Genomic DNA, 56,294 nt, shown 5'->3' with positions numbered 1-56,294 from the left:
TCGACAGTTCGTCCCCGGCGACGAAGGCCCGATCCTGCAGGTGGGCGTCCAGCAGGGCCATTGCCTCGTGCAGCCGGGCAGCGGCGGCCTGGAGGAGTGCTTGGTCGCGCTGCGCTTCGGGCGTGCGGATCAGGCCCAGGAACAGGGGGCTCAGGCCCGGCTGGACGATGGTCTGCTGCCAGTCCATCCACTGGTCGGCCAGCGCCCGGCGCGCGGGATCGGGGTCCCAGAGCAGCCCCTGCCCCCAGCGTGCCGCGAGATAGCGGACGATCGCGTTGCTTTCCCAGATCACCGTGCCGCGGTCCTCGATCACCGGGATCAGGCCGTTCGGGTTCTTCGTCCGGTAGGCCGCGTCCAGGCCGCCGAACGGGCCGCCCACGTCCAGCCGCTCGTGGGCCAGGCCCAGTTCCGCTACCGCCCACATCACCTTTTGGACGTTGAGCGAGTTCTTCCGCCCCCAGATCCTGATCATGGCCATCCTTCCTGCCGTACCGCCGTTGCGCCACCCTAGGCTAGGCGGCCCGGCCCGCCCAGGGTACCCCGCAGCCGGACGACACCGCGCCCTGGTGCCGCCGGAAGGCCGCGAGGAAAATATCCTCTTGCGCGATACGGGCCGCGCGGGTTCGTGCTCGGGTGGGTTGCAAGGACGGATGGCATGCGCATGGGCAAGCGGATGGCCGGGGCTGCGATCGAGGATGGACGCGCCGGCGGGATGCTGCACCGCGCCGGCGCGTTTCTGCAGGGCGTGCTGGGCCTGGCCGAACCGGCCGACATGCAGGGGCGGATCCGGCTGCACACCCTGTCGCTCACCCGCTGGGTGGCGGTGGTGGGTCAGCTGTTCACCGTCCTGTTCATCCACTACTCGCTGGGCATCCCGCTGCCGCTCGAGTGGCTGGCGCCCGCGATCGTTCTCTCGGCGCTGATCAACCTGGCGCTGATGGTGACGCTGCGCGCGGCGACCCGGCTGCCCGAGCGCTCGGCGCTCTGGCTGTTCGCCTACGACATCGTGCAGCTGGGCTACCTGCTGGCGCTGACCGGCGGACTGCGCAACCCGTTCGCGGCCCTGCTCACCGTGCCGCTGATGCTGGGAGCGGCCACGCTGGGCCTGGGCTCCACCGTGCTGCTCAGCCTGCTCGCGGTGGCGACCATCACCTTCCTGGCGCTGGTGCCGAGCCCGCTGCCCTGGTTCGACGGCGGCCTGCCGCTGCCCGGCCTCTACGTGGCGGCGGTGTGGGCAGCGCTCAGCATGGCCGCGATCCTGATTGCCGCCTATGCCTGGCGGGTAGCGGAAGAGACCCGGCGGATGACGGACGCGCTGGGTGCGGCGCAGATGGCGCTGGCCCGCGAGCAGGAGATGTCGGCGCTGGGCGCGCTGGCGACCGCGGCGGCGCACGAACTGGGCTCGCCGCTGGCCACCATCCTGATCACCGCCAAGGAGATGCTGAACGAGCTGGAGGAGGACGATCCCCTGTGCGCGGAAGCGCAGGTGCTGCTCGACCAGGCGCTGCGCTGCCGGACGATCCTGGCGGGGATCGGGCGCCGGCGTGACCATGACGAGCACGCCCCGTTCGTACGCGCCCCCCTTTCCAGCGTCCTGCGCGAGATCGCCGAGCTCTATACGCGACCATTGGTCACCCTGGAGGTGACCAGCCGGATCGCGGACGGGCAAGAAGAGCCTACCTTGATGCCCACCCCGGAGTTCCGCCACGCACTCGGCAACATCCTGAACAACGGGCTCGAATTCGCGCGCAGCAAGGTGCAAGTCGTCGTCGAGAAGGACAGCCGCGAGGTTCGGGTGGTGATCAGAGACGATGGGCCGGGCTTTGCCCCGGAAGTCCTGGCGTGGCTGGGCGAGCCCTATCTTTCTACCCGGAGGGACAATGGCGGGCTGGGGCTGGGCGTGTTCATCGCCACCACGCTTCTTGCACGCACTGGCGCCGCCTTGCATGTTGAGAACGCAAACGATGGGGCAGTGGTCACGCTACGCTGGTCGAGCGAGGCCTGGCGACGCTCCTTCGGGGAGAACTTGGGATGATGGATCGGCCGAGCGGCGGCCTACGGGTGGCGTCATCCGGGATGGTGGAGATGGAATCGGGCGAGGAACCGGCCCTGCTCCTGGTCGACGACGACGCGCCCCTGCGGCGGTCGCTGCAGCGCGCCCTGGAGCGGCGCGGGTTCCGGGTGTTTCCGGGCGAGAGCTACAAGGAAGGCCTGAACCTCATCCACTCGCTCAAGCTCCAGTATGCGGTGATCGATCTCCGCCTGGAGGACGGCAGCGGCATCGATCTCGTTCGCCGTCTGCGCGAGATTCATCCCAAGGCCCGGGTGGTGATCCTGACCGGCTACGGCAACATCGCGACCGCGGTGGCAGCGGTGAAGGCCGGGGCGATCGACTATCTGGCCAAGCCGGTCGACGCGGACGAAGTGATCGCCGCCCTGCTGGCGACCGGCGCCGCCCTGCCGCCGCCGCCGCAGAACCCGATGTCGGCGGACCGGGTCCGCTGGGAACATATTCAGAGGGTGTTCGAGCAGTGCAACCGCAATGTCTCGGAAACCGCGCGCCGGCTGAACATGCATCGCCGCACCCTGCAGCGCATCCTGAACAAGAGGGCGCCCAAGGAGTGACCTTGATCCGACCGCAACCATGTCCCGCCTGCGCGCCAGCGGCGGGGCGCGCCTCGAGAGGCCGCTGACCATGCTGGGCGACACGAGCGAGCGGATCCGCAGCGAGCACGACCCCAAGCCCTTGCTCCTGGTCGAGGACGACGCGCCCTTGCGCCGCAACCTGGTCCGCGCCCTGGAGAAGGCCGGCTTCCTGGTCTCGGCGGTCGGCACGCTGCGCGAGGCGCACGAGCAGGCGGCCGACCACCCGCCCGAGTTCGCCGTGCTCGACCTGAACCTGAGCGACGGCCACGGCATGGAGCTGGTGCACACGCTGCTGGAGCTGCGCCCGGGCGCGCGGGTGGTGATCCTGACCGGCTATGACAGCATCGCCAGCTCGCTGGTGGCGCTCAAGGCCGGTGCGGTCGACTATCTGGCCAAGCCCGCCAGCGCCGACCAGATCATCGCGGCCCTGCTCGGCAACGATGTCGGCCGGCTCGGCGACAGCACGGAGATCCCGATGTCGGCCGACCGGGTGCGCTGGGAGCACATCCAGCGGGTGTTCGAGCAGTGCGGCCGCAACGTCTCGGAGACCGCCCGCCGGCTGGAGATGCACCGCCGCACGCTCCAGCGGATCCTGAGCAAGCGCGCGCCCAAGAGTTGAACCGCCGGTCGCGGCCCGCGCGCCAGCCGACGCCCATGCCGTCCGGCCAAGGCAATGGATCGCCGGATGCTGATTTCTGCCTGATTGCAGGTCGGCCGCAGATCGCCGTCCGCTGATCGTCGCTCCCCGACCAGCCGTACGGTTCTGCGGCCCCCGGAAGACGGTTCTGCGGCCCCTCGTGCCCGTCTTTGGCGGGGCATCGCGGTTCGGCAACCCAGACCAGCCGATCGGGCCCGCCGCCCCGGATCGGCCAGGGCCGCCTCGAGCGGTTCCGCCCACGCCTTCAGCCGCACCGCGCTATGTACCCGGATCGGCAGGTACCGGCTGGCAGCGGCCAACGCTCGGCCAGTACCGGACATCCCGTCCGCTGGACGTCCGGCGCCAATTCCGGTGATCCGCCCGGATTCGCAGCGCCCGCCGACCGGCCCACACCACCTCTTGGCCATGCCTGACGGTCATTCCGGCCAGGCCCGGCAGAGTCAGTTGCGGCCGGACAGGGTCTCGAACAGCACGATCGAGCCGCGCGGCTGGCCCTCGCCCAGAGGCGAGAGGGCGACCGCCAGGGCCTGTGCGGTACGGACCCGGCCCGGGCTGACATAGGTGGCGCTGAAGCTGCCGCGCTGGCTCACCCCCGTGGACAGCTGGGCCCACATCTCCTTCAGGTTCGGCGCACGCAGGATCATGACGTTGTCGAGGCGCTGACCGATCGTGGCCTTGGGGTCCAGGTTCAGCCAGGTGACCAGGGCACGGTTGACCTGACGGATCTGCCGCTCGGCGTTGAGGATCACGGTCGGCAGCGGGCAGGTCTCCATGACCTTGAGCAGGTCCTGGTTGTTGCCGGCCACCATCAGCCGGTCCAGGTCCCGGTGCAGCGCCTGGGTGCGCAGCTGGGCATGGACCAGCGAGAAGGTGCGCAGCGTCGAAGCCAGGTTGGTGCGCTCGGGGGCGGCATTGGCCACCTCGTTGACCAGCGCCGAGAGACGGATGCGCCGCTGGGCGGACACGTCCTTGAGATACGCCCAGAAATCGGGCTCCAGCTTGATCGAGGTACGCACTTGGCCGATGCGCATGGTCTTGCGGATCATCGCAGTCTGTGCAGGGGTAGCGGACGGAACAGACATACTATGGTACTCGCGCGGCTATTTGAATGCGGTTGAGGGCGATATAGCGGCCAGATAGGTTAGCCTTCGGTTAAGCGGTTTCAGGAAAAATCGTGCCGGTCCCGCCCACGGGGCGGTAGGGCTTGGCCTGTGGCCCGGCCGGCACGGCCGAACAGGGTGGGGATAGCGGGTGACAGATCTGCAGCGTGACGCGGACGGCGTCGCCGGCGTCGATGATGTCGGCCGGGCCGGGCCGGACTCCGCCGACGACGGCATCGATACCGGCACGCTGTTCGCCCAAGCCGATCCCGGCACGACGGATGATCCCGGCCCGGTCGGCGATGCCGGTGCTGTCGCCGGGGCGGGCGGCGAGGTGCCGGCCGACGCCGCGCGCACCGGTGCCGCGGCCGAGGCGGCCGCCGCCGAGGATGCCCCGGCCATGACCGAGGCGGTGGATCAGGAGAGCGCGAGCGCTCCTCCCTCCGACCCGGCCGCGCCGGGCGCCGATCCGGCCGCGCCCGGTTCGCAGCCCCCGTCCTCCGGCGCCGATGCCGCCGCGGTCGCGGCCGCCGCGGTCGGCGGCGAGGTGATCACCGTGCCGGTGCCGCAGCCCGGCGAGCGCAGCACCTTCCTGGTCCAGGCCGGCCAGCGCTACGCGCTTCCCGACGAAGGCTTCGACCCGCAGACCGCCACCTATGCCCCGGACGGGCAGGACCTGGTGATCACGCTGGCCGATGGCGGCGTGCTCGTGCTGGTCGACTTCTTCGCGCCGCGGGGCGAAGGCGAGGCGGCGCCGGCCATCTCGGTGCTCCACGGCCCGTTCGTCGCCGCCGACACCCTGCTGGCGAGTTCCCAGCAGCTCGCCAACATCGAGCCGGCAGCCGGCGAGGACGGCGGCCCGCAGGCCACCGGGCCGGCCGATGCCGGCGGCGGGATCTATACCTTCTACGGCCCGGAGGGCATCGGGCCCGGTGCCGAGGCCACGGGTCCGCTCGGTCCGACCGCGCTGACGTTCGGCTTTCGCGAGATCGAGCCGCGGGGTGCGCTGACCGGTGTGGCGGCCTCGGATCCGGTCTCGCCACCGCCGCCACCGCCGGCACCGCCGCCACCCTCGCCGCCTCCGCCGTCCCCGCCGGTCTCACCGCCGCCACCGCCCTCGCCACCGCCCCCTGCGTCACCGCCGCCACCGCCACCGCCGGTAGAGGAGAATCAGGCGCCGACCCTGTCGGTGCGGCCTCTGCTGATCGGCCGGATCGGCGAACTCTCCGACGGTATCAAGCTGTCGACGGGCGACGCGCTGGGCGAGTTCCGGGAAGGGCAGGCGTTCGACTTCGCCGACTATCTCGGCATCGACCCGGCGAACCTCACGCTGGACGTGGACCGCACGGTCACCATCGTCTTCAAGGACGAGGTGTCCCAGTTCCAAAACAGCCTGGGCGTCTACTTCATCGGCACCGACGGCAGCTTCCAGGACGTCCGCGTCGCCTTCCCGCAGGTCAACAGCGACGTCTTCGACCCGGACCAGCCCAAGCTGCAGGACGGCAAGGGCCCGCTGACCCCTGGCCAGTCGAGCTTCGCGCTGGGCACCGTGCCGGCCGGCACCCAGATCGGCTTCTTCCTGGTGCAGAAGGGCTTCACCCTCAATCCCGACCTGTTCGAGAGCGGCCGGCTGGAGTTCCGTAATCCGGTCACCGGGCAGGCCGCCAAGATCGGCGACGGCCAGCCGCCCGTGCTGGTGCACATCGCCGAGAACGGCACCGAGACGGTCGTCCAGGGCCTCGTGTTCCACACCGCCGACGCGGACCCGACCACCCCTGAGAACCTGCTGAACCCGTTCGGACGGACCCAGGTCGTGTCCGGCCTGACCGGCGACGAGGGTGATCTGACCATCAGCTTCGAGGACCAGACCCCGGCCAACCGCGGCGCGGACTTCGACTTCAACGACAACACCTTCCAGGTGCATTTCGGCCCGACCTACCGGGAGAGCGCATCGGGTACCGATGTCGGCAACGAGGCGAGTATCGTCGACGACAGTGCCATGGCCAGCGGTGCCCGGGTGCGCATCGAGACCGGCCAGCGGGGCGGCGACCGGCTCGGCATCGCCGAGGGTGCGGATGCCAACCAGGACGGGGTGATCGACGGGACCTCGATCAGCTACGTGCAGGATGGCAGCAACCAGATCCGCTTCATCGGCATGGACAGCTTCGAGAACTACCATCTGGCGCTGAACGCGGTGCGCTACGTCAACACCAGCGGCACGGTGGGCGCGGGGACCCGGGAGTTCTCGTTCACCGTGACCGACGAGGAGGGCCTGACCAGCCAACCGGCGGTCATGCAGGTCGTGCTGGAGAACACCCTGACCCGTGGCACCGACGGCGCCGACGTGCTGAACGGGACGAACCAGGACGACCTGATCAGCGGGCGCGGCGGCGACGACCGGCTCTTCGGCGGGGCCGGCAACGACGTGCTGGACGGTGGCCAGGGCAACGACCTCATCGCCGGTGGTGCCGGCGACGACCTCCTGAACGGCGGGCCAGGCCAGGATGCGCTGTATGGCGGGGCCGGCGCCGACCTGTTCCGGATCGGCAGCCTGACCGAGCGGCTCGACACGATCCACGACTTCAACGCCGGGGAAGGTGACCGGCTGCTGCTGAGCGACCTCCTGCAGGGCAGCGGCTACAATCCCGCCCAGGCCGGCAAGTGGCTGCAGTTCCAGACGGCCGACCTGGACGGCATCGGTGGCAAGAACGACGTGCAGGTCCGGGTCGACCTGGACGGCGACGGTGGTGCCCGCAGCTCCACCGCGATCTTCCGCCTGCTCAACCCGGTCGGCATCGTGGAGCAGATCGAGACCGGCACGCTCGACATCGACCAGATCGTGGTGACGCGCCGGCCGGACACGGCAGTCGGCTAGCGGCCGCGCCGGCCCGGCGCGGTGCCTGATCGCCGCCGGGCCGGGCTTTTCGGGAACGACTTGTCACGCTGCACGGCGAGGTGCGGATTGCCGCGTCCGTCACGCCGGCCTAGAAGGGCGCCGGCTTCCGGCCGACGGACAGAGTGCAACGAGGGAAGAGTTCCGGAATGGCGCGCAAGAAGATCGCACTCATCGGTGCGGGGCAGATCGGCGGCACGCTCGCCCTGCTCGCCGCGCAGAAGGAGTTGGGCGACGTCGTCCTGTTCGACATCGCCGAGGGCGTGCCGGCCGGCAAGGCGCTGGACCTGGCGCAGAGCGGCCCCGTCGAGGGCTATAATGCGGCTCTGTCCGGCAGCAACGACTATGCGGCGATCGCCGGCTCCGACGTGGTGATCGTCACCGCCGGGATCCCGCGCAAGCCCGGCATGAGCCGCGACGACCTGATCGCCATCAATGCCGGCGTGATCAAGCAGGTCGGCGAAGCGATCAAGACCCACTGCCCGAACGCCTTCGTGATCGTCATCACCAATCCGCTCGATGCGATGGTCTGGGTGATGCAGAAGGTTACCGGCCTGGCTCCCCAGAAGGTGGTGGGCATGGCCGGCGTCCTGGACAGCGCGCGCTTTCGCCACTTCCTGGCCGAGGAGTTCAAGGTCTCGCCCGAGGACGTCACCGCCTTCGTGCTGGGCGGCCACGGCGACACCATGGTCCCGCTGGTCCGCTATTCCACCGTGGGCGGCATCCCGCTGCCCGACTTGGTCAAGCTCGGCTGGACCACCCAGGAGAAGCTCGACGCGATCGTCCAGCGGACCCGCGACGGCGGTGCCGAGATCGTGGGCCTGCTCAAGACCGGCTCCGCCTTCTATGCCCCGGCCGCCTCGGCCATCCAGATGGCGGAGAGCTATCTGAAGGACCAGCGCCGCCTCCTGCCCTGTGCCGCGCACCTGACGGGCGAGTACGGCGTGAACGATCTCTATGTCGGCGTGCCGGTCATCATCGGCGCCAATGGCGTCGAGAAGGTCGTCGAGATCGAGCTGGACGCCGGGGAGAAGGCGCAGTTCGACAAGAGCGTGGACGCGGTGAAGAAGCTCTGCGCGGCCGTCAAGCTCTGAAGGACGAGCGATGAACATCCACGAATACCAGGCCAAGCAGCTCCTGGCCGAGTACGGCGTGACCGTGCTGAAGGGCAAGGTCGCCTACACCGCCACCGAGGCGGAGAGTGCTGCGCGCGAACTGGGCGGCCCGGTCTGGGTCGTCAAGGCGCAGATCCATGCCGGTGGCCGCGGCAAGGGCGGCGGCGTCAAGCTCGCCAAGTCGGTCGAGGAGGTGAAGCAGCTCGCCAAGGACATGCTCGGCATGACCCTGGTGACCCACCAGACCGGCCCGGCCGGCCGGGTGGTCAAGCGCGTCTATATCGAGGACGGCTGCCGGATCGCCCGCGAGCTCTACCTGAGCGCGGTGGTGGACCGCGCCACCTCGCGCGTGGTGATCATGGCCTCCACCGAAGGCGGCGTGGAGATCGAGGAGGTCGCCGAGCATTCGCCGGAGAAGATCCTGAAGGTCGCGATCGACCCGGCCACCGGCTTCCAGCCCTTCCACGGCCGGCAGATCGCCTTCGGCCTGGGCCTGAAGGGCAAGGAAGTGTCCAAGGCGGTGGCCTTCATGCGCGGCATCTACGACTGCATGGTCCAGAAGGACGCGAGCCAGGTCGAGATCAACCCGCTGGTGGTGACCGAGGGCGGCGATCTCGTGGCGCTCGACGCCAAGATGAACTTCGACAGCAACGCGCTCTACCGCCAGGCCAAGGTGGTCGAGCTGCGCGACCTGGACGAGGAGGACCCGCAGGAGATCGAGGCCTCCAAGCACGAGCTGAACTACATCAAGCTCGACGGCAACATCGCCTGCATGGTCAACGGCGCCGGCCTGGCCATGGCGACCATGGACATCATCAAGCTGTTCGGCGGCGAGCCGGCCAACTTCCTGGACGTGGGCGGCGGGGCCACCAAGGAGCGGGTGACCGCGGCCTTCAAGCTGCTGCTCTCCGATCCCAACGTGGAAGGCGTGCTGGTCAACATCTTCGGCGGGATCATGCGCTGCGACGTGATCGCCGAGGGCGTGGTCGCCGCGGCGCGGGAGGTGAATCTCACCGTGCCGCTGGTGGTGCGCCTCGAGGGCACCAATGTCGAGCTCGGCAAGAAGATCCTCGCCGAATCGGGCCTGCCCATCACCCCTGCCGACGATCTGGCCGACGCCGCGCAGAAGATCGTCAACGCCGTGCGGAGCACCCACTGATGCCGGTCCTGGTCGATTCCAACACCAAGGTGATCTGTCAGGGCTTCACCGGCGCGCAGGGCACCTTCCATTCCGAGCAGGCGATCGCCTACGGCACGCAGATGGTCGGCGGCGTCACCCCCGGTAAGGGCGGCGAGACCCATCTGGGCCTGCCGGTGTTCGACACGGTGCGCGAAGCCCGGGAGAAGACCGGCTGCGACGCCTCGGTGATCTACGTCCCCGCCCCGTTCGCGGCGGACGCGATCCTGGAGGCGATCGACGCCGAGGTGCCGCTGGTGGTGTGCATCACCGAGGGCATCCCGGTGATGGACATGGTCAAGGTCAAGCGGGCGCTGGCCGGCTCCGCCTCGCGCCTGATCGGCCCGAACTGCCCGGGCGTGATCACGCCTGGCCAGTGCAAGATCGGCATCATGCCCGGCCACATCCACATGCCGGGCAAGATCGGTATTGTTTCCCGCTCCGGCACCCTCACCTATGAGGCGGTGGCCCAGACGACCGCTGCCGGGCTCGGCCAGACCAGCTGCGTCGGCATTGGCGGCGATCCGGTCAAGGGCACCGAGTTCATCGACGTCCTGGAGATGTTCATCCAGGACGATGCGACCGAGGGCGTCATCATGATCGGCGAGATCGGCGGCAGTGCCGAGGAGGATGCGGCCGAGTACTGGAAGCAGTCCGGCTGCACCAAGCCGATCGTCGGCTTCATCGCCGGGCGGACCGCACCGCCCGGCCGGCGGATGGGCCATGCCGGCGCCATCATCTCCGGTGGCAAGGGCGATGCCGAGAGCAAGCTCGCGGCGATGCGTGCCGCCGGGATCACGATCGCCGACCATCCGGCAGCACTCGGCCAGGCCATGCTCGCTGCGATGGGCGGCAAGGCCTAAACGGCTTGTCAACCTCTGGACGGTAGGAACAGGAACGGGCAGGAGGCGGAAGCGGCCGCTTCCTGCGGTTTCCCGGGGAACGGAAGATGGCGAAGCGTCAGGAACTCGAGCAGACCTCGTTCCTGTATGGCGGGAACGGGTCGTTCATCGAGGAGCTGTACGGGCGGTATCTGACCGATCCGACCTCGATCGATCCGTCCTGGCGCAGCTATTTCGACGATCTGGGTGCCGAGACCTCGGCTCTCTACCGGCAGGCCAAGGCCGCGCTGGCGCCGCGGGCCGTGGCGCCCCGGACCTATGGCGTGCCGGCCAACCTCGACCATCCGTCCCTGGACGATCCCGCCACCCGGGCGCTGATCCACGATCATCTGCGCGTGATCATGCTGATCCGCGCCTACCGGGTGCGCGGCCATCTCCAGGCCGATCTCGACCCGCTGGGGCTCAGCCGCCGGGCCCAGCATGCCGAGCTCGACCCCAAGACCTACGGCTTCACCGAGGCCGATCTCGACCGCACCTTCTTCCTGGGCATGGTGCTGGGCCGCGAGCAGGCGACCCTGCGCGAGATCCTGGAGATCCTGCGCCGCACCTACGCCGGCAAGATCGGCATCGAGTTCCTCCATATCCAGGACCCCGAGCAGAAGGCCTGGATCCAGGAGCGGATCGAGGCACCCGGCGGCATCCTGGACGGCTCGCCGGTCGACCGGCGCGAGCTCCTGGAGCAGCTCACCGTCGCCGAGGGCTTCGAGCAGTTCCTCCACGTCAAGTTCCCGGGCACCAAGCGCTTCGGCCTGGACGGCGGCGAGGCGACCATCCCGGCGCTCGAGGCGATCATCCGCACCTCCGCCCAGCTCGGCGTGGAGGAGATCGTGCTGGGCATGCCGCATCGCGGCCGGCTCAACGTGCTCGCCAACGTGATGGGCAAGCCCTACACGGCGATCTTCTCCGAGTTCCAGGGCCAGCCGGCGATCGACGAGGTGCTGGGCTCGGGCGACGTCAAGTACCATCTGGGCACCTCCACCGACCGTTTGTTCGAGGAAGGCAGGTCGGTGCACCTGTCGCTCACCCCGAACCCGTCGCACCTGGAGGCGGTCGATCCGGTGGTGATCGGCAAGGTGCGCGCCAAGCAGCGGCTGATCGGCGATACCGAGCGCTCGCGGGTCATGGGCATCCTGATGCATGGCGACGCCGCGTTCGCCGGCCAGGGCGTGGTCCATGAATGCCTGGAGATGTCCGAGCTCAAGGGCTTCCGCACCGGCGGCACCATCCACCTGATCATCAACAACCAGATCGGCTTCACCACCAGCCCGGCCTATGCCCGGACCTCGCCCTATCCCTCGGACGTGGCGCGCGGCATCCAGGCGCCGATCTTCCACGTCAACGGCGACGACCCGGTGGCGGTCTGCCAGGTGGCGCATCTGGCCGCGGAATTCCGGCAGAAGTTCAAGAAGGACGTGGTGATCGACCTGTGGTGCTACCGGCGCCACGGCCACAACGAGGGCGACGAGCCGGCCTTCACCCAGCCGCTGATGTACCGCAGCATCGCCACCCACCCGACCACCAGGCAGATCTTCGCCCGACAGCTCGAGGAGGAGCAGGTCGTCGCCGCCGACGAGGCGCAGGCGATCCTGGAGACCTTCCAAAAGCAGCTGGAAGGGGCGCACGAGGCGGCCAGGACCTACAAGTCCAACAAGGCCGACTGGCTGGAAGGGGCCTGGAAAGGGCTGCGCAAGGCACCGGAAGCCTATGAGCGCGGCAAGACCGGCGTACCGGTGGACCGCCTGCGCGATCTCGGCCTGCGCTTCACCGGCCTGCCCGAGACGCTCAACGTGCATCCCCGCCTGAACCGGGTGATCGGTGCCAGGCGCAAGGCGATCGAGAGCGGCCACGGCATCGACTGGGCGACGGCGGAGCATCTGGCCTTCGCCTCGCTGCTGGTCGAGGGCTTCCCGGTGCGGCTGTCCGGCCAGGACGTCGGCCGCGGCACGTTCAGCCAGCGCCACGCCGCGATCTACGACCAGACCAGCGAGGAACGCTATGTGCCGCTGGACAATCTCCAGCCGGACCAGGCGCGGTTCGAGGTGGTCGACAGCTTCCTGTCCGAGGAAGGCGTGCTCGGCTTCGAGTATGGCTACTCGCTGTCCGACCCGAACTGCCTGACCTTGTGGGAGGCGCAGTTCGGCGACTTCGCCAACGGTGCTCAGGTCTATTTCGACCAGTTCATCGCGTCCGCGGAAAGCAAGTGGCTGCGCATGTCCGGCCTGGTCGTGATGCTACCGCACGGCATGGAGGGCCAGGGGCCCGAGCACAGCTCGGCGCGCCTGGAGCGCTTCCTGCAGCTGTTCGCCGAGGACAACATGCAGGTGGTCAACGTGACCACGCCGGCCAACCATTTCCACGTGCTGCGCCGCCAGCTCTGCCGCGACTTCCGCAAGCCGCTCGTGCTGATGGGGCCGAAGTCGCTGCTGCGCCACAAGCGCTGCGTCAGCACGCTGGAGGACATGGGCCAGAACACGACCTTCCACCGGGTCATGTACGACCGTCCGCCCTCCGAGGTCGACCAGGCGGTCGAGCGCGTGGTCCTGTGCTCGGGCAAGGTGTACTACGACCTGGAAGCGCAGCGTGAGGAGCTGGGCCTGACCGACAAGGTGGCCCTGGTCCGCCTGGAGCAGCTGGCGCCCTTCCCGGAAGATGCGGTGCTGCGCGAGCTCAGCCGCTATCCGACCAGCGCCAAGTTCGTCTGGTGCCAGGAGGAATCGCGCAACATGGGTGCCTGGTTCTTCGTGATGCCCAGGATCGAGAACCTGATGGAAAGCCTGGGCGTGCCGCAGCGGCGCCTGGCCTATGCCGGCCGCAAGCCGTCCGCCTCGCCGGCGACCGGCTCCTTGTCGCAGCACGAGCGCGAGCAGAAGGCTCTGGTGTCCGAAGCGCTGCTCGGCTGAGGTGTCGCGGACGGCGCGGATGATGCCCGCGGGTTTTGGGCGCGCAGGCCCGGCCCGCGATGTGGGTTGGTGGGGACGAGAGGGAATGCGATGAGCGTCGAGATCCGGGTGCCGAAGCTCGGCGAATCCGTGAGTGAGGCCACGGTCGCGAAGTGGCTGAAGAAGGTCGGCGACAGCGTGGCGGTGGACGAGCCGCTGGTCGAGCTGGAGACCGACAAGGTCAACCTCGAGGTCCCCTCCCCGGTAGCCGGCGTCATTGCCGAGATCAGCGCTGCCGAGGGAACCGACGTCGCGGTCGATGCGGTGCTGGGCTCGATCCACGAGGGAGCGTCCGCCGGCAATGGCCAGGCGGCAGCGCCGGTGATCGAGGCCAAGCAGCCGGCACCGCAGGAGGGTGCGGCCGGCGGGATCGCCAAGCCGGCGACGCCGGTGGAAAGCCCGGCGGCCCATGAAGCGGGCGGAGGTGCGGACCAGGCTGGCCCGGCCGCCCGCAAGCTCGCCGGCGAGGCGGGCATCGACCTCGCCAGCGTGCCCGGCACCGGCCCCAAGGGCAACGTCACCAAGGCCGACGTGCAGAAGGCGGCGGCTGCACCGGCCCCTGCCGCTCAGGCGCCCGCTCCCCAGGCGCCCGCCGCACCGGTGCAGCGTTCCGCGCGCGAGGAGCGGGTCCGCATGACCCGGCTGCGCAAGCGGATCGCCGAGCGCCTGAAGGAGGCGCAGAACACCGCCGCCATGCTCACGACCTTCAACGAGGTCGACATGAGCGCGGTCATGGCGCTGCGCTCGAAATACCAGGAGGCCTTCCAGAAGAAGCACGGCATCAAGCTCGGCTTCATGTCGTTCTTCGTGAAGGCGGTGATCGACGCGCTGAAGGTCTACCCCTCGGTCAACGCCGAGATCGACGGCGATGAGGTCGTCTACAAGCACTATTACGATATCGGCGTGGCGGTCTCGACCGAGCAGGGCCTGGTGGTGCCGGTGCTGCGTGATGCCGACGCCGCCTCGCTGGCCGACATCGAGAAGAAGATCGCCGACCTCGGCAAGCGCGCCCGCGACGGCAAGCTCAGCATGGAAGAGCTGAACGGCGGCACCTTCACGATCACCAATGGCGGCATCTTCGGCTCGCTGATGAGCACGCCGATCCTGAACCCGCCGCAGGTGGGCATCCTGGGCATGCACAAGATCCAGGAGCGGCCCATGGTCCTGCCGGGCGGCCGGATCGAGGCCCGGCCGATGATGTACACGGCACTCAGCTATGATCACCGGATCATCGACGGCCGCGAGGCGGTGAGCTTCCTGGTCCGGGTCAAGGAGACCATCGAGGATCCGCAGCGTCTGCTGATCGAGGCGTGAGCCGGCAGGGGCCGCGGCCGGCCCTGCCGCCACCGGCGGCGGGGCAGCGTGCCGCGGCCCGGCAACGGGTGCCAGAACCCATCCAACGTGCAGTGTAATCGGGCCGGCCCCTTCGCTTTCTCTGGGGCTGCGGGAGGGACAGGATGAGCGAGCCGTACGACGTCGTGGTGGTGGGCGGCGGGCCCGGCGGCTATGTCGGCGCGATCAAGGCGGCCCAGCTCGGCATGAAGGTCGCCTGCGTGGAAAAGCGCGGCCGGCTGGGCGGCACCTGCCTGAACATCGGCTGCATCCCCTCCAAGGCGCTCCTGCATACCTCGCATCTCTACGAGGAGGCGCGCTCCCATTTCGAGAAGATCGGCATCCGCGCCAAGGGCGTCGACCTCGACCTCGGCGCCATGCTCGACAACAAGGACGACGTGGTCGACGGCCTGACCAAGGGCATCGAGGGCCTCTTCAAGAAGAACAAGGTCGACTACATCCAGGGCAATGCCCGCCTCACCGGCGCCAACGCCATGGAGGTGGCGCTGAACGCCGGCGGCAGCCAGCAGGTCGCGGCCAAGAACATCATCCTGGCCACCGGCTCCGACGTCATGCCGTTGCCGGGTGTCACCATCGACGAGGAGCGGATCGTCTCCTCCACGGGTGCCCTCGACCTGGACAAGGTGCCCGAGCACCTGGTGGTGATCGGCGGCGGCTATATCGGCCTGGAGCTGGGCACGGTCTGGCGGCGCCTGGGCGCCAAGGTGACCGTGGTCGAGTTCCTGGACCGGATCACCCCCGGCATGGACGGCGAGGTGAGCAAGACCTTCCAGCGCCTGCTCACCCGGCAGGGCATGACCTTCAAGCTCGGCACCAAGGTGACGGGCGTCGACAGCTCGGGCGACCTGCTCAAGGTCCAGGTCGAGCCGGCCAAGGGCGGGGAGCCCGAGGTGATCGAGTGCGACGTGGTGCTCGTCTCGATCGGCCGGCGCCCCTACACGGAGGGGCTGGGCCTGGACGCTGCCGGCGTGGCGCTGGACGAGCGCCAGCGCATCGCCACCCGCGACGATTTCGGCACCAACGTGCCCGGCATCTATGCGATCGGCGACGTGATCCGCGGGCCGATGCTGGCGCACAAGGCCGAGGAGGAAGGGGTCGCGGTCGCCGAGATCCTGGCCGGGCAGAAGCCGCACATCGACTACAACCTGATCCCCGGCGTCGTGTACACCGACCCCGAGGTGGCAGCGCTCGGCCAGACCGAGGAGCAGCTCAAGGCCACCGGCGTCGAGTACAAGGTCGGCAAGTTCTCGATGATGGCCAACTCGCGCGGCCGCGCCGTCGGCAAGACCGACGGCTTCGTCAAGCTCCTGACCGAGGCCGGCACCGACAAGATCCTGGGCTGCCACATGATCGCGGCCGATGCCGGCACCATGATCAACGAGGTGACGGTCGCCATGGAGTTCGGCGCCAGTGCGGAGGACCTGGCCCGCACCAGCCACCCGCACCCGACCCTGGAAGAGGCGATCAAGGAGGCGGCCCTCGCCGCGTTTGCCAAGCCGATCCACATGTGACAATCCCGTTCACCGACTGTTGCCGGGAGAATCGGGTTGCGTATCCTGATCCTGATCGTCTGCCTGCTCCTGGTCCCGCCGGCCCTGGCGGCACCGAGCCCGGTAGGCATCTGGCGCCTGGACGAGGCGTCGCTCGACCAGACCCTCGACCGGCTGATCGAGGCCATGCTGCAGGCGGTGCCTGCGGACCAGCGGGACGCGGCCCGTGCCAGCATGGTCGGGCAGCGCGACGCCATGCGCGACGAGATGTCCTCCAGCCTCGCCGCCACCTTCGAGTTCCGCCCGGATGGCAAGGTGGTCATCACCGATCCCGAGGAGGACGGACCCGATCAGGGCACGTGGCGGATGGAGGGCGACCGGCTGATCGTGGTGGACGATGATCCGGACACGCCCGACCTGACCGGCGAGGTGCAGGAGGACCGCATCGCCCTGGACTTCCAGGTCGACCGCAACGATCCGGCCCAGGCCCCGTTCGCCGACATGACCTTCGTGCTGGTGCCGGCCCGGTGATGTCCGGCCGGCGCCGCCGCCTGCCCGTCCACGCCCTGCTCCTGGCGCTATGTATCGGGCTCGCGGCCCCGGCCCGCGCCGAGGCTTCGCTGCTGGGCACCTGGGTACTGGACGAGGTGGCGCTGCGCTCGGATGTGGATGCGGTGATGGCCGAGCGATTCCAGAACCTGCCGGCCGACGCCAGGGCCCAGGCCGAGCAGGCGATGCGCGCGGAGGTCGACCGGATCGTCCAGACCGCCGCCGGGACGATCCAGTTCCGGGCCGATGGCACCGCGACCTCGGTCAGCGCCGCCGGCCTCAGCGAATGGGTCTGGACCTCTAACGACGGGGTGGTCCGCCTGGAGAAGAAGGAGGCGCTGGTCAGCGACGTGCCGCTGCTCGGCACGATCGTGGACAATGCGCTCTACCTGGAACCGGACGTGGCCGGCGAGCCGGGCCTGCCGCTGCCGCTCAAGCGCGCACCCAGCGCCCCGGGCGACGGCCGCGGCTGAACGCGCTGCCGTCTCACGCCAGCCCGTTCCCCTCGTCCTTCTTCCTCGGTTACCCCCAGGGCCCGGCCCGGCGTCCCCAAGGCCCGCCCGGCCTGGGGCCGGCCGCCGGGCGGGCGGCAAAGCCGGCCGTCCCGGCACGGCCGGCACCACCCAGCGCCAGCAGCCGCCGGATCCGTTCCGCGGTCGGCGGGTGGGTCCGGAACATGCCGGCCAGGGCGCCGCCATGCAGCGGGTTGATGATGAACAGGTGCGCCGTGGCCGGATTGCGCTCTGCCGCACCGACATAGGTTCCGGTGGCGATCTGCTCGATCCGCTGGAGCGCGCTGGCCAGTGCCCGGGGATTGCCGCAGATGGCCGCACCCTCGCGGTCCGCCTCGAACTCGCGGCCCCGGCTGATCGCCATCTGCACCAGCATCGCCGCCAGCGGCGCCACGATCATCGCCAGCAGGAGGCCGATGCCGCCCAGGGGATTGTCCCGGTCCCGGCTGCCGCCGAAGAACAGGCCGAACTGGGCGAGAAAGCCGATGGCACCGGCAAGTGTGGCCGCCACCGCCATGGTCAGCGTGTCGCGATGCTTGATGTGCGCCAGCTCGTGCGCGATCACGCCGGCCAGCTCCTCGCGCGACATGGCCTGCATCAGCCCCCGGGTCACCGCGACCGCCGCATGGTCCGGGTCGCGCCCGGTGGCGAACGCGTTGGGCTGGTCGCTCTCGATCAGGTAGACCTTGGGCACCGGCAGGCCGGCCCGGCCGGCGAGTTCCGCCACGAGCCGGTACAGTTCCGGTGCGGCCATCGGCGTCACCGGCTGGGCCCGGTACATGCGCAGCACCATGTCGGCCGAGCCCCACCAGGCGAACAGGTTGGTTCCGGCCGCCATCACCAGCGCGATCACCGCCCCCGTGCCGCCGCCGATCGCATAGCCCACGACCAGGAACAGGGCGGTCATCGCCGCCAGCAGCAGAAAGGTGCGCAAGGTCGCCATGCTCAGCTCCAGGCCCATCCGGTAACCACAGGCTCGTCTCGATGATCAGTTAGGCACGGGCCCGGCCGCCGCAAGATCGCTCTGGATGGCCGGCCCGGCAGCGCGCGCCCTTGTCCTGCCGTGCCGGCCCGTGGCAACTCGGACGGGAGGGCCGGTCGACACCAGGCAACCGCTGTCGGCCAGCCCCCGGATCAGCGGCGCTAGGGGATGGCAATGGAAGAGCGCAAGGGCGAGCGTGGCACGACGACCGCTGGCGAAGGCGGCATGAGCGTCACGGCGGAAGAGGCCCTGGATCTCCATGCGCGCGGCCGGCCCGGCAAGATCGAGATCACGCCGACCAAGCCGCTCACCACCGCGCGCGACCTGAGCCTGGCCTACTCGCCGGGCGTGGCGGTGCCCTGCCTGGAAATCCAGAAGGATCCCGCGGCCGCCTATCTCTACACCGCCAAGGCGAACCTGGTCGCGGTCGTGTCCAACGGCACCGCCGTGCTGGGCCTGGGCGACCTTGGGGCGCTGGCCGGCAAGCCGGTGATGGAAGGCAAGGCGGTCCTGTTCAAGCGCTTCGCCGACATCGACAGCATCGACCTGGAGCTCGACACGCGCGACGTCGACGAGTTCGTCAAATGTGTCCAGATCGCGGCCCCCACCTTCGGCGGGGTGAACCTGGAGGACATCCGGGCACCCGAGTGCTTCATCATCGAGGAACGGCTGCGCGAGGTCTGCGACATCCCGATCTTCCACGACGACCAGCACGGCACCGCGATCATCGCGGCGGCTGCCCTGATCAACGCGCTCGACCTCACCGGCCGCTCGATCACCGACATCCGGCTGGTGGTCAACGGCGCCGGCTCCGCCGGGATCGCCTGTGCCGAGCTCGTGAAGTCGATGGGGCTGCCGAGCGAGAACGTCATCCTGTGCGACACCAAGGGGGTGATCTACCGGGGCCGCACCGAGGGCATGAACCAGTGGAAGTCGGCCCATGCGGTCGAGACCGACGCCCGGACGCTCGCGGATGCCATGCGCGGCGCCGACGTGGTGTTCGGCCTCTCGGCCAAGGGCGCGTTCACGGCCGACATGATCCGCTCGATGGCCAAGGATCCGATCATCTTCGCCATGGCCAACCCTGACCCCGAGATCACGCCGGAGGATGCGCGCGCCGTGCGCGGCGACGTGATCGTGGCGACCGGCCGCTCCGACTACCCGAACCAGGTCAACAACGTCTTAGGGTTTCCCTACATCTTCCGCGGTGCGCTCGACGTGCGCGCCCGGACCATCAACGAGGCGATGAAGATCGCCGCGGCCGAGGCGATCGCGGCGCTGGCGCGGGAGGACGTGCCGGACGAGGTCCATGCCGCCTATCGCGGCCGCAAGCTCCAGTACGGCCGCGAATATCTGATCCCGACCCCGTTCGATCCGCGCCTGATCAGCACCGTGCCGCTGGCCGTGGCCAAGGCGGCGATCGACAGCGGCGTGGCCAGGAAGCCGGTCGAGATGGCCCGCTATCGCCAGGAGCTGCGCTCGCGGCTGAACCCGACCGCGTCCCGCCTCCAGCTCGTGTTCGAGCGGGTCCAGGCGCAGCCCAAGCGCATGGTGTTCGCCGAGGGCGAGGAGGAGAAGACCATCCGCGCCGCGCTCGCCTGGCGCGACACCGGCCTCGGCACGCCGATCCTGATCGGCCGCGAGGACCGGGTGCGCAACACCATGGCCCAGATCGGCCTGTCCAACCTGGACGGCATCGAGATCCACAATGCGCGGCTGTCGGACAAGAACCGCGCCTACACGGACTTCCTCTACCAGCGCACCCAGCGCAACGGCCTGCTCTATCGCGACTGCACGCGGCTGGTGAACCAGGACCGCAACGTGTTCGGCGCCTGCATGGTGGCCATGGGCGACGCCGATGCGATGGTGACCGGGCTCACCCGCAACTACAACGACGTGCTGGACGACATCCTCCGGGTGATCGATCCGAAGCCCGGCCACCGCATCTTCGGCATGACCATGATGCTGGCGCGCGGCAAGACCGTGTTCATCGCGGACACGACCGTGCACGAGCTGCCGGACACGCGCGTGCTGACCGACATCACCATCCAGACCGCCAAGGTCGTCCGCCAGCTGGGCTTCACGCCGCGGGTAGCACTCCTCTCCTTCTCCAGCTTCGGCAACCCGCCTGTGTCCAAGGCGCAACGGGTGCGGGATACGGTGATCGAGCTGGACCGCCGCCAGGTCGATTTCGAGTATGATGGCGAAATGGCCGCGGACGTGGCGCTCGACCCCGAGTTGATGGCCCTTTATCCTTTCTGCCGACTGAAGGGGCCCGCCAACGTGCTGATCATGCCGGCGCTGCATTCGGCGAACATCGCGTCGAAGCTCCTGCAGCAGCTGGGCGGCGGCACGGTGATCGGGCCGCTGCTCCAGGGTCTGAAGCGGCCGATCCAGATCGTGCCGATGAACGCCACGGTCTCGGACATCCTCAACATGGCGGCGCTCGCGGCGCACGACGCGATCACCGCCACCGAAGCGGATGCCGCGGTGGTTGCGGCCTGATGGGCACGGGCCATGCCGGGAACCGTGCGGAGGTAGCAGATCGTTAGGGATTTTCGGGCAAGCTCGGCTCCCACGGGGCAGTGGGAGTGGTCGATGAGCAGTGGTGACGGCAACCGGTGCCGTGAACGGAAGCGGTGCGGCTGGACGGCATGGCTGGCCCTGGCGCTGGCGGCCTGCGCGACACAGGAGGCACCGGTCGTGCCGGAGGCGGTGCCGGCGCTGGCAGCACCGGACCCGGCACCGTTCGCGCAGATCTTCGCGCGCCATCCGGCCACCGAGAGCGGCGGCGGCGCCTTGCCGACCGCCGAGACCGCGGTGGCCCGGGCGATCCGGCTGGCCCGTGATGCCGGGCCGGGCGGCCTGACGCCGCAGGAGGCGCAGTTCCTGCGGCCGCTGCTGGTGGCACGCGGCCAGCAGGAACTGGCGGGCGTGCAAGACCTGTCCCAGGCCCTCAACCTCGTGGAAGCCAGCCTTGAGGCCGGCCCCGGCCAGACCGAGCGGCAGAGCGGCTGGTACCGTGGCGTGAGCCAGATCATGACCGGCCTGCGCTTCGACATCGCGGTCACCGACCGGTTGCTGGACCAGCTGGCCGATCCACGCCTGCCCGATGCCGAGCGGCGCAGGGCCAGCGCCGAGTTGCAGGCGCGCCTGGCGGCGCTGATGGTCGGTCAGGACCTGAACGGCGACGGCCGGGTCGATCCGCGTGCCGACGTGGCGGGACTGCTGCAACTGCGCGATGCGTTGGGGTATGCTGCGGTGGTCGACGGGGAGGACTGGAACTGCCGCAGCCAGCCCGAGCCGATCCAGACGGTACTGGCCGCCTACCGGCAGGAGGTCTTGTGGTGCGAGATGCCGACGGCTGCCGCGGACGTGCCCCAGTCGTGACCGGGCAGCCGCATCCTGCCCTCGATGGCCGGACGGTCGGGGCGATGCAGCCGGCCGGCGCCGCATGACCACCCGCCTCGTGATCGGCAGCCGCAACGCCTGTGGCGGGTCGCTGGCCGCATGGCTGGCGATGCGGACGGTCGGGCTGCGCTTCGAGGAGGTGCTGGTACCGCTCGGCCGCCCGGAAACCGAGGAGCTGCTCGAGCGGTTCACGCCGCACGGGCGGCTGCCTGTGCTGATCGAGCCGGCGGCCACCGTCGCAGGCGTGCTGCCGATCCTGGAATGGCTGGCCGAGCGCCATCCCGAGCTCTGGCCCGACGACCCGGTGGAGCGGGCACTGGCACGCTCGGTTGCGTCCGAGCTGCTGGACGGGCTGGACGCGCTGTACCGCTTCCTGCCGATGGATCTGATCGCGCGGTTCGGCCCGCCGGGGCGGCTGATGCGTGGCGTCGCCGCTGAGCTGAAGCGGGTCCGGCAGATCTGGGCCGAGCTGCGCACCGGCCCCGCCGCGGCGAGCGGCCCGTTCCTGTTCGGCCGCTTCACCGCCGTGGATGCCGTCGCCGCACCGATCGTCACCCGCTTCGTCACCTATGCCCTTCCGCCGCAGGATCCGGCCTGTGCCGCCTACGTCGCCGCAATGGCCCAATTGGCGCCGCTGCGGGAATGGGCCGCCGAAGCGGCATCCGAGGTGGCGGCCTTCGAGCGGATCCGGACCCAGCCTTTCCATCGCCGGCCGGCGGAGCCGATCCCGGCGCTGGCAGCCCTTCTGACGCCGGGTGTCCCCGCCCCCTCGCCCCAGGTACCTGCCAGCCCCTCCGCCCCTGCGCCTGCCACCGCCACGCCGCATGCACCGGCAGTACCTGGCCCCACCCCGCATGTTCGAGCCGAGACGGCAGGCCGGGAACCGGCGGGCCGCGCTCCGGCCGGCACTGCCCCGCCGGCCGGCCGGAGCGCGGTGCAGGGGCCGCGGCTGGACGAGGTCGATCGGCCGCCGATCACCTATCTGGACGACGCTGGCCCCGTCCGGTCGCCGCTCGACACCACGGCCCTGTCCACGTCGCGCCAGCCCTCGTCCGATCCGGCATTGTCACGCCCGCTGCCGCCCACGCCCGGTACGGCGCCCGCCGGCGCTGGCCGCGCGCCGCGGGAACGGGCCACGCCTGCGTCCCCAGCCGGACGGGGGGTGCCCGACCTGCCGCCAGGGCCGAGCATGCCGGTTCCGGGCATGACTGAGCCAGGTGCGCAGATGCCGGATGCGCGGCTGCCGGGGCATGGCGAGGCTGCGGCGGAGGGCGGTCCCTTGGACGACGTGCCCGGCCAGCGGCTGCGCCGGCCGGGTGCTCTCGGTGCGGATGCGGCCCCGCGTCCGGACAACCGGTTCGCCCGGGCGCTGAGCGGCGGTCGCGAGCGACCGGGCGAGCCCGAGCCGGGGCGGCCCGACATCCGGCATCCCGGCAGCGATGCGCCGGCGACGCGGCCACGGCCGGAGCCGGCAGGCCAGGAGCGCGCACCCGCGGAGGCGGGCCCGGTCCCGCGCCGCACGATCCGGCCGTCTGCGATCAAGCCGATCGGCTACTCCGGCCAGCGCCGGCGCTGAATCCCTGGCGGCGGCACCACGTTCCTGCCTGCCTGGTGCCGGAACGGGTCCTGACGGTCAGGATGTCATGAAACCACCGGTGGGCAGCAAGCCATGCCCTGGCTCCCGCAGATCCGGCCATGGCCAGAGCGGGGACGGCATCGGACGGGTGCCGGGGGCTCTGGGCACTACCGGCTGCCCTGGCTCTTCCCCGTAGGGCGCGGTTTCTCTAGGTTGCGGCCGACAGCGACCAGACCCTCGTCCCTTCCTGGAATCCCGATGTCTGCCACCGAGCCCCAAGCGGCCCCCGCCACCGACGCGCCGATCCGTACCGACATGGTAATCGTGGGTGCCGGACCCACCGGACTGTTCGCGGTGTTCGAGGCCGGGCTGCTCGGCCTGCGCTGCCATCTGGTCGACAATCTCGACAAGCCGGGCGGCCAGTGCATCGAGCTCTACCCGGACAAGCCGATCTACGACATCCCGGCGATCCCGCGCTGCACCGGCGAGGAACTCACCAACAACCTGCTGGAGCAGGCCAGGCCCTTCCACCCCGAGTTCCACCTGGGCCAGCAGGCCGAGAGCCTGACCCGGCTGGAGGACGGCCACTGGCGGCTGGTCACCTCGGCCGGCACCGTGCTGGAGGCACCGGTGATCGTGATCGCGGCGGGTGCCGGCAGCTTCGTGCCGCGCCGCCTGCCGCTGCCGGGTGCCGCTCCCTTCGAGGGCAGGAGCCTGCACTATGCCGTGCGCAAGATGGAGCATTTCCGCGGCAAGCGCCTGCTGGTCGCGGGTGGTGGCGATTCCGCGCTGGACTGGCTCCTGAGCCTCCAGCCGATCGCGGCGTCCACCGCCCTGGTGCACCGGCGCGACGAGTTCCGCGCTGCCCCGGATTCGGTCGAGAAGATGCGGGCATTGGTCGCCGAGGGTGCCACCACCCTTCATTTCGGCCAGATCGCCGAGCTGCACGGCACGGACGGCCAGCTGGAAGGGGTCACGCTCAAGCAGACCAGCGGCGGCGAGGAGCGGATCGCCTGCGACACGGTGCTGGCCTTCTTCGGCCTGAAGATGGAGCTGGGCCCGCTGGCGTCCTGGGGCCTGAACCTGGAGCGCAACCTGATCACGGTCGACACCGAGGCGTTCGAGACCTCGCAGCAGGGGATCTTCGCGATCGGCGACATCGCCACCTATCCCGGCAAGCTGAAGCTGATCCTGTCGGGCTTCCACGAGGCGGCACTGATGTGCCAGAAGGCGCACAAATACTGCCGGCCCGACCAGAAGCTGGTGTTCCGTTACACGACCTCGTCCTCGGAGCTGCACAAGCGCCTGGGCGTCGCGGACTGAACCTGGCCGGCCCATCAACGTTGATCTGAACGGAACGCCCTCATGGCCGAAATATTCGTCATCGACCGCGACGGGGTCGAGCATAGCGTGACCGCCACCGACGGCTGGTCGGTCATGGAGATCGTGCGCGAGGCCGACCTGCCGATCGAGGCGGCCTGCGGCGGCTGCTGCGCCTGCGCCACCTGCCATGTCTATGTCGCCGCCGACTGGCTGCCCAAGCTGCCCGAGATGAGCCGCGACGAGAGCAACATGCTGGACGAGGCCTTCCAGGTGCAGGACAACTCGCGCCTGTCCTGCCAGATCCCGTTCAAGCCCGAGCTCGACGGCCTGACCGTCACGCTGGCGCCGGAGTTCTAGGGCACCGAAGGCGGGCGGGCGCAGTCACTCGCCGGATTCCGGGCCGCACAGCCAGTCCGCCACCTGCTCGATCTGCTCGGGCTCGGCCAGCGACGGCGCGTGCCCGCAATCCATGAAGGTCACGAGTTCCGCTCTCGGCCCCGTCCGGGTCATCTCCTGGGCGATCGCTGCCGGCAGGAGCGGGCTCTCGGCCCCGCGCACCAGCAGGGTCGGGCAGGAGATCGCCGCCCAGAGCTCGCGCAGATCGATGTCGGCGGCCTCCTGGCGCTGGAAGGGCAGCCGGATCGCCGGGTCGTAATGCATCCGCCAGCCGGGGCCGTTCCCGGCCGGCCGCACGGAGCGGCGGGCCAGCTCGCGCCAGAAGCCGTCGTCCAGATGCCGGCCGAACCCGGCGTGGATGGTGCGCAGATGGCGCTCCACCGCCTCCAGGTCGGCGAATTTCAGGTCCAGGCCCAGATAGGCACCGATCGGCGAGAGCGCCTCCTTCGGCACGAACGCGCCCACGTCGTTCAGCACCAGCCGGCCGATCGGGCTGTCCGGCCCGGCAGCCACCACCATGCCGATCAGCCCGCCCATCGAGGTGCCGAGCCAGGCGACCTCGTTCAGGCCCAGCTCCTGCAGCCAGGTCCGCAGGATCGCGGCATAGACCGGGACGGCATAGTGCTCGGGATCGCGCAACCAGGCACTGCCGCCCCGGCCCGGCACGTCCACCGCCAGCACCCTGGCACCGCGGCGCGCCATCGCTGCCGCGATCCGGTCGAAGTCGTGGGCGTTGCGGGTCAGGCCATGGACACAGACCACCACCTGCGGTGCCGAGGGATCGCCATGCTCCAGCCAGTGGAGCTCGATCGGCCCCTCCACCTCGGTGGCGACGGTCCGGCGTTCGCTGCGCATCGGCATTCCCCTCCTTCCTGACCCGCTGCCCAGCCTCCCCGTCCGCCGCCGGCCGGTCAATCCTCGGCGCTGGCAACCATGATGGATGTCCAGGTAGGCCGCGGTGATTGCGCATAATCGGCTTGATGATTCCTTGCCGGTTCTCCATCTCATTTGGGAAGCCGCTGGAGAACCGCTTGTCCGTCGACCTGCAGCCCCGCCAGCGCAACGTGCTGCGCCAATTCTACACGACCGGTGCCGCCCCCTGCCCCTATCTGGACGGCCGCACCGAGCGGCGGGTCTACACCCTGCTGCGCCGCCATCCCCAGGAGCGCGAGACCTTCGACCGGTTGAGCGAGGCGGGCTTTAGGCGCAGCCAGAACCTGATGTACCGCCCGGCCTGCCCGGGCTGTGATGCCTGCATCCCGGTACGTATTCCGGTCGATCGCTTCGTGCCCTCGCGCAATGAGCGCAAGGTGCTCCACCGCAATGCCGACCTCACCGTCCAGGAAGTGCCGGCGGTGCCGAGCACCGAGCACTGGCAATTGTTCCGCCGCTATCTGAGCGCCCGCCATGGCGATGGCGGCATGGCCAACATGACCCGGGTCGACTTCGAGACCATGGTCGGCGACTGGGCGGTGGCGACCGTGCTCCTGGAGGGCCGCGACCCTTCCGGCCGCCTGCTCGCGGTCAGCCTCACCGACCGGCTGAGTTCCGGCCTGTCCGGGGTCTACAAGTTCTACGAGCCGGACGAGCCGCGCCGCTCGCTCGGCACCTGGACCATCCTGCAGCTGATCGAGCGCGCCCGGGCTCAGGGGCTGAGCCATGTCTATCTGGGCTACTGGATCGCCGGCAGCGACAAGATGGACTACAAGGCCCGGTTCCGGCCGATGGAGCAGCTGACCCCCGAGGGCTGGGTCGACCTGCCGGAACCCGCGGCGGAGCCGCCGGCGGACGTGCCGGCCGGTTGAATCCTGCCGCGCCGGGCTGCTATCGCGGGGCCGGCGCAGGCGGCGGGGCGGCGCTCCCCGGAACAGCGGAGCAGACGATGACGGACCGGTTCAGGGCGATTCTGCTGGAACAGGCGGACGGCACCACCCAGGCGAGCCTGGTGGAGTTCGACGAGAGCCGGCTGATGCCGGGCGAAGTCACCGTGGCCGTCGAATGGTCCACCCTGAACTACAAGGACGCGCTGGCGGTCACCGGCAGCGCACCGATCGTGCGCAGCTTCCCGTTCGTGCCGGGCATCGACTTCGCCGGCCGGGTGCTGAACTCCACGGACGGGCGCTACCGGCCGGGCGACCCGGTGCTGCTCACCGGCTGGGGCGTGGGCGAGCGCCATTTCGGCGGCCTGGCCCAGCGCGCCAGGGTCAAGGCCGACTGGCTGGTACCGATGCCGGATGGGCTCGACGCGAAGCGGGCCATGGCGATCGGCACGGCGGGCTTCACCGCTGCCCTTTGCGTCCAGGAACTGGAGCGCCAGGGTGTCACCCCTGGCAGCGGCGAGGTCGTGGTGACCGGGGCCGGCGGCGGGGTCGGCAGCATCGCCGTGGCGCTGCTGGCCAAGGCCGGCTTCAAGGTGGTGGCCTCCACCGGCAAGACCGCGGAAGCCGGCTGGCTGCAGGAACTGGGCGCCGCCGAGGTGATCGACCGCAGCCCGTTCGTGCCGGGTGCGAAGGGCCCGCTGGACAAGGCCCGCTTTGCCGGCGCGGTGGACTGCGTGGGCGGCCAGGTGCTGGCCGGCCTGCTCAAGACGATCGTACCCGGCGGCAGCGTCGCCGCGGTCGGCAATGCCGGCGGGGTCGAGCTCCATACCACCGTGTTCCCCTTCATCCTGCGCGGCGTGCGCCTGTGCGGCGTGGAATCGGTGCAGGTGCCGTTCGGTCCGCGCCAGGCGGCCTGGCAGCGTCTGGCGCGCGACCTCGATGCGAGCGTGTTCGACCGGGTGGCCCGGGTGATCGGCCTGGACGAGGTCGTGGACGCCGCGGCCGAGCTGGTGGCGGGCCGGGTGCGCGGCCGGCTGGTGGTCGACACGAGCCGTTGACCGCCTCAGGGCCGCCCCTCGCGGCCCTGGCCCCGCGGCCAGCTCATGAACCGATCGACATCTGCTCGCCTGCACGGGCCTCTTTCCCCGCCCGGGCACGCGTGCTACCTCCCCTCGCCGCGGGTCAGCGTCTTCGTGACGGTGGCCCCTGCCGCTCGTGGCAGAGCGCCGTCGCGTGCGGTGGCCGACAACGATCAATAACCGCGATCGATCCCGACCTTGCCCACCATCCTGGTCCTCAACGGACCGAACCTCAACATGCTCGGCCTGCGCCAGCCCGAGATCTACGGCCATACCCGGCTGGCGGAAATCCAGGCGATGGTCGAGCGCGAAGCCGCCGATCTCGGGATCACCGTCGATTTCCGCCAGAGCAACCACGAGGGCGTGCTGATCGACTGGATCCACGAGGCCCGCACGAATGCGGACGCGATCGTGATCAATCCGGGCGGGCTCACCCACACCTCCGTGGCGCTGATGGACGCGCTCGCCGCCGCCGAGAAGCCGGTGATCGAGCTGCATCTCTCCAACGTGCACCGCCGCGAGCCCTTCCGGCACCATTCCTACGTGTCCCTCGTCGCCACCGGCGTGATCTGCGGGCTCGGACCGCACGGCTATCTCCTGGCCCTGCGTGCCGCCACCGAACTCGTCGCCCCGTCCCCTGCTGCCGCTCGAGACCACTGATGGCCAAGCTCGACGTCGAAACCTCCTTCATCGAGAAGCTGGCGGAACTGCTCCAGCGCACCGGCCTGACCGAGATCGAGATCAACCAGGGCACGACCCGCGTCCGGGTCGCGCGCCAGATCCAGATGGCGCCGATGGACGTGACCGCCCCGGTCTACATGCAGGCGCCGGCCCACCAGGCGGCGGCACCGGCCGAACCCGCCCCGGCCGCCGGGCCGGACGCTTCCCACCCGGGCGTGGTGAAGTCGCCCATGGTCGGCACGGTCTACCTGGCGCCCGAGCCCGGCGCCCCGCCCTATGCCGGGGTCGGCTCGGAAGTGAAGGAAGGCCAGACCCTGCTCATCATCGAGGCGATGAAGGTGATGAACGCGATCCGGGCGCCCAGGGCCGGGCGGGTGGTCCGGGTGTTCGTGGAAAACGCGGCGCCCGTGGAATTCGGTGAACCACTCCTCGTCCTGGAGTGAGCCGCTTGTTCAAGAAGATCCTGATCGCCAATCGCGGTGAAATCGCCCTTCGGGTCCTGCGGGCCTGCCGCGAGATGAGCATCCAGACCGTGGCGGTGCATTCCACCGCCGACGCCTCGGCCATGCATGTGCGCTTCGCCGACGAGAGCGTGTGCATCGGCCCGCCCCAGGTCGGCGAGAGCTATCTGAACAAGCTGTCGATCCTGGCGGCCGCCGAGATCACCGGGGCGGAGGCGATCCATCCGGGCTACGGCTTCCTGTCCGAGAACGCCGACTTCTGCCAGATGGTCGAGGAGCACGGCTTCACCTTCATCGGCCCGACCCCGGAGCATATCCGGCTGATGGGCGACAAGATCGTCGCCAAGGACACCGCGAAGAAGCTGGGCATCCCCTGCGTGCCCGGCACGGACGGGCCGGTCGCCAGCGACGAGGAAGCGCTGACCGCAGCCGAGGAGATCGGCTGGCCGGTGCTGATCAAGGCGGTTTCGGGCGGCGGCGGGCGCGGCATGACCGTGGTCCATGACCGCTCGCAGCTCCTGGATGCGCTGCGCATGGCGCGCGGGGAGGCCAAGGCCGGCTTCGGCGACGACCGGGTCTATATCGAGAAATATCTGGCCGCACCCCGCCATATCGAGGTCCAGGTGCTGTGCGACACGCACGGCCAGGTCCTGCACCTGGGCGAGCGCGACTGCTCGATCCAGCGCCGCCACCAGAAGGTGATCGAGGAGGCGCCCTCCCCGGTCCTCGATGCCGCCGATCGGGCCAAGCTCGGCGAGCTGGTGGCCAAGGCCATGGCGAAGTTCGGCTATCGCGGCGTGGGCACGCTGGAATTCCTCTACGAGAATGGTCAGTTCTACTTCATCGAGATGAACACCCGCCTGCAGGTGGAGCATCCGGTGACCGAGCTGATCACCGACATCGATCTGGTCCGCGAGCAGATCCGGGTGGCCGCCGGCGAGCGGCTGGCGTTCGGCCAGGACGACGTGCGCTTTTTGGGCCACGCGATCGAGTGCCGGATCACCGCCGAGAACCCGAAGACGCTCGCCCCCTCCCCTGGCCGGGTGACCGGCTACCATGCCCCGGGCGGGCCCGGCGTGCGCATGGATTCGGCCCTCTACACCGGCTACACCGTCCCGCCCTATTACGACAGCCTGATCGCCAAGCTGGTGGTCCACGACGTCGACCGGGCGACCTGCCTGCGCCGGCTGGAGCGGGCGCTGGCGGAATGCGTGATCGAGGGCGTGGACACCAACCTGCCGCTCTTGCGCACCGTGGTCGCGAACCCGGCCTTCCGTAGCGGCGAGTACGACACGGGCTGGCTCGGCCGGTTCATCGCCGACTGGGAACCGCCGGTGGTGTGATGCGGGACCCGGCGGCGCCCGACCAGGACGAGGACGAACGGACGATCACGCCGGAGATCCTGCTCACGGCCTATCGCCTGGGCGTCTTCCCGATGGCCGAGGCGCGCGACGACCCGACCATCCACTGGATCAACCCCAAGCGGCGCGGGATCATCCCGATCGACCGCTTCCACCTGCCCCGCCGGCTGGCCCGCACCATCCGCTCCGGCCGCTTCCAGATGACCGCCGACCGGGCGTTCGACCAGGTGATCCAGGCCTGCGCAGCACCCACCGAGGCCCGGCCCAGCACTTGGCTGAACGATCAACTGATAGCGCTCTACAACGAGCTGTTCCGGCGCGGCCTGGCGCACAGCGTGGAGACCTGGCAGGACGGCTCGCTGGTGGGCGGCCTCTACGGCGTGTCGATCGGCGCCGCCTTCTTCGGCGAGAGCATGTTCAGCCGGGCCACCGACGCGTCGAAGGTGGCGCTGGCCGAACTGGTCCAGCGGCTGAGGGCCGGCGGCTACGTGCTGCTCGACACCCAGTTCGTGACGGGCCATCTGGCGCGCTTCGGCGCCATCGAGATCCCGCAGGGCGAATACCAGCGCCGCCTGCACCACGCGACCATGCTGAGCGCGCAGTTCCCGCAGGATCCGGTTCAGCCGGCACCCGGGACCGGGTTGGACAGTTCGGGTGCCCCCGGCGGCACATCCAGCGGTGCCGAGCAGCCGATCACCCAGACATCGTAGACCGGGTGCTCCAGCGCATGGAGCGACGGGCTGGAGGCATACATCCAGCCCGAGAAGATCCGCTCCTCCCGGTCCTGGTCGAGATCGTCGATCTGGAGGAAGGCCGCGGCTTCCGGCTGCTCGGTGGGCGGCGAGGTGAAGCAGGCGTCGAGCTGGATGCGCAGCGTGCCGAACTGGACCGGCTGGCCCCGCGCCACCTCGAAGCGCACGACCCGGGCGGTCACCTTGTCCAGGCCCTGCATCTCCACCTTGTCGTTCGGGATGCTGGGCCCGGCGGCCAGCGCCGGCAGGCTGCCGGCGCCCAGCAGCAGCAGGGCCGCCGCCCGGGCAGCGCGCGGGACGCTCATGGGGCCGAGAAGATGTCGTCGGCCGGCTTGCCGGCACCGCCCGCGCCCTTCGCCTCCGGGCCGCTCCCGGAACCACCCTCGGAGCCGCCGCCCTGGCTGAAGATGTAGCGGCCGATCAGGTCCTCGATGCTCACCGAGGACTGGGTGAGCGTGATCACCCCACCCGGCTCCAGGTCGCGATCGTCACCGCCCGGGATGATCGACAGGTACTTGCCGCCGATCAGGCTGGAGCTGGAGATCGAGGCCGAGCTGTCGGTCGGCAGCTTCACGTCGTTGCCGACGGTGAAGCGCACCTCGGCGCGGAAGCTCTGCGGGTCCAGCGTCTTGGCGACCACCCGGCCGACATTGACGCCGCTGATCCGCACGTCGCCGCCGACATCGATGCCATCGGCCCGGTCGAAGCGGGCGATCAGCTCGTAGCCGTTCGTGCTGCCGATGTCGCTGCGGGCATAGGCCCAGAACAGGAAGCCGCACGCGACCAGCAGCACGAGCGCGCCCAGCACGGTCTCAACGATACTGCGGGCCATGCCGCTCCTCTCCGGATAGTCGACGATCCGTAAGGCGCTGAGGTAGCGCCTGACGGGACATGTCTCAACCTTGCCCGCGACAGGCAGGCCATCATGATCGATCCCGGCGCCTCAGGCGGCCTGTTCCGGCTGATCCAGCCCGAGCAGCGCATCGGCGAATGCCTGTGCCTCGAAGGGCTTGAGATCCTCGATCGCCTCGCCCACGCCCAGCGCATGGATCGGCAGGTGGAAGCGCTCGGCCAGCGACACCACCACGCCGCCCTTGGCGGTGCCGTCGAGCTTGGTGACCACCAGCCCGCTCACGTCCACGATGTCGCGGAACACCTCGACCTGGCGGTGCGCGTTCTGCCCGGTCGTGCCGTCCAGCACCAGCACCGTGTCGTGCGGTGCTGACGGATCGACCTTCTTGATCACCCGGACGATCTTCTTCAGCTCGTCCATGAGCGCCGCCTTGTTGTGCAGCCGCCCCGCCGTGTCGATCATCAGGATGTCGGCGCCCTGCGCCTTCGCCTTCTCCAGGGCGGAGAAGGCCAGGGCCGCGGGGTCGGAGCCCTGGGTCGCCGCATAGACCGGCACGCCGTTGCGCTCGCCCCACACCTGGAGCTGCTCCACCGCCGCGGCGCGGAACGTGTCGCAGGCCGCCAGCACCACCTTCAGCCCGGCATCGGTCGCCATCTTGGCGAGCTTGCCGATCGTGGTGGTCTTGCCGGTCCCGTTCACCCCGCAGATCAGGATCACCTGCGGCGCCACCTCCCTGGACGGGATCGGCTTCGCATAGGGCTTCAGGATCCGTGCCACCTCGGCCGCCAGGACCTGGCGCACCTCGCGGTCGCTGACGTCCCGGCCGTAGCGCTCGCGCTTGAGATGGCCGACCAGCCGTCCGGCCGTCTCCACCCCCATGTCGGCGACGATGAGCGCCTCCTCCAGCTCGTCCAGGGTCTCCTGGTCGAGCTTCTTCTTCACGAAGATCGTGGAGATCGAACCGGTGAGCTGGCCCGAGGTCTTGGACAGACCGGATTTCAGGCGCTGCCACCAACTGGGATTGGGCTGGGTCATGGCGGGCGGAAACTCGCGCAACCGGCCGGTTTCGGCAAGAGTGCGCCGCTCAGCCGCCGTCCTCCATCACCCGGCCATCCGCCATCCGGACTGTCCGGTCCATCGCCCCGATCAGGACCGGATCATGGGTCACTGCGATGAGCGTGGCGCCTTGGCGCCGCGCCGCCTCGGCCAGGAGCCCCGCCACCAGCCGGGCGTTCGCCGCGTCCAGGCTGGCGGTGGGTTCGTCCGCGATCAGGATCGGCGGGTCCAGCAGGAGGGCGCGGGCGATCGCGACGCGCTGCTGCTCGCCACGCGACAGGCTGACCACGTCCTGCCGCCCGGCCGGCACGCCGCACAGCTTCAGCAGCTCCGCCGCACGCGCCTCCACCTGCGCCGATGGCCGCCATGCCCCGAAATAGCTGGCAGCCAGCACGTTGCGCAGCACCGACATGCCGGGCACCAGGTGGAAGTCCTGAAAGATCATGCCGACATGGCGGCGCCGCCACCGGTCGCGCGCTCCCTCGGTGAGGCCGGCGATGTCCCGGCCGTTCCAGCGTACCTGCCCTTCGCGCACCGGCTGAATGCCGCTCAGGGCCAGGGCGAGCGTGGTCTTGCCGCAGCCGGACGGGCCGGTGACCGCCACCTGCTCGCCGCTGCCGACATCCAGCCGGGCAATGTCCAGGACGGGCATCCCCCGATCGAACGCGACCTTCAGTCCGCGCACCGCCAGTCCGCCGCCCAGGCTCCCGCCGGGCGCGACGTTTCTCCGTCGCCGGAGATCCGATGGTTCTTCCAGGGCGTCAGGACCGCGCGACGTCAGCACACGATTTTCTTCCCGACTCGATCCAGTCATGGTTGAAAAGCCAGCCAGGAAGTTTCCCATCGGCACGATTTTACCTGGCACATGTCCACGACTGCTGCACTTTGTCCCTGAGGCCGGCTGCGTTCATCTTGTGACTTGCCGTTGCCATTGTCACGGAACTATCACGAATTGATCACAACAATAGAATTGGGAGGCTCTCGTGGGCAAATCGGTCAGAATGGCATTCCTGATGGGCACCGCGGCGTTGACCGTGGCCGCCTGCAGCGAGCGGACGGTGGACTTGAGCCCGCCCAGGGCCGCTAACAGCAGCATCACGCTGGCGCAGGCGGACGATCCCTACTTCCGGACCGGCCAGGACATCCTGGCGCGGATCCAGGCGCAGCAGCCGAACACCAATCACGCCAAGAACGTGATCCTGTTCGTGGCCGACGGGATGGGCTTCCCCACGGTGACCGCCACCCGGATCCTGGAGGGCCAGCAGCGCGGCGTGGATGGCGAATCCAACGTGCTGGCCTTCGAATCCTTCCCCTATCTCGCCGCGTCCAAGACCTATTCCTCCGACGCCCAGGTCGCCGACAGCTCACCCACCGCGGTGGCCATGGTCACCGGCGTGAAGACCCGCAACGCCGCCATGGCCGTGTCGCACGAGGTGCCGGTCGAAGACTGTGCCGCCTCGCTCGACAACGGTGCGGTCACCACGATCTTCGAGATGGCCCAGGCCGCAGGGCTCGCCACCGGCGTGATCAGCACCGCCCGCATCACCCACGCGACGCCGGGCTCCACCCATTCGCACTCGCCGAGCCGCGACTGGGAGTCGGACGCCGACATGCCGGCGGAAGCGCTGGAGCTGGGCTGCAAGGACATCGCCCGCTCGCTGGTCGAGATCCCCTACGGGCACGGTTTCGACGTGGCGTTCGGCGGCGGCCGTGCCTACTTCCTGCCGGAGACGGCGGCCGATCCCGAGTACGAAGGCAAGACCGGCCGGCGCAAGGACGGGCGTGACCTGACCAAGGCGTGGACCGACCGCCACGGGGCGGGCTCGTCCTTCATCTGGAACAAGGAGCAGTTCGACGCGATCGATCCCGCCACCACCGGTCCGGTGCTCGGCCTCTTCGACATGTCGCACATGCAGTACGACGTCGACCGCGCGAAGGATCCGGCGGGCGAGCCCGAGCTGGCGGAGATGACTGCCAAGGCCATCGACATCCTCCAGGCCAAGGCCGGCGACGAAGGCTTCATCCTGATGGTGGAAGGCGGCCGGGTCGACCACGCGCTCCATGCCGGCAATGCCGCCCGCGCCCTGACCGATGCGATCGCGTTCAACAAGGCGATCCGCACCGCCATGGACAAGGTCGACCTGAACGAGACCCTGATCATCGCGACGGCCGATCACAGCCACACGCTGACGATCAACGGCTATCCCGAGCGGGGCAACCCGATCCTAGGCCTGGCCGCCTGGGGCGGCGAGCCGCTGATGGGCGACGACGGCAAGCCCTACACCACGCTGCAGTTCGCCAATGGCCCGGGTGCGCTGAAGGACGCGCCGCGCGCCGACCTGAGCAATGTCGACACCACCGACGTCGACTTCCTCCAGCCGGCCCTGGTGCCGCTGTCCAGCGAGACCCATGGCGGCGAGGATCTGGGCATCTACGCGATCGGCCCCTGGGCGCACCTGTTCCAGGGCACGGTGGAGCAGAACTATATCTTCCACGTGATGAACCACGCCTCGAAGATCGGCCAGCGCGCCGGGGCGATGGACTGACCTGAACCGGAGGACCGTCATGGCTGGGACCAACCGACGCCACCTGCTGCTCGCCGCCACGGCGCTGGGCGTGGTCAGTGTCGCGCGGCCCGGCCATGCGGCCACCCGGATCAAGCTGCGCGACATCTACGGCAAGGGTGCGGCCTTCTCCGAGGAGGCGCTGGCGCTGACCGACGCACCGGTGCAGATCCAGGGCTTCATGGCGCCGCCGCTCAAGCCCGACGCCCCCTTCTTCGTGCTCACCAAGATGCCGATGGCGGTCTGCCCGTTCTGCGACAAGGAAGCGGACTGGCCGCAGGACATCGTGCTGGTCCGCCTGCGCCGGAAGCAGGACTGGGTCGACTTCAACCTGCCGATCCTGGTGACCGGCACCCTCTCGCTCGGCACCGAGATCGACGCGGAGACCGGCTTCGTCAGCCGGGTCCGCCTGCTCGACGCGGCCTACGAGCGGCTCTGAGCCTTGGGCAATCCCTTTCCGTTCGTGCTGGCCGATCTTCGGCGCAGCCGCGCCGGCGCGCTGGCCATCATCCTCTTGGTGGCGCTCGCCGTGGGCCTGGGCGTGGCCGTCTCCGCCCAGGACCGGGCCCTGCGCGAGGGCAGTGCCCGTGCCGCCGACCGCTTCGACCTGCTGATCGGTGCCCCCGGCAGCGAGACCCAGCTCGTCCTCTCCACCGTCTACCTGCAGCCGGCCGCGATCGAGCTGATCGACGGCGCCATCCTGGCCGATCTCGCCGCCCATCCCGACGTGGTCGAGGCCGCCCCGATCGGCTTTGGCGACAACTGGCGCGGCCACCCGATCGTCGGCACCACCGCGGGCTTCCTCGCCCCTGGCGGTACGCCGCCCCTGGCCGAGGGTCGCCTGTTCGAGCGGATCGACGAGGTGGTGGTCGGCGCCGACGTGCCCCTGGCGCTCGGTGACGAGTTCGAGCCGGCGCACGGCCATGTCGAGATGGAGGACGAGGAGGAGCATGGCTTCCACCAGCACGTGGTCGGCCGGATGCAGCGCCAGGGCACGCCCTGGGACCGTGCGATCATCGCCCCGATCGAGGCAATCTGGTGGGTCCACTCCCTGCCGGTGGGCCACGCTTTGGACGAGGCTGCGCTCTGGCCGGACGGCCTGCACGGCGAGCCCGCCCTCGACCTGATCCCGCTGGGCCCGCCCTTCGATCGGGCCGAGCTGCCGGGCGTGCCGGCGATCGTGGTGAAGCCGGCCAGCTTCGCCGCGGCCTATCAGCTCCGCCAGGAATACCGCGCCGCCGACGGCACCATGGCGGTGTTCCCGGCCGAGGTCCTGGTCCAGCTCTATGCCCTGCTGGGCGACGTGCGCGATCTGGTCGCCACCATCTCCCTGCTCACCCAGGTCCTGGTGATCGGTGCCGTGCTCCTGGCGGTGCTGGCGAGCCTGGCCCAGCGCCGCCGGCTGATCGGCGTGCTGCGGGCGCTGGGCGCCTCGCGCCCCTTCGTGTTCGCCACCATCTGGCTGAACGTCGCGCTGATCCTGACGGTGGGCGCGCTGCTGGGCCTGCTGGTCGGCTATGGCGGCGCCTTCCTGGTCGGCCGCCTGTTCGAGAGCCGCACCGCGCTGAGCCTCCCGGTCGGCCTGGGCCTGGCCGAACTGCGCCTGGTCCTGGCGATCGTCCTGGCCGGCTCCGTGCTGGCCACGATCCCGGCCGCCTTCGCCTATCGCGGCTCGGTCGCCCAGGCGCTGCGCGGCTGACTCAATCGGGGATGCCGGCCACCCGAAGCGCATCCAGGTAGCGCTGTGCGAAGGCCATGTCCCGCCAGGGATTGATCTGCCGCTGCAGGGTGAGCGTGTAGGTGGGGAACGCCGCCATCAGCCGCCCGGCCGCCAGCTTCGCCTCCTCCAGCCGGCCCAGGCCCACCAGCCCGCCGATCACCACCCGGTGCGAGGAGCCGTAATTGGGCATCTCCCGCAGCGCCTTCTCGCCCCAGTCGAGCGCCTCCTCGTAGCGCTCCAGCATGAGGTAGCTCATGCCGATGCCGGACAGGGCGATGCCCTTCTCGGGATCGACCGGGCTCAGGCGCATGGCGCGGTGGAAATGCTCGATCGCGGCAAGCGGGCGGCCGGCATGGGCGTTCACCCAGCCGGCACCGGTATGGCCTTGCGCGGAATTGCCATTGAGCAGGAGGGAACGGTCGATGGCGCCCAGCGCCGTCTCGTAGTCCTTGGCGCTGTAGGCCAGGACCTGGGCGGCGAAGCGCAGGCTGGTCGGGTCGTCGCGCGCCTCCGCCAGCACCTCGCGCGCCATGCGGATGGCCACCCGCGAATCATCGGGCTCGTGCCAGCACTGGCTCACCGAGATGCTGCGGATATAGGCGCCCAGCGCCTTGGCCAGGATGAAGCCCGGATCGATGCTCAGCGCCTCGTTGGTGAGCCGGCGCACCTCGGCGAACCCTTCCGCCGTCATGCGGTAGAAGCCCGGCAGGGCGCGCAGGTAGAGGTCGTAGGCGCTGATGTACTCGGTGGGCTTGGTGCGGGCCTGCCGGATCTCCTCCAGCCGGATGCTCGGCTCGACCGCACCCACCACGCTCTCGGTGATCCGGTCCTGCAGGTCGAAGATGTCGCTCAGATCGCCGTCGAAGCGGTCGGCCCAGACATGATGCCCGGTAGTCGCGTCGATCAGCTGGCCGACGATGCGGACCCGCGCCCCCGACTTGCGGATGCTGCCTTCCAGGACGTAGCGCACCCCCAGCTCGCGCGACACCTGCCGCACGTCCACCGTCCGGTTCTTGTAGGTGAAGCTCGAGTTGCGGGCGATCACGAAGAAGGACCGCACGCGGCTCAGCGCCGTGGTGATGTCCTCCACCAGACCGTCGGCGAAATAGTCCTGCTCCGGGTCGCCGCTCATGTTGGTGAACGGCAGGACGGCGATGGAGGGCTTGTCGGGCAGGGGCAGTGCGGCAGCGCCCCCCGGCCCCAGCGCCACCCGGAACATCTCGACCGGCTCGCTGATGTTCTTCAGCCGGTGCAGGCCGGTCGGCACCAGCGGCAGGGTGAGCTTGCCCCGGACCGCGTTGTGGACGCTGCGCGACAGCCACACGCCGCCCGGCTCGCACAAGGCCTCGATCCGGGCCGCGACGTTGACGCCGTCGCCATAGATGGTGCCGTCCTCGACGATGACGTCGCCCAGATTGATCCCGATCCGGTAGCGGATGCGCTGCTCCTCCGGCAGGTCCGGGTCCTGCTCCGCCATCGCCTGCTGGACCGCCACCGCGGCCTCGACCGCTTCCACTGCGCTGCCGAACTCGATGATGGCGCCGTCGCCCTTCAGGTCGACCACCCGCCCGCCATGCCGGGCCAGGACCGGCTCGACCACCTCCTGGCGCAGCCGCTTCAGCCGCCCGAACGTGCCGGCCTCGTCGCGTTCCATGAGCCGGCTGTAGCCGGCGACGTCCGCCGCCAGGATGGCCGCCAGCCGCCGCTCCAGCCGCGCCTCCCCCATCGCCTGCTTTCTCCCCGGCCAGCCCGGCCGCGCCTGCCACGGCACCCCTGCCCTTCGGCGTCAGCGCGGATGATAGCCCGTCCGGCGCCCTGCGACGATAGTATCCAGATGGGACCGGCAGCGCCCGGGGCACGCCACCACCGGCTCCGGGAGTCGGTGATGCGGCCCTTGCGCCTGCGTGGCAGCCATGGCATGGCCATATAATATCATTACATCCATATTTCTGGAAAAATAGAAATATAATTCCGTATCAACTTCAATATTAGACAATAAGCTTAAGTTTTACTTCGATTCTAGAGGATCGATGCTGCACATGGCGTGGATTGACCGGCAACATTTCTCGCCGCTGATGGGAGGACACCAGCCGCCCGGCCGGCATGACCGGAAACGGCAGTGTCATCCGGTGCCCGCCGCGCGCGGGCCAGCGCAGGGAAGGCGATCACGACATGCTTTTCACGACCAACGGCGCGCTCGGCAGGACCAGCACCGCCACCAACGCCTATACCGGCGAGACCATCTCGCTCGCCGGCAAGCGCGGCAGCACCGGCATCTTCACCGCCACGTCGGCGGATTCCACGCTGGTCGGCGACAGCGACCCCACCAATCCGAACGACGCGTTCATCTACGACTTCACCTTCGGCGGCACCACCGCGCTCCGCTTCGTCGGCATCACCCGGTTCGACCTGGGTGGCGGCGACGACGTCCTGGACCTCACCCTGCACCCCTCTTCGTCCGCGCCGCCTTCCCCGGCCCTGTCACCATCCTGGGTGGGGCCGGCAACGACCAGCTCTATGGCGACGCGGCCAACAGGTATGTCGGCAGTTCCGGCGGCACCGACACCTTCGTGTTCGGCCCGGACAGCGGCGTGGACAACATCTTCGACTTCGGCTTCGGCGCCGGCCGGATCGACGTCAGCCAGTGGGGCTTCACCGACCTCGCCGACCTGACCATCGTCGCCAACGGCACGGCGTCGGTGGAGGTCCGCTTCGACGCCGCCAACTACGTCACCGTCAACCAGCATGCCGGCCTGGGCCTCACCCTGACCGTCGGCGACTTCGTCTTCGCCCAGCCCTCCTGACCGGGATCACGCACGCACGCCCCCGACTTCCATCCGCATCATGACCGGCAAGGGCTGCATCGACGCTGGCGGAGCGCCGTCCGCACGAGGGCAGCCTCGAGTAGACTACAGCAAATTCGACGATCTATGGCCCGGTCGGCGCCGAAACTGTACGCACCTCCCCCGTTGGCGGCCCATGGCTGGATCCTGGGCGATCCGGGCCGGCATGACGCGAGACGCCGCCCGGTTCGCCTCGATTGGCGGCCAGAACCGGTGGCTGACGGCCGTGCCGACCGGCGTCCCGGGCCCGGCCGGCCGTGGTGACATGATGGTTTCCGGTGAATCTACTGCATCGTCCAGCGCATCATCTGAGATCATCACCATACGACTGCCGAGCACTGTGACGGCACGGCCTCATGCTGCCGGTGGCTGAATTCTTCCTCGACATGGCGCCCGCAGGCACTTGCGCCTGCCGCCCATCCATGGCAGTCCGAAATGAACAATAACAATTCTGTTTTTCCAAAAATTTACCAGTAACGAACTCTTTTCACCTCTACAGAGAGAATGACAACCGCGTCTTCCAGCTCGCCCATGCAGTCTCGGAGCAAGCGAGGCTTGGCGTTCTATCGGAATGACTTCCCGTCACCGCCAGATGGAGAAGCTGCCGTCCCTGCCGCAGGGGCAAGCCGTGTGCAGCACGGGGGTGGCCGAAGTCCGCAGTCAGGAGAGGCAAAACAACAATGGATTTTACCACCAACGGTACGCTCGGCAAGAACAGCACCGTCACCAACGGCTATACCGGCGAAACTTTCTCTGTGGCCGGCAAACGCGGTAGCACCGGCATCTTCACCGCCAGCGGCGGTGACACCACCTTGTACGGCGACACTTTCGCCGCCAACCTGAACGACGCCTTCATCTACGACTTCACCATCGGCGGCACCAACGCGCTGCGCTTTTCCGGCATCACCGAGTTCAACCTGGGGGCCGGCGACGACCTGCTCGACCTGACCGTGCGCCCGGCCAATGCCGCCAGCGCCTACACGACCAATGTCACCGCCTATGGCGGGGTCGGCGACGACGTGATCTGGGGTGGCGACGGCAGGGACACCCTCTACGGCGACGTGTCGGCGCTGTCGGGGCAAGGCGGCGACGATGTGGTCCGTGGCGGCGGCTCCTCCAATACCCTCTACGGCGACGCCTACACCATCATCGAAGATGGCCAGGGCGGCGACGACCAGCTCTCCGCCGACGGCGCCCCCAGCCGGACCACCGGCGAGGACATGTATGGGGACGCCTACAGCATCTTGGCCGGTGGCTCCGGCGGCGACGACATGATTTACGGTGCCAGCGGCAACGACCTGATGAAGGGGGATGCGTATTCCCTCTACGGCACCGGCGGCAATGACCAGATCTGGGGCTATGACGGCCCCGACGAGATGTATGGCGATGCCGTCTACATCTACGATGGCGGGGTCGGCGGCGACGACACGCTCTGGGGTGGGGACGGGCGCGACACCCTGCGAGGCGACGCCGTGTACCTCAACACCGGCAGCACCGCCGGCGATGACGAGCTCCACGGCGGTGCCGGCAACGACACGCTCTACGGCGAGGGGGATTATCTCCGCACTAGCGTGACGGGCGGCAACGACATCCTGGCAGGTGGCGCCGGCAACGACGCGCTCTACGGCGAAGCGAAGACGCGTGACAGCGGCTCGATCGGCGGCAACGACACCTTCGTGTTCGCCCCAGACGGCGGCGTCGACACGATCCACGACTTCGGCTTCGGCGACGACGTGATCGACGTGACGGCGTGGGGCTTCACCGGCATCGACAACCTGACCATCGAGAACAATGCCAGCGCCAGCGTCACCGTGCGCTTCGATGCCGACAACTATGTCACCGTCAATCACCACGCCGGCCAGAACCTCACCCTGACCGCCGACGACTTCGTCTTCACCGCTCCGCTGCCCTGACCGCCCGGACCGGCATTCTTCCCCAGATCGCTGCTCTTTCAGGATTCCCATCATGACCGACGAGAACCGCACCCCGCCCGCCGCGCCGGAGCAGGACGCCGCCACCCCGCCCCAGGCCCAGCCCCCGGCCGAGGCCGATCGCCGCCAGGCCATGGAGCGCATGCTGGCCTTGCTCTCCGCCGCCCCCGCCGCCGCCCTGCTATTCGACCCGCGCCGCGCCGAGGCCGGGATCGACGCCAGCTTCGAGTAGCACGGCCGACGCGGCCCTTCTCCCTTCCCGTGGATCGGCCGCATCCAGCCCATGGTCACGGCAAGCCTCGATCCTGGATGCGGCCGCTTGCCGTCGTCGGCCGGGGCAACCGCGCCCCTGGCATTCCGTAACGTGAAAGCTGGCAAGCGATGAACTTCACCACCAACGGTACGCTCGGCAAGAACAGCACCGTCACCAACGGCTATACCAGCGAAGTGCTCTCCGTGGCCGGCAAGCGCGGCAGCACCGGCATCTTCACTGGCAGCGGCGGTGACACCACCCTGTACGGCGATACCTTCGCCGCCAACCTGAACGACGCCTTCATCTACGACTTCACCATCGGCGGGACCAATGCTCTGCGTTTCGTCGGCATCACCCTGTTCGATCTGGGGGCCGGCAACGACCTGCTCGACCTGACCGTGCGCCCGGTCAATGCCGCCAGCGCCTACACCACCGACGTGACCGCCTATGGCGGCGCCGGCGACGACGTGATCTGGGGCGGTGACGGCAGAGACACTCTCTACGGCGATGTGTCGGAACTGTCGGGGCAAGGCGGCGACGATGTGGTCCGTGGCGGTGGCTCCTCCAACACCCTCTACGGCGACGCATACGACATCGCCACCGGTGGCCAGGGCGGCAACGACCTGCTCTATGGCGGCGAGGGACCGGATTCCCTCATTGGCGACGCCTGGTTTGTTTATGCCGGCAGCGTTTCCGGCGACGACGAGCTCCACGGCGGGGACGGCAACGATTACCTCTATGGCGACGCGTACAGGGCCTACGACGACGCCTCCTTTGGCGACGACGTCCTGAAGGGCGGCGATGGCAACGACGACATTCAGGGTGACGCCTACTTTTTCAGCAGCGACAGTCAGGGCGGCGACGACATCCTGGAGGGTGGCCCCGGCAACGACAAGTTCTGGGGCGATGCCCAGAGCCGCCCTGCCGGCTCGACCGGCGGCGCCGACACCTTCGTGTTCGGCCCGGACAGCGGCGCCGACACGATCTACGACTTCGGCTTCGGCGCCGACGTGATCGACGTCAGCCAGTGGGGCTTCATCGAGCTGGGCGACCTGACCATCCAGGGCAACGGGAGTTCCGCCGTGACGGTCGGCTTCGACGCCGACAACTACGTCACCGTGGTCCACCATGACGGCCAGAGCCTCACCCTGACCGCCAGCGACTTCATCTTCGCCGACCCGCCGTCCTGACCGGCCGGACCGCGTGCTTTCCCTTGAACGTCATTCTTTCAGGATTCCCATCATGACCGACGAGAACCGCACCCCGCCCGCCGCGCCGGAGCAGGACGCCGCCACCCCGCCCCAGGCCCAGCCCCCGGCTGAGGCCGGCCGCCGCCAGGCGATGGAGCGGATGCTGGGCCTGCTCGCCGCCGCCCCGGCCGCCGCCCTCCTGTTCGACCCGCGCCGCGCCGAGGCCTACGGCGACGCCAGCTTCGAATAGGCCCGTGCCCCTTCCGGCTTCCGGCGCATTCCTGCGCAGTTTCGCCTTCGACGATGGCATCGTCGTCCAGGACGGGACATCGGGGCAGATCTGGCTGCTGGAAGGTGAGCCGGCCAGGGCCTGGCCCCGGGATGGCGAGCCGGCCGCCCCGGGGCAGGCATCCCCTGCCCCGGTGCCGGCCCCGGCACCCGCCGGCCCGCCGGCCCTGGAGCTGACGGTGGCGCAAGGGTCGATGGCGGCCAGGGTGCGCTGCTGGGAGCCGGTGCTGGCCCGGACCTTCGCCGGCGCCCTGGCGCCGCTGGTGAGCGACGGCGGGGCCGCGGCCTGCACCATCGACCTCTACCCGTCGGCCGATGGGCCGGTGGTCGCCGTGGACGGCATGCTGGCGCATCGGCCGGGCTCGCTCGGCCTCGGCCGCTGGCTGGCCCTGCGCCGCCTGGCGGTCGAGCTGGCGCCCGGGCGGCACTGGCTGGCGCTCCTGCACGCGGCGACCGTGGCGATGCCGTTCGGCGCGGTGATCCTGGCGGCCACCTCCGGCTCCGGCAAGACCACCCTGGCCGGCGCCCTGCTGGCGGCCGGCGGCGCGCTCCTGTCCGACGACATCACCCCGATCGAGGCGGGCAGCCGGCAGGCCTGGCCGTTCCCGCTCGCCATGAGCGTCAAGGAAGGCAGCTGGCCGCTGTTCGCGCGCATGCATGCGGACTTCGCCCTGACCGTGCCGGTCTCGATCGGCACGACCCGGGTCCGCTACTTCGCCCCGGCCCGCCGGTCCGCCCCCCGGGGCCAGCCGGTCGCCATGGTGATCGTCCCGCGCTACCGGGCGGGTGCCCGGCTCGACCGGCAGCGGCTGCGCCCGATCGAGCTCCTGCGCAGCCTGGTCGAGTCCGGCACCTGGCCGCCGGCTGCAGGCCGCGACCTCACCGACCTGCTGGCCTGGCTGGAGCGGGTGCCGGCCTTCCGCCTGACCTATGGCGACCTGGATGAGGCGGTCGCGGCGATCGGCGCCATCGGTCGCCAGGCATGAAGCCGCAGCCATTCCACCACCTCTGCGCCATCCTGCGCGCCGGCCTCGGCAGTGGGGATCCCGCGCGGCTGGCGCAGGAACTCGGCCGGATCGGCGACTGGCCGGGCCTGATCCAGGCGGCTGACCGCCATCACGTCCTGCCGGTCCTGGGCCCGGCCCTGCAGCGCGCCGGCCTGATCGAGCGCCTCCCCGCCGAGGTGGCCGACCTGTTCGCCTTCATCCACGGCGCCAACATCGAGCGCAACACACGCCTGAGGCACAGTCTGATCGAGGTGGTGGCCCTCCTGAACCAGCACGGGATCGAGCCCACCCTTCTCAAGGGCGCGATCCGCCTGACCGACGATCTCTATCCCGACCCCGGCTGGCGGATCATGGCCGATCTGGACCTGCTCGTGGCGGACCAGGCCGGGCGGGCCTTCGAGCTCCTGGTGGCACGGGGCTACCGGCCGCCGGACCAGGCCGGAACGCCGGAGCACCACCTGCCCACCCTCATCCACCCGCACAGCGGCGTGCAGATCGAGCTGCACCGGCAGGTGCTCCATGCGCGCGTACCGCCGATCCTGCAGCCGGCCGAGCTGTGCCGGCAGGCACGGCCGGTCCGGCTGGACGGTGCCGTCGCCCTGCTCCCCGACCCGACCAGCCAGCTCCTGCACCTGATCGTCCATCACCAGCTGAGCAATCGCGGCCTGACCCATGGCCGGGTCAGCCTGCGCACGCTGCTGGAGGCGGGCCTGCTGGTGGCGCAGCTGCGGCCGGACGAGGTGGAGGCGGCGCTCGCCCGCCTGGGCGGGTTCGGCCACCGCCGGGCCGGCTCCGTTCTCCTGGCAGGCCTGCAGGCCTTTCTCGGGATCGAGCCGGCAGGCTTCGCCCCCGACCGGCTCGACCGGCTCCACTGCCGGATCGCGAGCCTGCGCCAGCGCCATCCCCGCCTGCTGGCGCTCCAGCGCGAGGCCGCCTTTCTCGCCATGCTGCTGGGCCGCCTGCGCCATGCAGAGGCACGGCAGCGCCTGATGCGGGGCCTGCGCGACCCGGCCTACCGGCAGCGGCGCAGGGACGAGCTCGGCCGGCTCGGCGCCGCCTTCGATCCGAGGATGCGCTTTTGACGGTGAGCCGGCCTACGCCGCCCGCTCGCCCAGCAGCACCTGCCCGTCCACGCCGGTGATGCGCACGTCGATCAGGGCACCCGCCGCCAGGTCGTCATTGGCCGCGAGCTTCACCGGCGCGAAGTGCCTTGTGTGCCCGGCCCCGCCCCGCTCGACGAGCAATTCGCGCACCCGCCCCTGCTCGGCGGCATAGAAGCGCGCCACGGCCTCCGCACCCTCGGCCCGCAGGATCGCCGCCCGCTCCTTGCGCAGGGCGGGCTCGACCTGCGGCATCCGTGCGGCCGGCGTGTTCTGCCGCGGGCTGTAGGGGAAGACGTGCAGCCAGGTGAGCCCGGCCTCCGCCACGATCCGCCGGGTGTTCTCGAACATCGCGTCGGTCTCGGTCGGGAAGCCCGCGATGATGTCCGCGCCGAACACCAGGTCCGGGCGCAGGGCGCGCAGCCGGCTGGTGAGCGCCAGCACGTCGTCGCGCGAATGACGCCGCTTCATCCGCTTCAGCACCATCGTGTCGCCGGCCTGGAGCGACAGGTGCAGGTGCGGCATCAGTCGCGGCTCGCCCTCGATCAGCTCCAGCAGGTCCCCGTCGATCTCCGCCGGATCGATCGAGGACAGGCGCAGGCGCGGCAGCTCCGGCACCTGGCGCAGCACCGCCTTGAGCAGCCCGCCCAGGGTCGGCGCATCCTCCAAGTCCTTGCCGTAGGAAGTGATGTCGACCCCGGTCACCACCAGCTCGCGATAGCCCTGCTCCACCAGGAGCCGGGTCTGCGCCACCACGTCCGCCACCGGCACCGAGCGGGACGGCCCCCGGCCGTAGGGGATGATGCAGAAGGTGCAGCGATGGTCGCAGCCGTTCTGCACCTGAAGGAAGGCGCGGCTCCGCCCGTCGAAGCCCGGCACCAGATGCCCGGCCATGGCCTTGACCGCCATGATGTCGCCGACCCGCACCCGCTCCGGTCCATCCCCGGCAAGGCTCGTCCAGGTGAGCGGCTTCAGCTTGTCCTCGTTGCCGACCACATGGTCGACCTCCGCCATGCCGGTCCACTTCGCCGGATCCACCTGCACCGCGCAGCCGGTCACCACGATCCGCTTGCCCGGCTGCTCGCGTCGGGCCTTGCGCACCGCCTGGCGGACCTGGCGCTCGGCCTCGGCGGTGACCGTGCAGGAATGGACGATCACCAGGTCGGACAGGCCGGCATCCTCGGCATGGCGCCGCATCACCTCGGATTCGAAGCTGTTCAGCCGGCAGCCGAAGGTCAGGACGTCGATGGCGCTCATGAGTCGCCCGGTGCCAGCTCGGTGCTGATCTCGCCGGTGAACACGATGGCGGCGGGCCCGGTCATCCGCACGCCGTTCACCCCGTCCCAGGCCAGCACGAGCTCGCCGCCGTCCAGCTGGAACGTCGCCTTGCCGTCGACCAGATCCTTCTTCACCAGCGCCACCATCGCGGCGCACGCGCCGCTGCCGCAGGCCAGCGTCAGCCCGACCCCGCGCTCGAACACGCGCAGCCGCGCGTTCTGGCGGTCCAGCACCTGGACGAAGCCGATATTGGCGCGCTCGGGGAACATCGGGTCGCGCTCCAGCATCGAGCCCATCCCGGCCACGTCCAGGCTCTCCAGATGGTCGACCACGAACACCGCGTGCGGATTGCCCATGCTCACCGCGAACGGCCGGGGCAGCCCCGCCACGTCCACCGGCACCGCCTCGGTGTCGCAGTCATGGGTGAGCGGGATCTCGTCCCAGGCCAGGCGCGGCCGGCCCATGTCGACCGTCCAGAGCTGGCCGTCGCGCACCGCCTCCAGGATGCCGCGCGCGGTGCGCAACCAGATCCGGTCCCGGCCGGTCTCGCCATGGATCAGCTTGGCCACGCAGCGCGAGGCATTGCCGCACGCCCCGGACTCGCTGCCATCCGCGTTGAAGAAGCGGACATGCACGTCCAGCTCCGGATCGGCATCGATCACGACGAGCTGGTCGAAGCCGATGCCGCGATGGCGGTCGGCGAGCCGGGCAATCCAGGCAGGGTCGAGCGGGACGGGCTTGCGACGCTCGTCCAGGAGGACGAAATCATTGCCCAGCCCATGCATCTTGGTGAACGGCACGGTGGTCATGGTGCGGCCTGATTGCAGATCATCCGCCGCCGCGCAACGGTGGAACCGCGATTCCTTGACATCCCGGTGCGGTGATGCTCAAGAGAGCCGCGCTTCGCGGGCCTGTCTCGCGGGGGCGTCCTTCTATACGCTGTCATGTCCGGAAATGCCATCCGTGGTCCGGGCCATGCGGAAACGACCGGGAAGATGTTCGAGAACCTGACCACCCGCCTCGGTGGCGTGTTCGACCGGCTACGCCGGCGCGGCGCGCTCTCCGAAGCCGATGTCGCCGAGGCGCTGCGCGAGATCCGCGTGGCGCTGCTGGAGGCTGACGTCGCCCTGCCGGTGGTCAAGGAGTTCGTCGCCGGCATCAAGGAGCGGGCGATCGGCCAGGAGGTGATCCGCTCGATCACGCCCGGCCAGCAGATCGTCAAGATCGTCAACGACCGGCTGATCGAGCTGCTGGGCGGCACGGAGCATGTCGGGCTGGAGCTGGGCTCGCCGCCGTCGGTCATCCTGATGTGCGGCCTGCAGGGCTCGGGCAAGACCACGACCTCGGGCAAGCTGGCGCTCCGGCTGAAGAACCGCGAGCGCAAGAAGGTCCTCCTCGCCTCGCTCGACGTGCAGCGCCCGGCAGCCCAGAAGCAGCTCCAGGTGCTGGCCGAGCAGACCGGCACCGGCCACCTGCCGATCGTGCCGGGCCAGAAGCCGGTCGAGATCACCCAGCGGGCACTCGATACCGCCCACCGGGAAGGCTACGACGTCGTCATCCTGGACACGGCCGGCCGCCTGCAGATCGACGACCAGCTCATGGACGAGCTGGCCGAGGTCAAGCTCCTGGCCGAGCCGCAGGAAACCCTGCTGGTGGCCGACGGGCTGACCGGCCAGACCGCGGTTGACGTGGCCCGGGCCTTCAACGACGAGATCGGCGTCGACGGCATCGTGCTCACCCGCATGGACGGCGATGCCCGCGGCGGTGCGGCGCTGTCGATGCGCCAGATCACCGGCAAGCCGATCAAGTTCGTGGGTGTCGGCGAGAAGCTGGACCAGCTCGAAGCGTTCGTCGCCGAGCGGGTCGCCGGCCGCATCCTCGACATGGGCGACGTGGTCAGCCTGGTCGAGAAGGCGGTCGAGAACATCGACCGCGAGGAAGCCGAGAAGCTGGCGAAGAAGGTCCAGAAGGGCCGCTTCGATTTGGCCGACTACCGTTCACAGCTCGTGCAGATGAAGAAGATGGGCGGCATGCAGGGCATGCTGTCGGCCCTGCCGGGCGTGCAGAAGATCAAGAAGCAGCTGGACGAGAAGAAGGTCGACGAGCGGGTGTTCATCCGTCAGACGGCGATCATCGACAGCATGACGCCGCTGGAACGGCGCGATCCCGACAAGCTCAACGCCTCGCGCAAGCGGCGCATCGCCAAGGGCTCCGGGACCACCGTCCAGGACGTCAACCAGCTCTTGAAGCAGCATCGCCAGATGCAGGACATGATGAAGCAGATGAAGAAGATGGGCGGCCTGCAGAACCTGATCGGCAAGCTGCCCAAGGGCATGATCCCGCCGGGAATGCTGCCCCGGATGTAGGTCTTCCTCGCTGTTTCCTTCCGCTCAATCGTCGAACCTTTGGAAAGTCGTATCATGTCGGTGAAGATCCGCCTCGCCCGCGCCGGTGCGAAGAAGCGCCCCTACTACAAGATCGTGGCCGCCAGCAGCCGCTCGCCGCGCGACGGTCGCTTCCTGGAGCGTCTGGGCTCCTATGACCCGATCCGCTCGACCGAGGATCCGAACCGCCTGGTCCTGAACGAGGAGCGGATCAAGCACTGGCTGTCCGTCGGCGCCCTGCCGACCGACCGCGTCGCCCGCTTCCTGGACAAGGCCGGCATCCTGCCGGGTGCCACCGTGCATCGCGGCACCGGCAAGCGCGCCGCCGAGATCGCCGAGAAGAAGGCCAAGGCCGAGGCCGAAGCCGCCGCCTGAGCCGGTCCGGTTCGATGAGGATGGGCCGGCCCGGCTGGGCCGGCCTGCTTGCCGTTCAGGGTCGGGCGCCGGCCTAGGCCCTGCTGGGGATGATCGATGGCCGAGGATGCCGCCGAGCGCATGGTCTGTGTCGCCGCCGTGGCGACGGCCCATGGCGTGCGCGGTCATCTGAAGCTCAAGACCTTCACCGAGCAGCCCGAGAACGCCGCTGCCTACGGCCCGCTCCACGACGCCAAGGGCAACCGGCTCTTCCGCGTCGAGATCGTCACCGTCCTGGACAACGGCCTGATCGTGAAGGCCGAGGGCATCACCGACCGCAACGCCGCCGAGCGGTTGCGCGGCACGGCGCTCTACGTCCCCCGCAGCGTGCTGCCGCCGCCCGAGGAGGACGAGTTCTACCACGAGGACCTGATCGGCCTCTCGGCCGAGACTCCGGATGGTCAGAAGCTCGGCGAGATCGTGAGCGTGCAGGACTTCGGCGCCGGCGACATCCTGGAGGTGCGGGCGGCGGACGGCAGCCTGCGCGACTTCCCCTTCACCAAGGCGGTGGTCCCGCTGGTCGACCTCGCCGGACGCCGGGTCGTGATCGACCCGCCGGTGGAGGTCGAGTGATGGGCTTTGCCGCCTCGGTCGTCACCATCTTCCCCGAGATGTTCCCGGGCCCCCTCGGCCAGTCCCTGACCGGCAAGGCGCTGGAGCGGGGCGACTGGTCGCTCGATACGGTCAACCCGCGCAGCTTCACCCATGACCGCCACCAGTCGGTCGACGACACGCCGTTCGGCGGCGGGGCCGGCATGGTGATGCGTCCGGACGTGATCGCGGCCGCCATCGATGCCGCCGCACCGCCGGGTGATGAGCGCCCCAGGATCTACCTCACCCCGCGCGGCCGCCGCTTCGTGCAGGCCGATGCACGGCGGCTGGCCGAGGGTCCGGGCGTCGTCCTGCTGTGCGGCCGCTACGAGGGTGTGGACCAGCGCGTCGTCGAGGCCCGCGGCCTGGACGAGGTCTCGATCGGCGACTTCGTCCTCTCGGGCGGCGAGCTCGCCGCCTTTCTCGTCCTCGATGCAGTGGTCCGCCTCCTGCCCGGCGTGCTGGGCTCCGCCTCATCGTTGGCTGAGGAAAGCTTTGAGGACGGACTCCTCGAATATCCCCATTATACGAGACCGGCGACCTGGGAAGGCCGACCGGTACCTGAGATTCTCTTGTCCGGGCACCACGCCCGGATCAGGGATTGGCGGAAGGACCAGGCGAAAGCCGTCACCGCCTCGCGTCGCCCCGACCTGATCGGGGCCAAGAACGTCGAACTCCACCTCGAAGGAAACTGATCCATGGATCTTATCGCACAGCTCGACAAAGAGCAGCGGGACGAAGCCATCGAAGGCCGCGGCGGCCAGCCGATCCCCGAGTTCGGCGCCGGCGACACGCTGCGCGTCAACGTCAAGGTCATCGAGGGCACCCGCGAGCGCGTGCAGGCCTTCGAGGGCGTGTGCATCGCCAGGCGCAATCGCGGCGTGAACAGCGCGTTCACCGTGCGCAAGATCTCCTACGGCGAGGGCGTGGAGCGCGTCTTCCCGCTCTACAGCCCGCGGATCGCGTCGATCGAGGTGGTGCGGCGCGGTAAGGTCCGCCGCGCGAAGCTCTATTATCTGCGTGGTCGTACCGGCAAGGCGGCCCGGATCACCGAGCGCCGCATGGACACCCCCAAGAAGGCTTCGGCCGACAAGGCCTGAGGCCGGGAACGGCCTCGAGCAGGCCAGGGCCGATAGGCTTCAAGTAAGTTCGGGAACGGAAAGATGAGCGGGCCGAAAACCCTCTTCGAGAAGATCTGGGAAAGCCATCTGGTCGACGTGGCGGAGGATGGCACCAGCCTCCTCTACATCGACCGGCACCTCGTCCACGAGGTGACCAGCCCCCAGGCCTTCGAGGGTCTTCGCGCCTCGGGCCGCAAGGTGCTGCGCCCGGAAGCGACCCTGGCCGTTCCCGACCACAACGTGCCCACGACCGACCGCTCCCGGCCGATCGAGGACGAGACCTCGCGCATCCAGGTCCAGACCCTGGAGGAGAACTGCCGCGAGTTCGGCGTCCAGCTGTTCGGCATGCGCGACCGGCGCCAGGGCATCGTCCATGTGATCGGGCCGGAACAGGGCTTCACCCTGCCCGGCACGACCATCGTCTGCGGTGACAGCCACACCTCCACGCACGGCGCGTTCGGCGCCTTGGCGTTCGGCATCGGCACGTCCGAGGTCGAGCATGTGCTGGCGACCCAGACCCTGATCCAGAAGCGTCCGAAGACCATGCGGATCTCGGTGGAGGGCACCCTGCCCTTCGGCGTGACCGCCAAGGACGTGATCCTGGCCATCATCGGCAAGATCGGCACGGCCGGCGGCACCGGCTACGTGGTCGAGTATGCCGGCTCGGTGATCCGCGGCCTGTCGATGGAAGGCCGGATGACCGTGTGCAACATGTCGATCGAGGGCGGCGCCCGCGCCGGCCTGATCGCGCCCGACGAGAAGACCTGGACCTACCTGAAGGGCCGCCCGATGGCGCCCAAGGGGGAGGACTGGGAGAAGGCGGTCGCCTGGTGGCGCACGCTCGCTTCCGACGAGGGTGCCACCTACGACGCCGAGGTCCTGCTCAAGGCCGAGGACATCGAGCCGCAGGTCACCTGGGGCACCTCGCCCCAGGACGTGGTACCGATCTCCGGCCGGGTGCCGGACCCGAAGAACGCCAAGGACGAGGCCCAGCGCCGCGCCATGGAGCGCGCCCTGGACTATATGGGCCTCACCCCCGGCATGCCGGTGGAAGAGATCGTCCTGGACAAGATCTTCCTGGGCTCCTGCACCAACGGCCGCATCGAGGATCTACGCGCCGCCGCCAAGGTCATCGCCGGCAAGAAGATCGCCCCCAACGTCCAGGCCATGGTCGTCCCGGGCTCCGGCCTGGTCCGCTACCAGGCCGAGCAGGAAGGCCTGGACAAGATCTTCAAGGACGCGGGCTTCGAGTGGCGTGAGGCCGGCTGCTCGATGTGCCTCGGCATGAACCCCGACCAGCTCTCGCCCAAGGAACGGTGTGCTTCCACCAGCAACCGCAACTTCGAGGGCCGCCAGGGCCGCCAGGGCCGCACCCACCTGCTCTCGCCCGAGATGGCCGCCGCTGCCGCCGTCACCGGCAAGCTGACCGACGTGCGCAAGCTGGTCGCCTGAGGAGAACGCCATGGTCCCCTTCACCAAGCTGACCGGCATCGCCGCGCCTTTGCCGATGATCAATGTCGACACCGACATGATCATCCCCAAGCAGTTCCTGAAGACCATCAAGCGGACGGGTCTCGGCAAGAACCTGTTCGACGAGATGCGCTACACCCAGGACGGCCAGGAAGTGCCGGACTTCGTGCTGAACCAGCCGAAGTACCGCCAGGCGCAGATCCTGATCGCCGGCGAGAATTTCGGCTGCGGCTCGTCGCGCGAGCACGCCCCCTGGGCACTGGCCGATTTCGGCATCCGCTGCGTGATCGCGCCCAGCTTCGCCGACATCTTCCACAACAACTGCTTCAAGAACGGCATCCTGCCGATCCGCCTCCCCCAGGAGACGATCGACGCGCTGATGGCCGAGGCGCAGAACGCGCAGGACCCGACCTTCACCGTCGACCTGGAGCAGAACCTGATCCTGCGGCCCACCGGCAACGAGCCGATCTCGTTCAAGATCGACCCGTTCAACCGCGAATGCCTGCTGGAAGGCCTCGACGACATCGGCCTGACCATGCAGAAGGCCGACAAGATCCAGGCGTTCGTGGCGAAGCAGCAGGCCCAGGCTCCCTGGCTCTATTCCGCGGGTGCCGGCGCCTGAACCTTCCTTCCCGTCCCCCGGCTTGACCGGGGGATCGACCGCATGAGATCTTCTGCCGTTGATCCCTCCTGCTTCCAGCCGGGGTGACGGAAACGAGCGAATTTGCACAAACGAACCCGAGGGAGGCAAAGGTCCGTATGACATCAATGAGTTAGGTCACCAGCAACCTGTGCTTCGTGACATGCTTCGTTGAACGGACCCAAGCACCCTCTCGCGCACGCCCTACGAAACGAACCCGAGAAAGCGACGATGACCACCGGCTCGATCCTCTTCCTCCCTGGCGACGGCATCGGGCCGGAGGTGATGGCGGTCGTCCGGCGGGTGATCGACTTCCTGGGCAGCAAGGGCCTGAGCTTCGAGCTCCAGGAGGACCTGGTCGGCGGCGCGTCCCTGGACGTGCATGGCGAGCCGATCACCGAGGCGGTGCTGGCCAAGGCCCAGGCGGTCGATGCGGTGATGTTCGGCGCGGTGGGCGTGCACAAGTACGACACCAACCCGTTCCACCTGAAGCCCGAGCAGGCGATCCTGAAGCTGCGCAAGCAGCTGGAGCTGTTCGCCAACCTGCGCCCGGCGATCGTGTTCGACGCCCTGGTGGAAGCTTCCACGCTCAAGCCCGAGCTGGTGCGCGGCCTGGACATCCTGATCCTGCGCGAGCTGACCGGCGGTGTCTATTTCGGTGAGCCGCGCGGCATCGAGGACCTCGGCAACGGCCAGAAGCGCGGCGTGGATACCCAAGTCTATACCACGGCCGAGATCGAGCGGATCGCCAGGATCGGCTTCGAGCTGGCCCGCAAGCGCTCCAACAGCGTGACCTCGGTCGAGAAGGCCAACGTCATGCATACCGGCGTGCTGTGGCGCCAGGTGGTCACCGAGCTGCACGCCCGCGAGTACGCCGACGTCCAACTTTCCCACATGTACGCCGACAACTGCGCCATGCAACTGATCCGCCGGCCCAAGCAGTTCGACGTGATCGTCACCGACAACCTGTTCGGCGACATCCTGTCGGATGCGGCGGCCATGGCGACCGGCTCGCTCGGCATGCTGCCCTCGGCAGCGCTGGGTGCCCCCGACGCCACGTCCGGCAAGCGCAAGGCCATGTACGAGCCGATCCACGGCTCCGCCCCCGACATCGCCGGCAAGGACATGGCCAACCCGATCGCGGCGCTGATGAGCTTCGCCATGCTGCTGAAGTACAGCTTCGACCGCGACACCGAGGCCGGCCTGATCGAGGCCGCCATCGCCGACGTGCTGAACGAGGGCTACCGGACCGCGGACATCGCGCAGGACGGCATGACCACCATTGGCACCGCCGAGATGGGCACCAAGATCCTGACCGCGCTCACCAAGCGCTCGGCCTGATTCCAGATTTCATGGGCGTCCCGGGGCCCTGGCGGGCGCCCGGGTCCTCTGAAAGGAAACGCTCATGGGCTTTCGAGTAGCAGTCGCCGGCGCCACGGGTGCGGTCGGCCACGAGATCCTGAACATCCTGGCCGAGCGGGAATTCCCCGCCGACGAGGTGGTGGCCCTTGCGTCGAGCAAGTCGGTCGGCAAGCAGGTCAGCTTCGGCGAGGACGACGAGCTGACCGTCAAGAGCCTGGAGGACTTCGACTTCTCCGGCTTCGACATCGCCCTGTTCTCGCCGGGCGGTGCGGTCTCCGCCGTCCACGCCCCCCGCGCCGCCCAGGCCGGCTGCATGGTCATCGACAACACCAGCCATTTTCGCATGGAGCCGGACGTCCCGCTGGTGGTGCCGGAGGTCAACCGCGAGGCGCTGCAATACGCCCGCACCCGCAACATCATCGCCAACCCGAACTGCTCCACCATCCAGATGGTGATGGCGCTCAAGCCCCTGCACGACCTCTCGCAGATCAAGCGGGTGGTGGTCTCCACCTACCAGTCGGTCTCCGGTGCCGGCCAGAAGGGCATGGACGAGCTCTTCGAGCACACCAAGGCCGTCTACATGAACGACCTCGGCAAGAAGCCGACGGTGTTCCAGAAGCCGATCGCCTTCAACGTCATCCCCCAGATCGACAAGTTCATGGATGACGGTTCCACCAAGGAAGAGTGGAAGATGAAGGTCGAGACCAAGAAGATCCTCGACCCGGCGATCGAGGTGGTCGCGACCTGCGTCCGCGTCCCCGTCTTCATCGGCCATTCGGAAGCCATCAACGTCGAGTTCGAGAGCCCGATCGACCTGGAGGAGGCCCGCGAGGCCCTGATGAACTTCGAGGGCATCAACGTCCTGGATGACCCGGACGACTTCGAATACGCGACGCCCAAGGACGTGGTCGGCGAGTTCGCGACCTTCGTCTCGCGCCTGCGCATCGACGACACCGTGCCCTACGGCCTGAACATGTGGGTCGTCGCGGACAATCTGCGCAAGGGCGCCGCCCTCAACGCCGTCCAGATCGCCGAGGCGCTGGTCGAGGACGG

At 69.4% G+C, this 56,294-nt stretch carries 54 protein-coding genes (1 of these 54 running past the window's edge); 42 read left to right on the top strand and 12 right to left on the bottom strand.

From position 1 onward, the window contains the following. Window positions 1-472 carry the 5' portion of a glutathione S-transferase family protein gene (locus tag VNS22_RS12655; RefSeq protein ID WP_325732932.1) on the bottom strand. 146 nt of this gene lie to the left of the window's left edge, so the window shows 472 of its 618 coding nt (coding positions 1-472); its start codon is at window positions 470-472; its stop codon lies off the left edge, out of view. 189 nt (window positions 473-661) lie between these two features. On the opposite strand from VNS22_RS12655, the gene VNS22_RS12650 reads away from it, so the two are divergent. The 3 genes from VNS22_RS12650 to VNS22_RS12640 are packed head-to-tail and all read left to right on the top strand — an operon-like array spanning window position 662 to window position 3,265. Further along, a complete protein-coding gene (locus VNS22_RS12650) occupies window positions 662-2,035 on the top strand; it encodes an ActS/PrrB/RegB family redox-sensitive histidine kinase (protein ID WP_325732929.1) in 1,374 nt (457 codons plus the stop codon). A 41-nt stretch (window positions 2,036-2,076) separates the two neighbouring features. After that, window positions 2,077-2,625, top strand: coding sequence for an ActR/PrrA/RegA family redox response regulator transcription factor (locus VNS22_RS12645; protein WP_223861683.1), 549 nt, complete (start codon window positions 2,077-2,079; stop codon window positions 2,623-2,625). A gap of 19 nt (window positions 2,626-2,644) precedes the next feature. Beyond that, entirely contained in the window at window positions 2,645-3,265 is a 621-nt protein-coding gene (locus VNS22_RS12640; protein ID WP_325732926.1) for a response regulator, read from the top strand. 479 nt (window positions 3,266-3,744) lie between these two features. Here VNS22_RS12640 and VNS22_RS12635 read toward each other — a convergent pair whose 3' ends face one another. Beyond that, complete coding sequence (locus VNS22_RS12635; RefSeq protein WP_325732925.1) at window positions 3,745-4,350, bottom strand: ribbon-helix-helix domain-containing protein; 606 nt, start codon at window positions 4,348-4,350, stop codon at window positions 3,745-3,747. Between the two features lie 205 nt (window positions 4,351-4,555). Here VNS22_RS12635 and VNS22_RS12630 point away from each other — a divergent pair, with 205 nt between their 5' ends. The 9 genes from VNS22_RS12630 to VNS22_RS12590 all read left to right on the top strand — a co-directional run bounded on the left by VNS22_RS12630 (window position 4,556) and on the right by VNS22_RS12590 (window position 17,295). After that, a complete protein-coding gene (locus VNS22_RS12630; RefSeq protein ID WP_325732923.1) occupies window positions 4,556-7,279 on the top strand; it encodes a type I secretion C-terminal target domain-containing protein in 2,724 nt (907 codons plus the stop codon). Window positions 7,280-7,446: 167 nt separating this feature from the next. Continuing rightward, window positions 7,447-8,391 (top strand): malate dehydrogenase, encoded by a 945-nt coding sequence (mdh, locus tag VNS22_RS12625; protein ID WP_325732921.1) that lies wholly within the window; start codon window positions 7,447-7,449, stop codon window positions 8,389-8,391. A 10-nt stretch (window positions 8,392-8,401) separates the two neighbouring features. Next, a complete protein-coding gene (gene sucC, locus VNS22_RS12620; protein WP_325732919.1) occupies window positions 8,402-9,571 on the top strand; it encodes an ADP-forming succinate--CoA ligase subunit beta in 1,170 nt (389 codons plus the stop codon). Then, window positions 9,571-10,452 (top strand): succinate--CoA ligase subunit alpha, encoded by an 882-nt coding sequence (gene sucD / locus VNS22_RS12615; protein WP_325732917.1) that lies wholly within the window; start codon window positions 9,571-9,573, stop codon window positions 10,450-10,452. Before sucC ends, sucD begins: the two co-directional genes overlap by 1 nt. An 86-nt stretch (window positions 10,453-10,538) precedes the next feature. Next, window positions 10,539-13,391, top strand: a complete 2,853-nt coding sequence (locus VNS22_RS12610; protein ID WP_325732915.1) for a 2-oxoglutarate dehydrogenase E1 component — start codon at window positions 10,539-10,541, stop codon at window positions 13,389-13,391. A gap of 90 nt (window positions 13,392-13,481) precedes the next feature. Then, on the top strand, window positions 13,482-14,744 hold the full coding sequence (gene odhB / locus VNS22_RS12605) for a 2-oxoglutarate dehydrogenase complex dihydrolipoyllysine-residue succinyltransferase (protein WP_325732913.1): 1,263 nt from the start codon (window positions 13,482-13,484) through the stop codon (window positions 14,742-14,744). 143 nt (window positions 14,745-14,887) lie between these two features. Further along, window positions 14,888-16,294, top strand: coding sequence for a dihydrolipoyl dehydrogenase (lpdA, locus tag VNS22_RS12600; RefSeq protein WP_325732912.1), 1,407 nt, complete (start codon window positions 14,888-14,890; stop codon window positions 16,292-16,294). Window positions 16,295-16,330: 36 nt separating this feature from the next. Further along, entirely contained in the window at window positions 16,331-16,804 is a 474-nt protein-coding gene (locus VNS22_RS12595) for a hypothetical protein (RefSeq protein WP_325732911.1), read from the top strand. Beyond that, window positions 16,804-17,295, top strand: a complete 492-nt coding sequence (locus VNS22_RS12590) for a hypothetical protein (RefSeq protein ID WP_325732909.1) — start codon at window positions 16,804-16,806, stop codon at window positions 17,293-17,295. Before VNS22_RS12595 ends, VNS22_RS12590 begins: the two co-directional genes overlap by 1 nt. 49 nt (window positions 17,296-17,344) lie before the next feature. Here the strand turns inward: VNS22_RS12590 and htpX are convergent, their stop codons facing one another. Then, the gene (gene htpX / locus VNS22_RS12585) at window positions 17,345-18,277 is read right to left on the bottom strand and encodes a zinc metalloprotease HtpX (protein WP_325732907.1); all 933 of its coding nucleotides are present in this window, start codon (window positions 18,275-18,277) and stop codon (window positions 17,345-17,347) included. A 213-nt stretch (window positions 18,278-18,490) separates the two neighbouring features. Between htpX and VNS22_RS12580 the strand changes: the two genes are divergently transcribed. From VNS22_RS12580 to VNS22_RS12560, 5 genes are all read left to right on the top strand, one after another. Further along, window positions 18,491-20,821 (top strand): NADP-dependent malic enzyme, encoded by a 2,331-nt coding sequence (locus VNS22_RS12580; protein ID WP_325732905.1) that lies wholly within the window; start codon window positions 18,491-18,493, stop codon window positions 20,819-20,821. Between the two features lie 93 nt (window positions 20,822-20,914). Continuing rightward, entirely contained in the window at window positions 20,915-21,706 is a 792-nt protein-coding gene (locus tag VNS22_RS12575; protein ID WP_325732903.1) for a hypothetical protein, read from the top strand. A 64-nt stretch (window positions 21,707-21,770) separates the two neighbouring features. Beyond that, window positions 21,771-23,303: a glutathione S-transferase N-terminal domain-containing protein gene (locus VNS22_RS12570; RefSeq protein ID WP_325732901.1), complete on the top strand. Its 1,533-nt coding sequence runs from the start codon at window positions 21,771-21,773 to the stop codon at window positions 23,301-23,303. Window positions 23,304-23,561: 258 nt separating this feature from the next. After that, the gene (locus VNS22_RS12565) at window positions 23,562-24,626 is read left to right on the top strand and encodes an NAD(P)/FAD-dependent oxidoreductase (protein WP_325732899.1); all 1,065 of its coding nucleotides are present in this window, start codon (window positions 23,562-23,564) and stop codon (window positions 24,624-24,626) included. Window positions 24,627-24,668: 42 nt separating this feature from the next. Further along, complete coding sequence (locus VNS22_RS12560; protein WP_159715679.1) at window positions 24,669-24,983, top strand: 2Fe-2S iron-sulfur cluster-binding protein; 315 nt, start codon at window positions 24,669-24,671, stop codon at window positions 24,981-24,983. Window positions 24,984-25,007: 24 nt separating this feature from the next. Here the strand turns inward: VNS22_RS12560 and VNS22_RS12555 are convergent, their stop codons facing one another. Then, window positions 25,008-25,877 carry an alpha/beta hydrolase gene (locus VNS22_RS12555; RefSeq protein WP_325732896.1) on the bottom strand — a complete coding sequence of 290 codons (870 nt, stop codon included), beginning with the start codon at window positions 25,875-25,877 and terminating at the stop codon, window positions 25,008-25,010. Between the two features lie 176 nt (window positions 25,878-26,053). Here VNS22_RS12555 and VNS22_RS12550 point away from each other — a divergent pair, with 176 nt between their 5' ends. From VNS22_RS12550 to aat, 6 genes are all read left to right on the top strand, one after another. Beyond that, entirely contained in the window at window positions 26,054-26,827 is a 774-nt protein-coding gene (locus tag VNS22_RS12550; RefSeq protein ID WP_325732894.1) for an arginyltransferase, read from the top strand. Window positions 26,828-26,904: 77 nt separating this feature from the next. Further along, window positions 26,905-27,900: an MDR family oxidoreductase gene (locus VNS22_RS12545; protein ID WP_325732892.1), complete on the top strand. Its 996-nt coding sequence runs from the start codon at window positions 26,905-26,907 to the stop codon at window positions 27,898-27,900. Between the two features lie 258 nt (window positions 27,901-28,158). Beyond that, window positions 28,159-28,581 carry a type II 3-dehydroquinate dehydratase gene (gene aroQ / locus VNS22_RS12540; protein ID WP_414653352.1) on the top strand — a complete coding sequence of 141 codons (423 nt, stop codon included), beginning with the start codon at window positions 28,159-28,161 and terminating at the stop codon, window positions 28,579-28,581. After that, window positions 28,581-29,045, top strand: coding sequence for an acetyl-CoA carboxylase biotin carboxyl carrier protein (accB, locus tag VNS22_RS12535; RefSeq protein ID WP_325732888.1), 465 nt, complete (start codon window positions 28,581-28,583; stop codon window positions 29,043-29,045). Before aroQ ends, accB begins: the two co-directional genes overlap by 1 nt. 5 nt (window positions 29,046-29,050) lie before the next feature. After that, complete coding sequence (gene accC, locus VNS22_RS12530) at window positions 29,051-30,406, top strand: acetyl-CoA carboxylase biotin carboxylase subunit (protein ID WP_325732886.1); 1,356 nt, start codon at window positions 29,051-29,053, stop codon at window positions 30,404-30,406. Continuing rightward, window positions 30,406-31,134 (top strand): leucyl/phenylalanyl-tRNA--protein transferase, encoded by a 729-nt coding sequence (aat, locus tag VNS22_RS12525; protein ID WP_325732884.1) that lies wholly within the window; start codon window positions 30,406-30,408, stop codon window positions 31,132-31,134. Before accC ends, aat begins: the two co-directional genes overlap by 1 nt. Here the strand turns inward: aat and VNS22_RS12520 are convergent. The 4 genes from VNS22_RS12520 to VNS22_RS12505 form a co-directional block, all read right to left on the bottom strand. Continuing rightward, complete coding sequence (locus tag VNS22_RS12520; RefSeq protein ID WP_325732882.1) at window positions 31,044-31,481, bottom strand: DUF2155 domain-containing protein; 438 nt, start codon at window positions 31,479-31,481, stop codon at window positions 31,044-31,046. The genes aat and VNS22_RS12520 overlap by 91 nt on opposite strands. Further along, the gene (mlaD, locus tag VNS22_RS12515) at window positions 31,478-32,008 is read right to left on the bottom strand and encodes an outer membrane lipid asymmetry maintenance protein MlaD (RefSeq protein ID WP_325732880.1); all 531 of its coding nucleotides are present in this window, start codon (window positions 32,006-32,008) and stop codon (window positions 31,478-31,480) included. The genes VNS22_RS12520 and mlaD overlap by 4 nt, the downstream gene beginning before the upstream one ends. Before the next feature lie 111 nt (window positions 32,009-32,119). Beyond that, window positions 32,120-33,064 (bottom strand): signal recognition particle-docking protein FtsY, encoded by a 945-nt coding sequence (ftsY, locus tag VNS22_RS12510; protein ID WP_349261774.1) that lies wholly within the window; start codon window positions 33,062-33,064, stop codon window positions 32,120-32,122. A 49-nt stretch (window positions 33,065-33,113) separates the two neighbouring features. Further along, window positions 33,114-33,770, bottom strand: coding sequence for an ABC transporter ATP-binding protein (locus tag VNS22_RS12505; RefSeq protein ID WP_325732876.1), 657 nt, complete (start codon window positions 33,768-33,770; stop codon window positions 33,114-33,116). 316 nt (window positions 33,771-34,086) lie between these two features. Here VNS22_RS12505 and VNS22_RS12500 point away from each other — a divergent pair, with 316 nt between their 5' ends. Genes VNS22_RS12500 through VNS22_RS12490 form a run of 3 tightly spaced genes read left to right on the top strand, consistent with a single transcriptional unit; the run spans window position 34,087 to window position 37,348 of the window. Continuing rightward, window positions 34,087-35,631 carry an alkaline phosphatase gene (locus VNS22_RS12500; RefSeq protein ID WP_325732874.1) on the top strand — a complete coding sequence of 515 codons (1,545 nt, stop codon included), beginning with the start codon at window positions 34,087-34,089 and terminating at the stop codon, window positions 35,629-35,631. A gap of 19 nt (window positions 35,632-35,650) precedes the next feature. Next, window positions 35,651-36,088 carry a hypothetical protein gene (locus VNS22_RS12495; RefSeq protein ID WP_325732872.1) on the top strand — a complete coding sequence of 146 codons (438 nt, stop codon included), beginning with the start codon at window positions 35,651-35,653 and terminating at the stop codon, window positions 36,086-36,088. A 3-nt stretch (window positions 36,089-36,091) separates the two neighbouring features. Beyond that, window positions 36,092-37,348 (top strand): FtsX-like permease family protein, encoded by a 1,257-nt coding sequence (locus tag VNS22_RS12490; protein ID WP_325732870.1) that lies wholly within the window; start codon window positions 36,092-36,094, stop codon window positions 37,346-37,348. Window position 37,349: 1 nt separating this feature from the next. Here VNS22_RS12490 and VNS22_RS12485 read toward each other — a convergent pair whose 3' ends face one another. Next, window positions 37,350-39,095, bottom strand: coding sequence for an adenylate/guanylate cyclase domain-containing protein (locus VNS22_RS12485; RefSeq protein WP_325732868.1), 1,746 nt, complete (start codon window positions 39,093-39,095; stop codon window positions 37,350-37,352). 499 nt (window positions 39,096-39,594) lie between these two features. Next, entirely contained in the window at window positions 39,595-39,717 is a 123-nt protein-coding gene (locus tag VNS22_RS12480; RefSeq protein WP_325732866.1) for a hypothetical protein, read from the bottom strand. A gap of 222 nt (window positions 39,718-39,939) precedes the next feature. On the opposite strand from VNS22_RS12480, the gene VNS22_RS12475 reads away from it, so the two are divergent. The 7 genes from VNS22_RS12475 (at window position 39,940) to VNS22_RS12445 (ending at window position 45,963) form a co-directional block, all read left to right on the top strand. Beyond that, entirely contained in the window at window positions 39,940-40,173 is a 234-nt protein-coding gene (locus VNS22_RS12475) for a hypothetical protein (RefSeq protein ID WP_325732864.1), read from the top strand. 719 nt (window positions 40,174-40,892) lie between these two features. Further along, entirely contained in the window at window positions 40,893-42,125 is a 1,233-nt protein-coding gene (locus VNS22_RS12470; RefSeq protein WP_325732862.1) for a calcium-binding protein, read from the top strand. A 52-nt stretch (window positions 42,126-42,177) separates the two neighbouring features. Further along, window positions 42,178-42,375 (top strand): hypothetical protein, encoded by a 198-nt coding sequence (locus VNS22_RS12465; RefSeq protein WP_325732860.1) that lies wholly within the window; start codon window positions 42,178-42,180, stop codon window positions 42,373-42,375. 149 nt (window positions 42,376-42,524) lie between these two features. Further along, window positions 42,525-43,586, top strand: coding sequence for a calcium-binding protein (locus VNS22_RS12460; protein ID WP_325732859.1), 1,062 nt, complete (start codon window positions 42,525-42,527; stop codon window positions 43,584-43,586). Between the two features lie 52 nt (window positions 43,587-43,638). Beyond that, window positions 43,639-43,836, top strand: coding sequence for a hypothetical protein (locus tag VNS22_RS12455; RefSeq protein WP_325732857.1), 198 nt, complete (start codon window positions 43,639-43,641; stop codon window positions 43,834-43,836). Between the two features lie 4 nt (window positions 43,837-43,840). Then, window positions 43,841-44,860, top strand: coding sequence for a hypothetical protein (locus VNS22_RS12450; RefSeq protein WP_325732855.1), 1,020 nt, complete (start codon window positions 43,841-43,843; stop codon window positions 44,858-44,860). After that, window positions 44,857-45,963: a nucleotidyltransferase family protein gene (locus VNS22_RS12445; protein ID WP_325732853.1), complete on the top strand. Its 1,107-nt coding sequence runs from the start codon at window positions 44,857-44,859 to the stop codon at window positions 45,961-45,963. The genes VNS22_RS12450 and VNS22_RS12445 overlap by 4 nt, the downstream gene beginning before the upstream one ends. A 12-nt stretch (window positions 45,964-45,975) precedes the next feature. On the opposite strand, the gene mtaB is transcribed toward VNS22_RS12445, so the two are convergent. Together mtaB and dapF are read right to left on the bottom strand one after the other, a co-directional pair. Continuing rightward, the gene (mtaB, locus tag VNS22_RS12440) at window positions 45,976-47,238 is read right to left on the bottom strand and encodes a tRNA (N(6)-L-threonylcarbamoyladenosine(37)-C(2))-methylthiotransferase MtaB (RefSeq protein ID WP_325732851.1); all 1,263 of its coding nucleotides are present in this window, start codon (window positions 47,236-47,238) and stop codon (window positions 45,976-45,978) included. Next, complete coding sequence (dapF, locus tag VNS22_RS12435; RefSeq protein ID WP_325732849.1) at window positions 47,235-48,068, bottom strand: diaminopimelate epimerase; 834 nt, start codon at window positions 48,066-48,068, stop codon at window positions 47,235-47,237. Before dapF ends, mtaB begins: the two co-directional genes overlap by 4 nt. A gap of 186 nt (window positions 48,069-48,254) precedes the next feature. Between dapF and ffh the strand changes: the two genes are divergently transcribed. The 9 genes from ffh to VNS22_RS12390 all read left to right on the top strand — a co-directional run. Continuing rightward, the gene (gene ffh / locus VNS22_RS12430) at window positions 48,255-49,625 is read left to right on the top strand and encodes a signal recognition particle protein (protein WP_325732847.1); all 1,371 of its coding nucleotides are present in this window, start codon (window positions 48,255-48,257) and stop codon (window positions 49,623-49,625) included. Between the two features lie 54 nt (window positions 49,626-49,679). After that, a complete protein-coding gene (gene rpsP / locus VNS22_RS12425; RefSeq protein WP_159715660.1) occupies window positions 49,680-50,018 on the top strand; it encodes a 30S ribosomal protein S16 in 339 nt (112 codons plus the stop codon). 96 nt (window positions 50,019-50,114) lie between these two features. Continuing rightward, window positions 50,115-50,630 carry a ribosome maturation factor RimM gene (rimM, locus tag VNS22_RS12420; RefSeq protein WP_325732845.1) on the top strand — a complete coding sequence of 172 codons (516 nt, stop codon included), beginning with the start codon at window positions 50,115-50,117 and terminating at the stop codon, window positions 50,628-50,630. Then, window positions 50,630-51,343: a tRNA (guanosine(37)-N1)-methyltransferase TrmD gene (gene trmD / locus VNS22_RS12415; protein WP_325732843.1), complete on the top strand. Its 714-nt coding sequence runs from the start codon at window positions 50,630-50,632 to the stop codon at window positions 51,341-51,343. Before rimM ends, trmD begins: the two co-directional genes overlap by 1 nt. 3 nt (window positions 51,344-51,346) lie before the next feature. Next, a complete protein-coding gene (gene rplS, locus VNS22_RS12410; RefSeq protein ID WP_325732841.1) occupies window positions 51,347-51,748 on the top strand; it encodes a 50S ribosomal protein L19 in 402 nt (133 codons plus the stop codon). A gap of 63 nt (window positions 51,749-51,811) precedes the next feature. Beyond that, a complete protein-coding gene (gene leuC, locus VNS22_RS12405; RefSeq protein WP_325732839.1) occupies window positions 51,812-53,221 on the top strand; it encodes a 3-isopropylmalate dehydratase large subunit in 1,410 nt (469 codons plus the stop codon). Window positions 53,222-53,231: 10 nt separating this feature from the next. After that, window positions 53,232-53,861 carry a 3-isopropylmalate dehydratase small subunit gene (leuD, locus tag VNS22_RS12400; protein ID WP_191058511.1) on the top strand — a complete coding sequence of 210 codons (630 nt, stop codon included), beginning with the start codon at window positions 53,232-53,234 and terminating at the stop codon, window positions 53,859-53,861. A gap of 249 nt (window positions 53,862-54,110) precedes the next feature. Further along, window positions 54,111-55,220, top strand: a complete 1,110-nt coding sequence (leuB, locus tag VNS22_RS12395; protein WP_325732836.1) for a 3-isopropylmalate dehydrogenase — start codon at window positions 54,111-54,113, stop codon at window positions 55,218-55,220. A 64-nt stretch (window positions 55,221-55,284) separates the two neighbouring features. Beyond that, window positions 55,285-56,294: aspartate-semialdehyde dehydrogenase (locus VNS22_RS12390; protein WP_325732834.1), on the top strand; the 1,010-nt coding region annotated here is incomplete at its 3' end.

The organism is Geminicoccus sp. (genome assembly GCF_035556675.1).
Lineage (GTDB): Bacteria > Pseudomonadota > Alphaproteobacteria > Geminicoccales > Geminicoccaceae > Geminicoccus.
The sequence above is the reverse complement of the archived record's forward strand: the minus strand, read 5'-3'. Positions and strand labels throughout refer to the sequence as shown.

Bases quoted from the DNA above. Each gene is read 5' to 3' on its own strand.
- VNS22_RS12650 (WP_325732929.1), top strand. From the start codon at position 662: ATGGGCAAGCGGATGGCCGGGGCTGCGATCGAGGATGGACGCGCCGGC.
- VNS22_RS12645 (WP_223861683.1), top strand. From the start codon at position 2,077: ATGGTGGAGATGGAATCGGGCGAGGAACCGGCCCTGCTCCTGGTCGAC.
- VNS22_RS12640 (WP_325732926.1), top strand. From the start codon at position 2,645: ATGTCCCGCCTGCGCGCCAGCGGCGGGGCGCGCCTCGAGAGGCCGCTG.
- VNS22_RS12635 (WP_325732925.1), bottom strand. From the start codon at position 4,350: ATGATCCGCAAGACCATGCGCATCGGCCAAGTGCGTACCTCGATCAAG.
- mdh (WP_325732921.1), top strand. From the start codon at position 7,447: ATGGCGCGCAAGAAGATCGCACTCATCGGTGCGGGGCAGATCGGCGGC.
- sucC (WP_325732919.1), top strand. From the start codon at position 8,402: ATGAACATCCACGAATACCAGGCCAAGCAGCTCCTGGCCGAGTACGGC.
- sucD (WP_325732917.1), top strand. From the start codon at position 9,571: ATGCCGGTCCTGGTCGATTCCAACACCAAGGTGATCTGTCAGGGCTTC.
- VNS22_RS12610 (WP_325732915.1), top strand. From the start codon at position 10,539: ATGGCGAAGCGTCAGGAACTCGAGCAGACCTCGTTCCTGTATGGCGGG.
- odhB (WP_325732913.1), top strand. From the start codon at position 13,482: ATGAGCGTCGAGATCCGGGTGCCGAAGCTCGGCGAATCCGTGAGTGAG.
- lpdA (WP_325732912.1), top strand. From the start codon at position 14,888: ATGAGCGAGCCGTACGACGTCGTGGTGGTGGGCGGCGGGCCCGGCGGC.
- VNS22_RS12590 (WP_325732909.1), top strand. From the start codon at position 16,804: ATGTCCGGCCGGCGCCGCCGCCTGCCCGTCCACGCCCTGCTCCTGGCG.
- htpX (WP_325732907.1), bottom strand. From the start codon at position 18,277: ATGGCGACCTTGCGCACCTTTCTGCTGCTGGCGGCGATGACCGCCCTG.
- VNS22_RS12580 (WP_325732905.1), top strand. From the start codon at position 18,491: ATGGAAGAGCGCAAGGGCGAGCGTGGCACGACGACCGCTGGCGAAGGC.
- VNS22_RS12575 (WP_325732903.1), top strand. From the start codon at position 20,915: ATGAGCAGTGGTGACGGCAACCGGTGCCGTGAACGGAAGCGGTGCGGC.
- VNS22_RS12570 (WP_325732901.1), top strand. From the start codon at position 21,771: ATGACCACCCGCCTCGTGATCGGCAGCCGCAACGCCTGTGGCGGGTCG.
- VNS22_RS12565 (WP_325732899.1), top strand. From the start codon at position 23,562: ATGTCTGCCACCGAGCCCCAAGCGGCCCCCGCCACCGACGCGCCGATC.
- VNS22_RS12560 (WP_159715679.1), top strand. From the start codon at position 24,669: ATGGCCGAAATATTCGTCATCGACCGCGACGGGGTCGAGCATAGCGTG.
- VNS22_RS12555 (WP_325732896.1), bottom strand. From the start codon at position 25,877: ATGCGCAGCGAACGCCGGACCGTCGCCACCGAGGTGGAGGGGCCGATC.
- VNS22_RS12545 (WP_325732892.1), top strand. From the start codon at position 26,905: ATGACGGACCGGTTCAGGGCGATTCTGCTGGAACAGGCGGACGGCACC.
- aroQ (WP_414653352.1), top strand. From the start codon at position 28,159: ATGCTCGGCCTGCGCCAGCCCGAGATCTACGGCCATACCCGGCTGGCG.
- accB (WP_325732888.1), top strand. From the start codon at position 28,581: ATGGCCAAGCTCGACGTCGAAACCTCCTTCATCGAGAAGCTGGCGGAA.
- aat (WP_325732884.1), top strand. From the start codon at position 30,406: ATGCGGGACCCGGCGGCGCCCGACCAGGACGAGGACGAACGGACGATC.
- VNS22_RS12520 (WP_325732882.1), bottom strand. From the start codon at position 31,481: ATGAGCGTCCCGCGCGCTGCCCGGGCGGCGGCCCTGCTGCTGCTGGGC.
- mlaD (WP_325732880.1), bottom strand. From the start codon at position 32,008: ATGGCCCGCAGTATCGTTGAGACCGTGCTGGGCGCGCTCGTGCTGCTG.
- ftsY (WP_349261774.1), bottom strand. From the start codon at position 33,064: ATGACCCAGCCCAATCCCAGTTGGTGGCAGCGCCTGAAATCCGGTCTG.
- VNS22_RS12500 (WP_325732874.1), top strand. From the start codon at position 34,087: ATGGCATTCCTGATGGGCACCGCGGCGTTGACCGTGGCCGCCTGCAGC.
- VNS22_RS12495 (WP_325732872.1), top strand. From the start codon at position 35,651: ATGGCTGGGACCAACCGACGCCACCTGCTGCTCGCCGCCACGGCGCTG.
- VNS22_RS12485 (WP_325732868.1), bottom strand. From the start codon at position 39,095: ATGGGGGAGGCGCGGCTGGAGCGGCGGCTGGCGGCCATCCTGGCGGCG.
- VNS22_RS12480 (WP_325732866.1), bottom strand. From the start codon at position 39,717: ATGAACGCGTCGTTCGGATTGGTGGGGTCGCTGTCGCCGACCAGCGTG.
- VNS22_RS12470 (WP_325732862.1), top strand. From the start codon at position 40,893: ATGGATTTTACCACCAACGGTACGCTCGGCAAGAACAGCACCGTCACC.
- VNS22_RS12465 (WP_325732860.1), top strand. From the start codon at position 42,178: ATGACCGACGAGAACCGCACCCCGCCCGCCGCGCCGGAGCAGGACGCC.
- VNS22_RS12460 (WP_325732859.1), top strand. From the start codon at position 42,525: ATGAACTTCACCACCAACGGTACGCTCGGCAAGAACAGCACCGTCACC.
- VNS22_RS12455 (WP_325732857.1), top strand. From the start codon at position 43,639: ATGACCGACGAGAACCGCACCCCGCCCGCCGCGCCGGAGCAGGACGCC.
- VNS22_RS12445 (WP_325732853.1), top strand. From the start codon at position 44,857: ATGAAGCCGCAGCCATTCCACCACCTCTGCGCCATCCTGCGCGCCGGC.
- mtaB (WP_325732851.1), bottom strand. From the start codon at position 47,238: ATGAGCGCCATCGACGTCCTGACCTTCGGCTGCCGGCTGAACAGCTTC.
- dapF (WP_325732849.1), bottom strand. From the start codon at position 48,068: ATGACCACCGTGCCGTTCACCAAGATGCATGGGCTGGGCAATGATTTC.
- ffh (WP_325732847.1), top strand. From the start codon at position 48,255: ATGTTCGAGAACCTGACCACCCGCCTCGGTGGCGTGTTCGACCGGCTA.
- rpsP (WP_159715660.1), top strand. From the start codon at position 49,680: ATGTCGGTGAAGATCCGCCTCGCCCGCGCCGGTGCGAAGAAGCGCCCC.
- rimM (WP_325732845.1), top strand. From the start codon at position 50,115: ATGGCCGAGGATGCCGCCGAGCGCATGGTCTGTGTCGCCGCCGTGGCG.
- trmD (WP_325732843.1), top strand. From the start codon at position 50,630: ATGGGCTTTGCCGCCTCGGTCGTCACCATCTTCCCCGAGATGTTCCCG.
- rplS (WP_325732841.1), top strand. From the start codon at position 51,347: ATGGATCTTATCGCACAGCTCGACAAAGAGCAGCGGGACGAAGCCATC.
- leuC (WP_325732839.1), top strand. From the start codon at position 51,812: ATGAGCGGGCCGAAAACCCTCTTCGAGAAGATCTGGGAAAGCCATCTG.
- leuD (WP_191058511.1), top strand. From the start codon at position 53,232: ATGGTCCCCTTCACCAAGCTGACCGGCATCGCCGCGCCTTTGCCGATG.
- leuB (WP_325732836.1), top strand. From the start codon at position 54,111: ATGACCACCGGCTCGATCCTCTTCCTCCCTGGCGACGGCATCGGGCCG.